Origin of the sequence: Novosphingobium clariflavum, assembly GCF_026420865.1 — a bacterium.
GTDB classification, from domain to species: Bacteria; Pseudomonadota; Alphaproteobacteria; order Sphingomonadales; family Sphingomonadaceae; genus Novosphingobium; species Novosphingobium clariflavum.
Map to the genome: position 1 here is coordinate 282,390 of NZ_JAPCWC010000003.1, position 57,671 is coordinate 340,060.

The 57,671-nt window shown below is 65.0% G+C and carries 38 protein-coding genes (1 of these 38 only partly in view); 21 read left to right on the forward strand and 17 right to left on the reverse strand.

Annotated features, from left to right (window positions below; all coding sequences use genetic code 11):
- Together OKA11_RS05710 and OKA11_RS05715 are read right to left on the reverse strand one after the other, a co-directional pair.
- Positions 1-580, reverse strand: partial view of a DUF5695 domain-containing protein gene (locus OKA11_RS05710; RefSeq protein WP_267219247.1) — the beginning only. The gene continues 2,174 nt to the left of window position 1, outside the view; the window shows 580 of its 2,754 coding nt (coding positions 1-580); its start codon is at positions 578-580; its stop codon lies beyond the left edge, outside the window.
- 21 nt (positions 581-601) lie between these two features.
- Complete coding sequence (locus OKA11_RS05715) at positions 602-2,986, reverse strand: S9 family peptidase (RefSeq protein WP_267219248.1); 2,385 nt, start codon at positions 2,984-2,986, stop codon at positions 602-604.
- Between the two features lie 137 nt (positions 2,987-3,123).
- Between OKA11_RS05715 and OKA11_RS05720 the strand changes: the two genes are divergently transcribed.
- From OKA11_RS05720 to OKA11_RS05765, 10 genes are all read left to right on the forward strand, one after another.
- On the forward strand, positions 3,124-3,855 hold the full coding sequence (locus OKA11_RS05720) for a FadR/GntR family transcriptional regulator (RefSeq protein ID WP_267219249.1): 732 nt from the start codon (positions 3,124-3,126) through the stop codon (positions 3,853-3,855).
- Between the two features lie 83 nt (positions 3,856-3,938).
- Complete coding sequence (locus tag OKA11_RS05725) at positions 3,939-6,314, forward strand: glycoside hydrolase family 127 protein (protein WP_267219250.1); 2,376 nt, start codon at positions 3,939-3,941, stop codon at positions 6,312-6,314.
- Between the two features lie 11 nt (positions 6,315-6,325).
- On the forward strand, positions 6,326-7,354 hold the full coding sequence (locus OKA11_RS05730) for an Ldh family oxidoreductase (protein ID WP_267219251.1): 1,029 nt from the start codon (positions 6,326-6,328) through the stop codon (positions 7,352-7,354).
- Position 7,355: 1 nt separating this feature from the next.
- On the forward strand, positions 7,356-9,155 hold the full coding sequence (locus OKA11_RS05735) for a DUF885 domain-containing protein (RefSeq protein ID WP_267219252.1): 1,800 nt from the start codon (positions 7,356-7,358) through the stop codon (positions 9,153-9,155).
- Positions 9,145-10,725 (forward strand): family 43 glycosylhydrolase, encoded by a 1,581-nt coding sequence (locus tag OKA11_RS05740; RefSeq protein ID WP_267219253.1) that lies wholly within the window; start codon positions 9,145-9,147, stop codon positions 10,723-10,725. The genes OKA11_RS05735 and OKA11_RS05740 overlap by 11 nt, the downstream gene beginning before the upstream one ends.
- Positions 10,726-11,081: 356 nt before the next feature.
- Complete coding sequence (locus OKA11_RS05745) at positions 11,082-13,793, forward strand: TonB-dependent receptor (protein ID WP_267219254.1); 2,712 nt, start codon at positions 11,082-11,084, stop codon at positions 13,791-13,793.
- Between the two features lie 114 nt (positions 13,794-13,907).
- A complete protein-coding gene (locus OKA11_RS05750) occupies positions 13,908-14,453 on the forward strand; it encodes a hypothetical protein (RefSeq protein WP_267219255.1) in 546 nt (181 codons plus the stop codon).
- Complete coding sequence (locus tag OKA11_RS05755; RefSeq protein WP_267219256.1) at positions 14,450-15,004, forward strand: hypothetical protein; 555 nt, start codon at positions 14,450-14,452, stop codon at positions 15,002-15,004. The genes OKA11_RS05750 and OKA11_RS05755 overlap by 4 nt, the downstream gene beginning before the upstream one ends.
- Before the next feature lie 151 nt (positions 15,005-15,155).
- Positions 15,156-16,070, forward strand: coding sequence for a dihydrodipicolinate synthase family protein (locus OKA11_RS05760; RefSeq protein WP_267219257.1), 915 nt, complete (start codon positions 15,156-15,158; stop codon positions 16,068-16,070).
- A gap of 10 nt (positions 16,071-16,080) precedes the next feature.
- Positions 16,081-17,079: a 4-hydroxyproline epimerase gene (locus OKA11_RS05765; protein ID WP_267219258.1), complete on the forward strand. Its 999-nt coding sequence runs from the start codon at positions 16,081-16,083 to the stop codon at positions 17,077-17,079.
- A 495-nt stretch (positions 17,080-17,574) separates the two neighbouring features.
- Here OKA11_RS05765 and OKA11_RS05770 read toward each other — a convergent pair whose 3' ends face one another.
- The 4 genes from OKA11_RS05770 to OKA11_RS05785 all read right to left on the reverse strand — a co-directional run bounded on the left by OKA11_RS05770 (position 17,575) and on the right by OKA11_RS05785 (position 24,439).
- Positions 17,575-20,487, reverse strand: coding sequence for a TonB-dependent receptor (locus OKA11_RS05770; RefSeq protein ID WP_267219259.1), 2,913 nt, complete (start codon positions 20,485-20,487; stop codon positions 17,575-17,577).
- 222 nt (positions 20,488-20,709) lie between these two features.
- The gene (locus OKA11_RS05775; protein ID WP_267219260.1) at positions 20,710-22,260 is read right to left on the reverse strand and encodes a glycoside hydrolase family 27 protein; all 1,551 of its coding nucleotides are present in this window, start codon (positions 22,258-22,260) and stop codon (positions 20,710-20,712) included.
- Positions 22,261-22,344: 84 nt separating this feature from the next.
- Positions 22,345-23,763, reverse strand: a complete 1,419-nt coding sequence (locus tag OKA11_RS05780; protein WP_267219261.1) for an amino acid permease — start codon at positions 23,761-23,763, stop codon at positions 22,345-22,347.
- A gap of 19 nt (positions 23,764-23,782) precedes the next feature.
- Positions 23,783-24,439: a GntR family transcriptional regulator gene (locus OKA11_RS05785; RefSeq protein ID WP_267219262.1), complete on the reverse strand. Its 657-nt coding sequence runs from the start codon at positions 24,437-24,439 to the stop codon at positions 23,783-23,785.
- A gap of 259 nt (positions 24,440-24,698) precedes the next feature.
- Here OKA11_RS05785 and OKA11_RS05790 point away from each other — a divergent pair, with 259 nt between their 5' ends.
- Positions 24,699-25,919, forward strand: a complete 1,221-nt coding sequence (locus OKA11_RS05790; RefSeq protein WP_267219264.1) for an NAD(P)/FAD-dependent oxidoreductase — start codon at positions 24,699-24,701, stop codon at positions 25,917-25,919.
- A gap of 24 nt (positions 25,920-25,943) precedes the next feature.
- Here the strand turns inward: OKA11_RS05790 and OKA11_RS05795 are convergent, their stop codons facing one another.
- From OKA11_RS05795 to OKA11_RS05805, 3 genes are all read right to left on the reverse strand, one after another.
- Positions 25,944-28,307: a putative bifunctional diguanylate cyclase/phosphodiesterase gene (locus OKA11_RS05795; RefSeq protein WP_379489417.1), complete on the reverse strand. Its 2,364-nt coding sequence runs from the start codon at positions 28,305-28,307 to the stop codon at positions 25,944-25,946.
- Between the two features lie 62 nt (positions 28,308-28,369).
- Entirely contained in the window at positions 28,370-30,193 is a 1,824-nt protein-coding gene (gene glmS, locus OKA11_RS05800; RefSeq protein WP_267219266.1) for a glutamine--fructose-6-phosphate transaminase (isomerizing), read from the reverse strand.
- A gap of 132 nt (positions 30,194-30,325) precedes the next feature.
- Positions 30,326-31,174 (reverse strand): AIM24 family protein, encoded by an 849-nt coding sequence (locus OKA11_RS05805; RefSeq protein ID WP_267219268.1) that lies wholly within the window; start codon positions 31,172-31,174, stop codon positions 30,326-30,328.
- Between the two features lie 166 nt (positions 31,175-31,340).
- Here OKA11_RS05805 and OKA11_RS05810 point away from each other — a divergent pair, with 166 nt between their 5' ends.
- Positions 31,341-32,048 carry a diguanylate cyclase gene (locus OKA11_RS05810; RefSeq protein WP_267219269.1) on the forward strand — a complete coding sequence of 236 codons (708 nt, stop codon included), beginning with the start codon at positions 31,341-31,343 and terminating at the stop codon, positions 32,046-32,048.
- A 146-nt stretch (positions 32,049-32,194) separates the two neighbouring features.
- On the opposite strand, the gene glmU is transcribed toward OKA11_RS05810, so the two are convergent.
- On the reverse strand, positions 32,195-33,571 hold the full coding sequence (glmU, locus tag OKA11_RS05815) for a bifunctional UDP-N-acetylglucosamine diphosphorylase/glucosamine-1-phosphate N-acetyltransferase GlmU (RefSeq protein ID WP_267219270.1): 1,377 nt from the start codon (positions 33,569-33,571) through the stop codon (positions 32,195-32,197).
- Positions 33,572-33,630: 59 nt separating this feature from the next.
- On the opposite strand from glmU, the gene OKA11_RS05820 reads away from it, so the two are divergent.
- Entirely contained in the window at positions 33,631-34,314 is a 684-nt protein-coding gene (locus tag OKA11_RS05820; RefSeq protein WP_267219271.1) for an HAD hydrolase-like protein, read from the forward strand.
- Positions 34,315-34,318: 4 nt separating this feature from the next.
- On the opposite strand, the gene OKA11_RS05825 is transcribed toward OKA11_RS05820, so the two are convergent.
- On the reverse strand, positions 34,319-35,005 hold the full coding sequence (locus tag OKA11_RS05825) for a response regulator transcription factor (RefSeq protein WP_267219272.1): 687 nt from the start codon (positions 35,003-35,005) through the stop codon (positions 34,319-34,321).
- A gap of 227 nt (positions 35,006-35,232) precedes the next feature.
- Between OKA11_RS05825 and OKA11_RS05830 the strand changes: the two genes are divergently transcribed.
- Complete coding sequence (locus OKA11_RS05830) at positions 35,233-37,629, forward strand: TonB-dependent receptor (protein WP_267219273.1); 2,397 nt, start codon at positions 35,233-35,235, stop codon at positions 37,627-37,629.
- Between the two features lie 209 nt (positions 37,630-37,838).
- Positions 37,839-38,717 carry an isocitrate lyase/PEP mutase family protein gene (locus OKA11_RS05835; protein WP_267219274.1) on the forward strand — a complete coding sequence of 293 codons (879 nt, stop codon included), beginning with the start codon at positions 37,839-37,841 and terminating at the stop codon, positions 38,715-38,717.
- Between the two features lie 43 nt (positions 38,718-38,760).
- Here OKA11_RS05835 and OKA11_RS05840 read toward each other — a convergent pair whose 3' ends face one another.
- Both OKA11_RS05840 and purC read right to left on the reverse strand, forming a co-directional pair.
- Entirely contained in the window at positions 38,761-41,622 is a 2,862-nt protein-coding gene (locus OKA11_RS05840; RefSeq protein ID WP_267219275.1) for a M16 family metallopeptidase, read from the reverse strand.
- A 137-nt stretch (positions 41,623-41,759) separates the two neighbouring features.
- The gene (gene purC, locus OKA11_RS05845) at positions 41,760-42,542 is read right to left on the reverse strand and encodes a phosphoribosylaminoimidazolesuccinocarboxamide synthase (protein ID WP_142634577.1); all 783 of its coding nucleotides are present in this window, start codon (positions 42,540-42,542) and stop codon (positions 41,760-41,762) included.
- A gap of 278 nt (positions 42,543-42,820) precedes the next feature.
- Between purC and OKA11_RS05850 the strand changes: the two genes are divergently transcribed.
- On the forward strand, positions 42,821-43,408 hold the full coding sequence (locus OKA11_RS05850) for a GNAT family N-acetyltransferase (RefSeq protein ID WP_267219276.1): 588 nt from the start codon (positions 42,821-42,823) through the stop codon (positions 43,406-43,408).
- Here OKA11_RS05850 and OKA11_RS05855 read toward each other — a convergent pair.
- Positions 43,394-43,891 carry a low molecular weight protein-tyrosine-phosphatase gene (locus OKA11_RS05855; RefSeq protein ID WP_267219277.1) on the reverse strand — a complete coding sequence of 166 codons (498 nt, stop codon included), beginning with the start codon at positions 43,889-43,891 and terminating at the stop codon, positions 43,394-43,396. The two genes, OKA11_RS05850 and OKA11_RS05855, sit on opposite strands and share 15 nt — an antisense overlap.
- 283 nt (positions 43,892-44,174) lie before the next feature.
- Between OKA11_RS05855 and OKA11_RS05860 the strand changes: the two genes are divergently transcribed.
- The 5 genes from OKA11_RS05860 (at position 44,175) to OKA11_RS05880 (ending at position 50,087) form a co-directional block, all read left to right on the forward strand.
- Entirely contained in the window at positions 44,175-46,109 is a 1,935-nt protein-coding gene (locus OKA11_RS05860) for a pilus assembly protein TadG-related protein (RefSeq protein ID WP_267219278.1), read from the forward strand.
- Positions 46,106-46,708, forward strand: a complete 603-nt coding sequence (locus OKA11_RS05865; protein WP_267219279.1) for a TadE/TadG family type IV pilus assembly protein — start codon at positions 46,106-46,108, stop codon at positions 46,706-46,708. The genes OKA11_RS05860 and OKA11_RS05865 overlap by 4 nt, the downstream gene beginning before the upstream one ends.
- Positions 46,705-47,349: a TadE/TadG family type IV pilus assembly protein gene (locus OKA11_RS05870; protein WP_267219280.1), complete on the forward strand. Its 645-nt coding sequence runs from the start codon at positions 46,705-46,707 to the stop codon at positions 47,347-47,349. The genes OKA11_RS05865 and OKA11_RS05870 overlap by 4 nt, the downstream gene beginning before the upstream one ends.
- A 50-nt stretch (positions 47,350-47,399) precedes the next feature.
- Positions 47,400-47,798, forward strand: a complete 399-nt coding sequence (locus tag OKA11_RS05875; protein ID WP_267219281.1) for a hypothetical protein — start codon at positions 47,400-47,402, stop codon at positions 47,796-47,798.
- Positions 47,799-47,906: 108 nt separating this feature from the next.
- A complete protein-coding gene (locus OKA11_RS05880; RefSeq protein ID WP_267219282.1) occupies positions 47,907-50,087 on the forward strand; it encodes a TonB-dependent receptor in 2,181 nt (726 codons plus the stop codon).
- A 150-nt stretch (positions 50,088-50,237) separates the two neighbouring features.
- Here OKA11_RS05880 and rpoD read toward each other — a convergent pair whose 3' ends face one another.
- The 3 genes from rpoD to OKA11_RS05900 all read right to left on the reverse strand — a co-directional run bounded on the left by rpoD (position 50,238) and on the right by OKA11_RS05900 (position 57,137).
- Positions 50,238-52,274 (reverse strand): RNA polymerase sigma factor RpoD, encoded by a 2,037-nt coding sequence (gene rpoD, locus OKA11_RS05885; RefSeq protein WP_267219283.1) that lies wholly within the window; start codon positions 52,272-52,274, stop codon positions 50,238-50,240.
- Between the two features lie 360 nt (positions 52,275-52,634).
- Entirely contained in the window at positions 52,635-53,393 is a 759-nt protein-coding gene (locus OKA11_RS24610) for a cold-shock protein (RefSeq protein ID WP_323748303.1), read from the reverse strand.
- A 714-nt stretch (positions 53,394-54,107) separates the two neighbouring features.
- Entirely contained in the window at positions 54,108-57,137 is a 3,030-nt protein-coding gene (locus OKA11_RS05900; protein WP_267219284.1) for a TonB-dependent receptor plug domain-containing protein, read from the reverse strand.
- Positions 57,138-57,671 lie beyond the last annotated feature (534 nt).

The following is a 57,671-nucleotide window of genomic DNA, read 5'->3' on the forward strand; positions in this document are numbered from 1 at the left end:
CGGAATCGAGATCGCGGTCGAGGATGATGTTGTCGAACACCATCGGCATGCCGAGGCCGCCGATCTCCACGGGAGCGCTGCTGGTGTTGACCAGCGTGAAGCGCAGGGCGAGCACGCCGTCCTCGTTCACCCAGCGGCGCTCGACGCGCAGCGGGATGCCCGCTCCCATGGAAGCGGTGATGTCGGCGGCGGCGAGCACGCCCTTGCCGCCCGTCAGCGCGGCGATCTGCTTGCGGGCATGGGCGGAGGAGAAGTCCTGCCAGTCTGAGCCCGCGGTCTTCAGGCGAATGTGAATGTCGCCGATATGGACATAGCCATCGGCGGCACGCTCGGCCTCACGGCCCGCAGGCACGAAGTCGAACGCGGCATTGCCCTTGGGCGAGAGGTGGGCAAGCGTCTGGGTATCCGCGCGCAGCGCCAGATCGAAGGCCGGGGTCTGCATCTCGGTCTTCTGGATCGGCGGATAGACCGGCTTCGGCTTCTCCGCTTCCTGTGCCTGCGCCGCCGCCATCGGCAACATGGCCGGAACCGGCGCCAGTACCAGCGCGATGAGGGGGAGGGGCTTCAGAAGACGCTTCATGTCAAATCCTCGCGGGTATCTTCAACGGGCCAAAGCGACTGCCGGTGCGGCAGGCTTCACGGGGCCGAGCGGCGGCGGTGTCTCGCCGAGCAGGTAAAGGGTGAAATAGTCGCGCAGCTTCTTCCAGAAGAAGGGCTGGTAGACGTTGTGGGTGGCATTGGGCACGACCACCATGTCGACGTCGCGCCCGGCATCGATCAGCGCCTTGGCAAGGCGGAAGCTTTCGGTGACCGGCACGTTGTCGTCGATGTCGCCGTGGACCAGCAGCAGGTGGCCCTTGAGCTGGCTCGCCACCGCCATGTTCGAATTGCGTTCCCAGGTTGCCGCGTCGGCTTCGCCCATCGAGACTTCGGGCCACCAGGTCTTGTCCAGCCGGAGGTCGTGGTTGCCCGAGGCGGAGACGCCGACCTTGAAGAAGTCGGGGCGGCGCAGCACGAAGCGCGCGGTGTCGTAGCCGCCCGCCGATCCGCCGAACACGCCGACACGATCGACGTCCATGTAGGGGTATTTGGCGGCCATCTGGCGGATCAGCGCGATGTGATCGTCAAGGCCCACTTCGCCCAGGTTCTGGTAGGCGGGAAGGCGGAAAGCCTGGCCGCGCCGCGAGGTGCCGGTGCCGTCGATCATGACGACCACCGCGCCGATCTGCGCGACGCTGTTGCCCGGCACGCGCAGCGCCATGCCCCAGGTGGAGGGCACGTCGGTGGTGGTGGGGCCGGTGTAGACGTTGTCGATCACCGGATAGCTGCGCTTCGGATCGAAGTGCGCGGGGCGATAGATCATGCCGTAGATCGGCGTCTTGCCGTCCGCCGCCACGCCCTTGAACGGTTCGGGCGGGGTGTAGCCGGCCGCCAGCAGGCGGCTGTCGTCGGCCTTGGCGAGGTCCATCACGATCCTGCCGGTCGCACCGTCACGCAGCACCGCGCGGGTGGGCGTCGTCGGGCTCGACATCTGGTCGACGATCCACTTGCCGTCGGGCGAAACCTGGGCATCGTGGTCGAGCGGTTCGGGCGTCAGTTCGGTGAGGCCGCCCCCGTTCAGCGATACCCGGTAGAGCGCACGCCAATAGGGATTGCGGTCCGCCTCGCGCCCGACGCCGGTGACGATGAGCGATGCCTTGTCCTCGGCCACGTTGTCCACCGAGAGCACTTCCCAGTTGCCCGTGGTGAGGGCCTGGCCGCCATCCGGGTTGTCCGGGGTGACGAGGTAGAGCTGCGCCCACCCGGTGCGCTCCGAAATCGAAAGTTCGCCGCCCAGTTCGGGCGAGGGGAAGATCATCGAGGAGGTGACGGTGATGACCGGCTTCACCGCCTCGTGCGCGACGATCTTCGCGGCGCCGGTCGCCGGATCGGCCACGTAGACCGCCTGCTGGCGATAGCCGCGCTCGGTCCACTGCATGCGCGGCTTGCCGTTCACCCAGTTCATGTCGGGCGGCGAGGGGTAGAGGATCGATTCCGACGGCATCTGGATCGGAACGATCTTGGCCTTGCCGCTCTTCAGCGCGGCCTGCACGTCGACCACGATGCGTGTCGCCTGCGGCAGCTTCTCGGCGCCTGCGAGCGGGTAGATGTAGGAGAAGCTGCGCGGATAGAAATTGCCCGGCGGGTTCTGCTGGGTGATCGAAAGCTTCTTCACCTCGCGCGTGTCGAGCCGCCACGTCAGCAGATAGCGCCCGTCGGGCGACCATGCGCCGGAAACGGGCATCGCCGGTTCCTCGGTGCCTTCGCGCAGGATCTGCGAGAGTTCGGGGATCGAGCGGCCATAGGGCTGCTCGCGCGTGCCATCGGTGGTCAATGCGACTTCGCGGCCCGATGCCACGTCGACGGCATAGAGGTTGTAACCGCGCGCGACGATCCTGGTCTTGCCATCGGGCGAGGGGAGGTCGAGCTGCGGCGCTTCCGGCGTGACCTTCTCGGCCTTGCCCGCCGCGTTCAGGCGCCAGTGGCCGTCCAGCGCGTCGAAAGTGAGGCTGCCCTGTTCGGCATCGTAACCGATGTCGGCGAGCCGGGCGTCGTCGAGGGAGATGGTCCGGCCGTTTGCCTCGGACAGGGCTGCAAGCAGGCTCGCGGTCGTCGACACTTCACGCACCTGCTTCGTGGCAAGGTCGAGCAGCAGGAAGCGCTGGTCCTTGCGATTGCCGGTCCGGTAGAACAGCGCATCGCCAACGAATTGCGGCGCGACATTGGCATTGTCGATGAGGTCGCCGATGCCTGCGCCAAGGAAGGCATCCGCCGTCTGATAGCGCTCGGCAATGCTGGGCTGTGCGGACTGCGTCGCAACCGTCGATGCCTGCCGTGCCTGTGCGGCGGGCTGGAAGGCCATGGCGGCTCCAAGCGCAAGCAGGCTTACCGCAGCCGGTTTTTTCAGTACGGAGAGAACAGGACGGGAAATCAAGGAGGTGCTCATGACATGGTCCCATCGCTTGTCTTCGGAAAGATGCATGGGTTCTTGACGTCCCCGACGGAAAGGGTCAAGAAAAAATTATACGATATATGATCTGAGCATTTCACAAATGCTTCAATCCAGTCGCCGGGATGATCCAGATGACCGCAACTCCTTCTGTCGAAACCGCCCTTCCGCTGGTCAGCGAGCGGCTTCACCATGCGGTGGCGCGCCGACTGGCGATGGCGATCGTCGGCGGCGAACTTCCTGCCGGGCATGTGTTCCCGGCGGAGGTGGAACACGCCGAGCGGCTGGGCGTCTCGCGCTCGGTGCTGCGCGAGGCGTTCCGCGTGCTGACCTCCAAGGGCATGGTCAGCAGCCGGCCCAAGGCGGGCACCCGCGTCAACGCGCGCAAGAGCTGGAACCTGCTCGATCCCGATGTGCTGGCCTGGCAGATACAATGCGGTGCCAGCGACGAGTTCCTGCGCGACTTGTTCGAACTGCGGCTGGTCGTCGAGCCGCAGGCAGCGGAAATGGCGGCGCTGCGCCGTGACGAGCGGCAACTCACCGACATGGCCAATGCGCTGGAAACGATGGAGCGTTGCACGCTGGCCACCGACAAGGGCCGCGCGGCCGACATCCGCTTTCACGAACTGGTGCTGGAGGCGACGCGCAACGAACTGATGCAGGCGCTGTCCACCTCGATCTCGACCGCCATCGCCTCGACCACCGCGATCAAGAGCCGCGTGCAGGATTCCCCGCGCGACCCGATGCCCGAGCACCACGCCCTCTATCGCTGCATTGCCGAGGGCAACGCCAAGCAGGCGCGCAAGGCGATGGTTGCACTGATCGATCTTGCCCACTCGGACACCCGCGTCGCGCTTCGGCGCTGAAACCTCTCGGCTCGACGGGGTTGACTCGGCAGCGTCGACCCTTATCAATAACAGTATACGATATTCGATAGGAGTTTCCGGTGATGAAGGCCAATCGGCGCGAATGGATGACTGGCGTGGCGGCGCTGGCCATCAGCTCAATCCCTCTCAAGGGCTTCGCGGCTGTCATCGCCCCCAAGCTGCCGATCAAGGCGAAGCCGCTGCCGCTGAGCGACGTGCGGCTGACCGCATCCGACTATGCGACAGCGGTGGAAGTCAATGTCGACTACCTGATGTCGCTCAGCCCCGATCGCTTCCTGCACAATTTCCGCAAGTACGCGGGGCTTGAGCCCAAGGCGCCGATCTACGGCGGCTGGGAATCGGACACCATCGCCGGCCATACCCTTGGCCACTACATGACCGCGCTGGTGCTGGCATGGCAGCAGACCGGCAACCCCGAATGCCGACGCCGCGCGGACTATATCGTCGACGAACTGGCGCTCTGCCAGGCGCAGCGCAGCGATGGCTACATCGGCGCGCTCGGCCGCAAGACCAAGGACGGCAAGGTCGTCGACGGGCAGGAAATCTTCCCCGAAGTCATGCGCGGCGAGATCAAGTCGGGCGGGTTCGACCTCAACGGATCGTGGTCGCCGCTCTACACCGTGCACAAGTATTTCGCGGGTCTGCTCGATATCCATTCGGCCTGGGGCAATGCCAAGGCGCTGGAAGTGGTCATCGGTCTGGGCGGCTACTTCGAGAAGGTCTTTGCCGCGCTTGACGACAAGCAGATGCAGGAACTGCTGGGCTGCGAATATGGCGGTCTCAACGAAAGCTATGCCGAACTCTACGCCCAGACCGGCGATCTGCGCTGGCTGAAGGTGGCCGAGCGCATCTATGACAAGCGCGTGCTCGATCCGCTGGTGGCGCAGGAGGACAAGCTCTCCAACTTCCACGCCAATACCCAGGTGCCCAAGCTGATCGGCCTGGCCCGCATTCACGAACTGACCGGCAAGGACGAGCCGGGCCGCGCCGCCCGCTTCTTCTGGGAGCGCGTGACGCAGCACCACAGCTACGTGATCGGCGGCAATGCCGACCGCGAATACTTCTTCGAGCCGGACAACATCGCGCTGCACCTCACGGAATCGACCTGTGAGCACTGCAACACCTACAACATGCTCAAGCTGACCCGTCAGCTCTACTCGTGGCAGCCGGACGGCGCGCTGTTCGACTATTACGAGCGCGCGCATCTCAACCACGTGATGTCGGCACAGAACCCGCATACCGGCGGCTTCACCTACATGACGCCGATGATGAGCGGCGCCCCGCGCGGCTATTCGCAGCCGGGCGAGGAAGCCTTCTGGTGCTGCGTCGGCTCGGGCATGGAAAGCCACTCGAAGCACGGCGATTCCATTTACTGGCAGGGTGACGACACGCTCTTCGTGAACCTCTTCATCCCGTCGAAGGCGGAGTGGAAGGCCAAGGGCGTGGCGCTGACGCTGGCCACCGAATATCCGTTCAAGCCTGAAGTGGGCGTGACGCTCGACAGCGTGAATAACGGCAAGTTCACCCTCGCGCTGCGCATCCCGGCCTGGGCCAAGGACCGCGCGCTGGTGTCGGTCAACGGCGCGCCGGTTCCGGCCAATGCGGTGAACGGCTACGCCGTGATCGACCGCCGCTGGAAGAAGGGCGACACGATTGCGCTCACCCTGCCGCTCGACTTGCGCTTCGAGGCGGCTGCCGGCTCGCAGGATGTGGTTGCCGTGCTGCGTGGCCCGCTGGTCATGGCGGCGGACCTCGGCCCGGCCGAAATGGAGTTCACCGGCGTCGAGCCGGCGATGGTGGGCGACAATCCGCTTGCCGCCTTCGCGCCGATCGTCTCGGATCGTCCGCGCTTCCAGACCAGGGGCGTCACCCGTCCGGGCGACCTCAACTTCGTGCCGTTCTACAGCCAGTACGACCGCCGCAGCGCCGTCTACTTCAAGCGCTTCAGCGAAGCGGGCTGGAAGAGCGAGGAAGCCTCGTTCCTGGCCGAGCAGGCCCGCCAGAAGGACATCGCCGCCCGCTCGATCGACGTCATGCACCTCGGCGAAATGCAGCCCGAGCGCGACCACAACCTGACCTCGGAAATCTCCTACCCGGTTTCCTACCGTGGCCGGAACGGGCGCGATGCCCGCTCGGGCGGCTATTTCGAGTTCACGATGAAGGTGAAGCCGGGGCCGCTGCTGCTGCTGCAAGCGACCTATTGGGGCAGCGAGCGTTCGCGCGTGTTCGACATCTTCGTCGACGGCACCAAGGTCGTCACCCAGAAGCTCGACAACGATACGCCGGGCAAGTTCATGGACGTCGACTATCCGCTGCCCGAGGCGCTGACCAAGGGCAAGACCGCGGTCAAGGTGCGTGTCGTGCCGCATGACCGCAGTTCGGCGGGGCCGATCTTCGGCATGCGCCTGTTCACGGCCAAGCCCGCTGCCGCCAAGTGAGTGAGAATCGCATGACTGCCAACGGCGAAATCGCCTTCTCGCTGGAGGAGGCGGATGCCTTCGCCCGCAAGGTTCTGGTCGCTTGCGGGCTGGCTGCGGACCATGCCGCCGCCGTGGCGCAGACGATGGTTTCGGGCGAGCGTGACGGCTGCACCTCGCACGGGCTCTACCGTCTGCTCGTCGCCGCCAACTCGGTGGCGCGCGGCGTGGTGGTGCCCGATGCGGTGCCCGAAGTGAGCGAACCGGCCAAGGCGCTGGTCAAGGTGGACGGCAAGGGCGGCTTCGCCCAGCTGCCCTTTGAACTGGGCATGCCGCTGCTGGTGGAGAAGGCCAGGGCTTACGGCATCGCGGCCATGGCGCTCAACAACGTGGTCCACTTCGCCGCGCTCTGGCCCGAGGTCGAGGCGCTGGCCGAGCAGGGCCTTGTCGCGCTCGCCTTCACGCCCAGCCACGCCTGGGTCGCGCCCGAGGGCGGCACCAAGCCGGTCTTCGGCACCAACCCGATCGCGTTCGGCTGGCCGCGTCCGGACCGCGCGCCCTTCGTGTTCGACTTCGCCACCAGCGCGGTCGCGCGCGGCGAGATCGAGCTGCACCGCCGCGCGGGCAAGGCGATCCCGCCGGATTGGGGCTATGACGCCGATGGTCGTCCCTCCACCGATGCCAAGGCCGTGCTCGACGGCGCGATGCGCACGTTCGGATCGCACAAGGGCTCGGCGCTTGCCGCGATGGTCGAGCTGCTGGCCGGCCCGCTGATCGGTGACATGACCAGCGCGGAATCGCTGGCGGCAGACGAAGGACGCGGCGGCTCGCCCATCGGCGGCGAACTGATCGTCGTCATCGATCCGGCGGGCTTCCTGGGTGACAGCCTGGACGAATACCTGAAGCGGGCGGAGACCATGTTCGAAACCATCGAAGGGCAGGGCGCCCGCCTCCCCGGTTCGCGCCGCCTGCTGGCCCGCGCCCGTTCGCAAGTGGAAGGCGTGCGCATCCCCGCGCAGCTCCACGCCGACATTCTCGAAATTCTCGAAAGGGGAAATTGACGTGAAGACTACGCTTGGCCGCGCGCTGCTGCTGGCAGGCGCCGCAGTTGTCTCGGGCGTTGCCGTTTCTGGGGCCGTTTCCGCCGCAGCGGCTCCCGCAGCCCAGATCGCCAAGGCCCAGACCCCGGACGAGGCTTTCGAAGCCATCTACACCGCCGAATACGCCTGGCGCCTGCAGCAGAGCGGCCCCAGCGAGGATGGTCCCAAGAGCGAACGCCTCGCGCTCCCCGACGTCGGCGTAAAGGCGCAGACCGCGCGCCTGGCCGCGTGGGAAAAGGTCGAAAAGCAGCTCGCCGCGATCGACGTCGCCAGGCTGTCGCCCGAGAACCGCATCAACTTCTCGGTCTACAAGGGCCAGATCGATGCCTTTGTCGCATCCCAGCGTTACCGCGATTACGAAAAGCCCTTCAACGCCGACACCAGCTTCTGGGGTGAACTGGCCGACTGGGCCCGCTCGCCGCTGCGCGACCAGCAGAGCGCCGAAGACTTCGTGGAAATGCTGCGCGAGATCCCGCGCTACTACGACCAGCAGATCGACAATATGCGCGCGGGCCTGAAGCGCGGTTTCTCGGCCCCGCAGGTTACGCTGATCGGGCGTGACAAGGGCATCGAACTCGTGGTCGATGCCAAGACGGCGGAGGACTCGCCGTTCTACGAGCCGTTCAGGAAGCTGCCCTCGACGATCCCGGCTGCCGAGCAGGAAAAGCTGCGCGCCGCCGCCCGCGCCGCGATCACCGGCAGCGTCGTGCCCGCGCACGCCAAGCTGCTCGCCTTCATGCGCGGCGAGTACGAGAAGCAGGCGCGCAAGACGCTCGCCGCCTATGCGCTGCCGGACGGCAAGGCCTACTACCAGTCGAAGATTTCCGAGTTCGTCACGCTCGACAAGTCGCCCGAGGAGATCCACCAGATCGGCCTCAGCGAAATGGCGCGCATCCGCTCGCAGATGAACGAGGTGATGCAGCAGGTCGGTTTCAAGGGCGACCTCAAGGCGTTCCTGCACTTCCTGCGTACTGATCCGCAGTTCTATCCCAAGACGCCGAACGAATTGCTCTACCGCGCCGCGTGGATCGCCAAGACTTTCGACGGCAAGGCCTCGCAGTTCTTCGGTCACCTGCCGCGCAGCCGCTTCGCCATCAAGCCGGTGCCGGACGACGTGGCGCCGTTCTACACCGGCGGGCGCGGCGGTCCGGGCATCTACCTCGTCAACACCTACGATCTGCCGAGCCGCCCGTTCTACTCGCAGGTCGCGCTGACCCTGCACGAATCCGCGCCGGGTCACGCCATGCAGATGCCGCTCGCCGCCGAGAACAAGGACCTGCCGGCCTTCCGCCGCGACACCTATCTCTCTGCCTACGGCGAGGGCTGGGCGCTCTATTGCGAGGCACTGGGCGAGGACATGGGCATGTACGAGACGCCCTATGACCGCTTCGGCATGCTCAGCTATCAGGCCTGGCGTGCCTCGCGCCTCGTTGTCGATACCGGCATCCACGCCAAGGGCTGGACCCGCGAGCAGGCGCAGCAGTACCTGCGCGACAACACCGCGCTGTCCGACCACGAGATCGAGACCGAGGTGGACCGCTACATCTCCTGGCCGGGACAGGCGCTGTCCTACTACATGGGCCAGCTGGCCTTCGTGGATGCGCGCAAGAAGGCGGAAACCGCGCTGGGTTCGAAGTTCAACATCCGCGCTTTCCACGATGCGGTGCTGGCGCTGGGCGCGGTGCCGCTGCCGGTGATCGACAGCCGCGTCGATCAGTTGATCAAGGATGGCGGCAAGGGGCCTTATCCCGATGAGGAATAGTCTCAAGCTGGCTCTGGCGGCGGGCGCGTTTGCGTCCGTCGCCCCGGCATCCGTCTTTGCGCAGCAGGCGCCGGTGGCGCGCGAACTGACGGTTCCGGGCAACCCCATCCTCGCCGACGGGGATTACTACTCCACCGATCCCGCGCCTTTCGTGGCCGACGGCCAGCTCTGGATCCTCGCCGGGCGCGACGAGGCGGCGAGCGACGTCAACGACTTCATCATGCCCGAATGGCAATTGCTGAAGACGGCCGATCCGGCCTCGGGCAAGTGGACGCATTATCCCGCGATCCTGAAGCCCGAAAACGTCTTCGCATGGGCCGAGCCTGCCCGCGCCTATGCCGGGCAGATCATCCAGGGACCGGACAAGCGCTACTACCTCTACGCCCCGGTGCTGGAGAAGAACAGCGACGCGAAGGACCGCTTCGCCATTGGCGTGGCGGTGGCGGACAGCCCGCTCGGCCCCTGGCGCGATGCGCATCCTTCGGGGCCGATCATCTCGCAGAAGGTTCCGGTCGCCAACGATATCCAGAATATCGATCCGACCACGATGATCGATGACGATGGCCGGGTCTATATCTACTGGGGCACGTTCGGCCAGATGCGCGGCATGGAGCTCGCGCGCGACATGATCACGCCCAAGGGCCCGGAGCTGGAGATGAAGGGGCTCACCGGCTTCTTCGAAGCGCCGTGGATCATGAAGCGCAAGGGCACCTATTACATGCTCTACGCCGGCAACAGGGCAGGTCCCACTTCGGACTGCACGCCCGCCGTCTACCACGCCTGCATCGCCTATGGCACCGCGCCTTCGCCGATGGGCCCGTGGACCTATCGCGGTGTCGTGCTGAAGCCGGTGTCCTCCACTACCTCGCATCCCGGCGCGGTGGAGTTCAAGGGGCAGTGGTATCTCGCCTACCACACGGCGGACGCGAAGGGCGGCGGCCATTTCCGCCGCAGCGTTGCGCTGGACAAGATGGACTGGGACGACAGCGTTACGCCTGCGCGCATCCTGCCGGTGGTGCCGACCCTGCGCCCGCAGCCGCCGCTGGCGCCCAGCCGCAACATCGCGCGTTCCGCCTGGGCGACTGCGTCCAACGATCCGGTGCCGGTGCAGTTCTGGATCAAGTCGCTCAACGACGGTGTGGTGAAGGAGGCTCCGTTGCCGCCCGACATGTGGGGCAGCTGGTCGCCGGACAATCCGCCGAGCCAGTGGATCGAGTATCGCTGGGATCAGCCGGTGACGGTGAATGGATCGCGCATCCGTTTCTGGAATGACCAGCCCGCCGGCTCGGGCGTAGGCGTCGCTCCGCCGGCCAAATGGCATCTTGAATACTGGAGCGGCAAGAAGGGCTGGAAGCCGGTTCCCGGCGCCGGCGCCTATGGCACGGCGACCGACGCCTTCCAGGACGTCACCTTCCCGAAAGTGACGACGCGCTGCCTGCGCGCGGTGATGGAGGCCTCCGGCGACGGCAAGACCCATGCGGCGCTGGCCGTGCAGGAATGGGAGGTGCTGGCGCCCACGTCGCAGCCGGTCGTCCTGCGCCGGGAGGATAGCAAGCCGACCTGCCGCTAGAGCGTTTTCTGATCTGATTGAATCAGATCGGGCTCTCCAGCTTCTTTGTTTTCCGCATTTTTCCGAGTCACTGCGTGTTCCACTCCGTTCGAAAAACGCTCTAATCGGCGGTATCTCCGGATTTCACTAATGTGACGCGAATGGGGCGCAAGTCATGGGCTTGCGCCCTTTTTTGCGTTTGCATTCCATAAGTTTCATCAATTCGGATTACTCAGACAAAAAATCACAAACCCTGTCACAAACGCCTTGACACGTTTTTGTAATCGTAGGACGTATACGATATAAATATGACATCCGGAGAGACCGGCGTCGGGGATCAGAACAGGGGGTTTTGCATGAATTTCTCAGGTATTTTGATGCTGTCGACGGCTCTGACGTCGGTGATCGTGATCGGCGTGGCCGCACCGGCATTGGCGCAGGAAAAGGCCAAGACCGACTCCGAATTGTCGGACCAGGCCGAAGCCAAGACCGACATCGTCGTCACCGGTGTGCGCGGCGCTGTCGTCGCGGCGACGGATACGAAGAAGAAGTCCAAGCAGATCGTGGACTCGGTCGTGGCCGAAGACGCCGGCAAGCTGCCGGACAACAATGTCGTTGACGCACTGGCGCGCGTTACCGGCGTGCAGATCGATCGTGCGCGCGGACAGGGCCAAAGCCTGACGATCCGCGGTCTCGCCGAAGTCCAGACCACGGTGAACGGCAACAACACCAACCTAGGCGACGGTCGCTCCTTGAACCTCGCGGACATTCCGGCCGAACTGCTCAAGCAGGTTGACGTCTACAAGACGCGTACCGCCGATCAGGTCGAAGGCGGCATTGCCGGCACTGTGAACGTCGAACTGCGCCGCCCGTTCGATCTCAAGAAGGGGCTGACGGTCGCAGGCAGCGTTCGCGGCTCCTACGATGACATTTCGGAAAAGGTCAGCCCTTACGGCAGCCTTCTGCTGGCGGACCGTTTCGACACCGGCATCGGCGAGATCGGTTTCCTGGTGAACGCCTCGTACACCAAGACCAACTACCGCGAGAACTACATCGAGAGCGAGTCGCCCTTCGAGGTCGATCTCGCCAATGGTTCGCAGGTCGTCATTCCCTATCGCGCCTACTACGGCATCGAGCAGGGCAACGTGAAGCGGCCTTCGATCAACGCCGTGCTGCAGTGGCGGGCCAGCGACAAGCTCGATTTCGTTCTTGAGGGTGGCTACCTGGGATCGCGCGAGAAGCGTTCGGTCGAGCGCCTTTATGTGCAGGACATGCCTTTCGTGGGATCGCTGAGCAACATCGTCCTGATGCCGGATGGCCGCACGGTGAAGTCGGCGACGTACAGCAATGCGACAGGGATTCCTGCGGGTATCGACACCCAGTACAACAATTTCCACTCGAACCTGTATACGACCAACTTCGAGACGCATTTCAATTCGGGCATCATGCACCTCAATGCCAGTGCTCAGTATAACTGGTCTAATGAGGGAAATTACTTCGTTGAGACCATCATTCGTCCCGGCACGCTGACGTCGGCCAACATCGATTTCGCGTCGAATGTCTACAGCAAGGGCGCTCCCTCGATCTCGTTCAACGGCGTCGATCTTTCCGACATTTCGAAGTATGTCGTCGACCGGTTCCAGGACAACCACGGTGGTTCGAAGAACAAGGAATTCTCCGCCCAGGCTGACCTTACGCTGGACATCATGCCCGACGGCCTGCTGCGCAGCCTCCAGGTGGGTGGCCGCTTCAACCGCCGCGTGACGAGCCGCTATTACGGCTATCGTGATGGCTTCCCGCGTGTGAACGGTACCTATGCGCCGCTCAGCACGTTCCCGGGCTTCGATTCGGCGTCGCTGGTCGGGCCCGACATCGGCGGTTCTTCGACCGAATGGTATCGCATCCCGGGTTCGGTTGTGATGTCCAACATCGATGCTATCCGCGAGTATATCCAGCAGTACGATCCGGCCAACGCGACCCGTTTCTCCAGCGTCTATCCGCCGAGCGATAACGGTCAGACCTTCAATTCGACCGAACACAACTTCGCGGCCTATATTCAGGGGAACTATGCATTCGACATCGGCTCGATCCAGGTCGATGGTATTGCCGGCGTGCGGTACACGAATACATGGGGTAAATCAGTCAGCTATAATTACCGTCCCGGCGACGCAACCAATGGCTATCAGGATATCGTTCAGCTTTCGCCGGGCTTCGGGAACTACTTCGATCTCCTGCCGAGTTTCTCGTCGATCATTCACTTCAACCCCAAGACCCAATTGCGTTTGTCCTACACGACCAACGTCTCGCGTCCTGGCTTCTATGACATGCGTCCGTTCTACTATGCGGAAACCCGCGGAACATCGCCGGTCGTCTATGCGGGTAACCCGAACCTGAAGGCGCAGCGCGAGCATTCGTTCGACGCGAGCGCGGAATACTACTTCGGTCGCGGCGGTCAGATCTCGGTCGCCGGGTATTACAAGAAGGCATCAGGCTTCCTGTACTACAGCCGTGAAGAAGCCTCCGCCAGCGAACTGGCTGGCTACGGTATCGATCTGTCGCAGTATGCTTCGGGTGTCGGATACGTAGAGCAGCTGCGCAACGCGGGCGACGGCACGTTCATCGGCATGGAAGGCACGGTCCAGTCGTTCTTCGACTTCCTGCCGGGCATTCTCAAGAACTTCGGCGCCAGCCTCAATGCCAGCCACATCTTCAAGGCGCGGATCGAATATCCGTATCCTGAAGACTTCCCGGGCGCATTCGACTCGCCGAACACCTCGAAGTGGACGGCAAACGCGACGCTGTTCTACGATACGCCCCAGTTCAGCGCGCGTGTCGCCTACAACTATCGCTCGTCGTACCGCATGGGCATCTGGACAACCAATCCGGAATACTCGCCCTACCAGGGCAGCACGTCGAAGCTTGATGCGGCGATCAACTACACCCCGGTCGCGTTCATGACGCTCTCGCTCGAGGCTTCCAACATCCTCGGCAACGACGTCTATCGTTACCATGGCAGCCAGGAACTCCTGCCGCTCGGCGTCCGCACGCTGGCGCGGACGGTGCAGGGCAGCGTCCGCTTCCGCTTCTGATCGCAGCGGGGAAGGACAAGCGAAAAGGAACAGGGCTGCACCAGCGATGGTGCAGCCCTTTTCGCAAAGGCAGGAGGTCACATGCGTTCTAGGCTTTTTGCGTTCGCGGCCCTGATGGCCGGGATGCTGGTGTCCCCGGCGGCGACGGCGCGCGATGTCGAGATGCGCGTTGCCGCCACCGCCATGCCCTGGAATCCGGGGATCAATCGCAAGATGGATTTCGGGCGGCATGACGGCACGCGTCCGGCCTTGGTTGTCGGTGCATTGCTGCAACAGGGGAGCCGTGTCGATTTCAGTGCATCGGGGCAGACGACGACGGTAAAGGACGGGCTCGCATTCGGGCCCGACGGGCAGCAGGAGTTCGTAACCGATGCGGCAACCGGCAATTCGGGCACGGCCTTTCCGAGCCGCTACATCGAAGCCTCCGACTATCCGGTGCATCTCAATGCGCTGATGGGCGCGTTTATCGATGCGGATGGACGGGTGGTGGGAAAACCGTTCGTGATCGGCTCGGGGACTTCGCGGCAGGTGCCGGAAGGCGCGCAGGCGATTTCGATGGGGCTGAACGATGACATCTATTCGGACAATGCCGGGCAGATCGTCGTTCAGGTGCACATTCCCGAAGCAAACGTGACATTGGAACCGGAGGGCGGAAAATGAGATTGCTCGGAATGGGTGTCGCCCTTGCGGCGGCGGGGGCGTCGGCGGCCGTGGCGGTGCCGGCAAGTGCCCGTGACGTTGTGGTGCAGGTGGATGCACGCGCAGGGCCCTGGCTCAACAAGGCCAATCCAAAAATGCGGTACGGCAAAGGGGGCGAGGTCGCGCCGGTCGTCATCGGCGGCCTGGCGGATGTGTCCGGCGAGACGGTGGAGATATTCGCAGCGCAGGGGGCATCCACGCAAGTCGGCGGCGCCGACGTTGGCGTGGAGGGGGTTGCCGGCGCGGCTGTTGACGATATGCCGGGTGCGGGGAAGAAATATTACCCCAGCCTCTATGCTCCCAAAGTCCTCTATCCCACCAATCGCCATGCGCTTATGGCTGTCTTTGTCGATGCCGACGGCAAATTGGTGGGCCGTCCGTTCGCGGTGGGGCAGGGGGTGAGACTTGCCATTCCCGATGGCGCGGCATCGCTTTCGCTGGGGTTCAACGATGTCGAATTTGCCGGCAATGGCGGCGCCATGACGGTCACGGTGGTCGTCCCGGATTCTTGAAAGTGATTGAGCTTGCCGCTGCCCGTGTTTCGCTCATCGCTGAATGGCGTTTGCGTCACCTGGTGGTGCAAATAACGCAATTGCTGGGTGATTTGTAATATCGTATACGATATTTAGATTAACCAGAAAACTCGCAGGAACGATTCTAGATATGGCTATTGGTTGGAAGGGCGTGTTCCCGGCTGTCACGACCCAGGTACGTGAAGATCTCTCGCTTGACCTCGCTGATACCCAGCGCGTCGTCGACGACCTGATCAACGACGGCGTGACCGGCGTGATCGCGCTGGGCACCGTTGGCGAAAACAACTCGCTCGAATTCGACGAGAAGGTCCAGGTCCTCACCGCGATCGTCGAGGCCGTGAACGGCCGCGTTCCGGTCGTCACCGGCGTTTCGGAGTTCGATACCCGCCGCGCGGTGCGTTACGCCCAGGCGGCCGAGAAGATCGGCGCCGATGGCCTCATGCTGCTGCCGCCGATGGTCTATGTGCCCAAGGCACATGAACTCGTCGCGCACTTCAAGGGCGTGGCCGACCAGACCGGTCTGCCGATCATGCTCTACAACAACCCGCCGGCCTACCGTACGGTGATCGACAAGGACGTGCTGACCGCGCTGATCGATGTGAAGAACATCGTCGCGGTCAAGGAATCGGCGCCCGATACCCGCCGCTTCACCGACTTCCGCAACACCTTCGGCGATCGCTACACCCTGTTCGCGGGTCTCGACGACGTGGCTCTGGAAGGTCTCTACCTCGGCGCGCAGGGCTGGGTTTCGGGCCTCACCAACGCCTTCCCCAAGGAATCGGTCGAGCTGGTCAAGGCGTTCGAGCGCGGCGACCATGCCAAGGCCATGGAAATCTACCGCTGGTTCATGCCGCTGCTTCACCTCGATGCCGAGCATGACCTCGTGCAGTCGATCAAGCTGGCCGAGCAGGTCATGGGTCGCGGTTCGGAGCGCGTCCTGCCTCCGCGCTACGTCCTCGAAGGCGAGCGCCGCGCGGAAGTGATCGCGATGGTCGAGCGCGCCGCCGCCACCCGTCCCGACCTGACGGTCGCGGCAGCAGCATAAGGGAGCGTCGATGCGGCACACTTTCTTCTGCATCGACGGCCACACAGCCGGTAACCCCGTTCGCCTCGTGGCGGGCGGGGCTCCGCTGTTGAAGGGCGCCTCGATGTCCGAACGCCGGCAGGACTTCCTGTCGCGCTTCGACTGGATTCGCACGGGGCTCTGCTTCGAGCCGCGCGGGCATGACATGATGTCGGGCGGTTTCCTCTATCCGCCCTGCGATCCCGCCAACGACATCGGCATCCTGTTCATCGAGACCAGCGGCTGCCTGCCGATGTGCGGCCATGGCACCATCGGCATGGTCACCTTCGGGCTCGAGCATGGGCTGATCCAGCCGGCGACCCCGGGCAAGCTGCGCGTCGAGGTTCCGGCGGGCGTGATCGAGATCGCCTACGAGACGAACGGCCCCAAGGTCACTTCGGTGCGCATCACCAATGTCCCTGCCTATGTTGCCGAGCGCGGCATCACGGTGGACGTGGAAGGCATCGGTCCGCTCTCGATCGACGTGTCCTATGGCGGCAACTACTATGCCATCGTCGAGCCTCAGGGGAACTACACCGGCCTCGACGATCTCGGCGCCTCGCGCATCGTCGAGCTTTCGGGCCGCATCCGCGAAGCCGTGCGCGCGAAGTACGAGCCGGTTCACCCGCTTGATTCGACGATCCGCGGCGTCAGCCACATCCTCTGGGCGGACAAGCCCAAGCACGAGGGGGCCGATGGCCGCAACGCCGTGTTCTACGGCGACAAGGCGATCGACCGCAGCCCTTGCGGCACCGGCACTTCGGCGCGCATCGCGCATCTGCACGCCACCGGCCGCCTGAAGGTGGGGGAGCGCTTCGTGCACGAAAGCTACATCTGCAGCCGCTTCATCGGCCGCGTCGAGCAGGAAGTGACGCTGGGCGACAAGCTTGCGATCATCCCCTCGATCGAGGGTTCGGCCATCGCCACCGGCTTCAACACCATCTGGATCGACCGCGAGGACCCGTTCTGGGCCGGTTTCCAGGTGACCTGATTACGATACCCACCCGTTCGGCGGGTCTGCATTCCCTCTCCGCCGACGAATTCATGCCCCCGCCGGAACCCTCCGGCGGGGGCCTTTTTTTGTCTGCGCAGGTGACGGGCGTGGCGATCCTTCGATTGCACGGTGCCTGCAGCGGCAATGGTCGCTTCGTCCGGCCGCGGTGTGGCAACGGCGCCATGTCGCGCCCTTCGGGAATTCCAGGTGCCTTGCGTGACAACGGTTCGAGAGGCCTGTCGTGATTTGGGGGCAGGGGGCAGGGGGCAGGGGGCAGGGGGCAGGGGGCAGGGGGCGGGGGGCAGGGGGCAGGGGGCCGGGTCAGGCGATGGCGATGGGCCATACCTGCTGCGTTGAGCGGGCTGTCACGCTGTGCATGGCCCGTCAAAGTGACAAGAAAAAACCCGCCCGAACCTCGAAAGGCCGGGCGGGTTTTCCGTATCGCGGCGACGGTCCCGAGGATGGGGCGGGAGTCGTCGCCGAAAGGCAGGATCAGAAGTTGGCGGTGAAGCCGATGAAGATCGTGCGGCCGAGCGCGTCGTAGACGCCCGGGTAGGTGTTGCCGTTGCCGAACGAGGAGAGCACGCCTGCGGCCAGGGCCGGCGGATCCTTGTCGAACATGTTGTTCACGCCCGCGCGCAGGGTGAACTGCTTGTCGATCGCCTGCGAGAGCGAGAGATCGAAGTAGTTGTAGGCATCGATCTTGCGATTGATGATGCTCGGCGTGCCGGTGAGGAACGGATTGTCCGAAAGGCTCGACAGCTTGGTGCCGCCGATGTGGCGCCAGGACAGCGAGACGGTGGTGTCGCTTTCGCCCATCCAGGTCAGACGCGCGACGTGGCGCCATTCGGGGTTGGGCTGGCCGCAGGTGTAGCCGAAGTAGCCCTTGCAGTCGTACGAGCCCATGCCCGGAACCGGCTCTGCCTTCTGTTCGGCAAGCCAGGTGCCGACGACGTTGAAGTTGAGCTGGCCGGCGCCGCCGAGCGGCAGGGTGTAGTCCGCCGTGACGTCGATGCCCGAGGTCTTGAGGTAACCGGTGTTGAGCGTGGTCGAGACGATGTAGCCCGCGTTGTTGCCAAACAGGGCGCCCGAGCGGGGATCGCGCTTGAACAGGCCGCAGAAGTACGGATCGCCGGTCGATGCGCACTGGCTGATGATCAGCGAGGGGGCGATCGAGCCGATGTAGTCCTTCACCTTGATGTTGAAGTAGTCGACCGACAGCGAGAAGCGGCGCAGGGCCTTCGGCGTCAGCACGAAGCCAACCGTGTAGGTGTCTGCGGTTTCAGGCTTGAGCGCGGTGTTGCCGCCGCCGAGCGCGGAGCAGGTGTCGCTCGGGCATTCGACGATCTTGCCGTACTGCGCGGCCGTCACGCCGGTCAGTTCGCAGACTTCCAGCGAGGCGCTCGGGGTGGAGCCGGCGCAGGGATCCTGCGCGGACACGTTGCCGACCGACTGGGCACCGAACAGTTCACCGACGTTGGGCGCGCGGATCGCGTGGTTGTAGCTGGCGCGGATGCGCAGGTCGTCAACCGGCTGCCAGCTCAGTTCGGCCTTGTAGGTCCACACGTTGTAGCTGGAACCGAGGCCGGTCGAGTGCTGCTTGTTGTCGTAGGACGAGTAGCGCAGGCCGCCGTTGAGGCTCAGCGAGCGGATGAAGGGCTTGTCCTCGATCAGCGGCACTTCGATTTCGCCGTAGGCTTCGGTGACGCTGATGACACCGTCGGTATCGACCGTGCCGTTCTGCTGGGCGACTTCGTCAGCCGTGAACTTCAGCGTCTCGCGGCGGCGTTCCGCGCCCAGTGCGATGCCGACACCGTGCGTGGCCCAGGGCAGGGTCACGCCCATCTCGCCGAGGTCGCCGGTCAGCGAGCCCGAGAAGACCGACAGCGAGTTGCGCGAGGCGGTGTTGCTCTCGGTGAAGAGATAGGCGGCCTGTTCGGCCGTCACGCCGCCAGGCGTGAACACGTTGACCGGGATGCAGTTCGGGTCGGTGCCGTTGACCACCGAGCGGCAGGTCGCCACGCCGTTCACGTTGACCACGTCAAGCGCGCGGGCGGCCTTCACCTGATCCACGTCGTTCATGTAGGTCTCGTTGTACTTGACCAGCGAGTACATGTAATTGACGTCGTAGGAGAAACCGCTGCCCAGGTCGCCCTTGAGGCCGGCCGAGTAACGATAGTCGTTGTAGCGCAGGTTGTCGCGGCGCGGCGCGACGTTCATGCGGTAGGCGACCAGCGCGTCCTCGCTGGTATTGGTGCCGGCGGCACTGCCGCAGATCGCGTTGAGCTGGGCGGCGCTGGCGTAAGGATGGTTGCACGGGATCGCGAAGGCGGTGCCCAGCCAGATGGCGGAAGGCGCGACCTGCGAGAAGGTCTGGTCGTGCATGTACATGAAGCTGCCGTAGAGCTGGGCAGCCTTGCTGAAGTCGAAGTGCGCGAAACCACCGGCGGTGATACGCTCGTCCGAGCGCTGGAAGTAGTTATCCGGCGCGTAGTTGTAGGTGTAGGAATTGTCGTAGGGCACCAGGGTGCCGTCGCCATTGCGGTTGTTGACCAGCGTCTGGCCCTGGTAGGCGCTCTTGTCCGAAAGCGGCACGAAGGAGCCGTAGGGCGAGTTGCTCGAACCGCCGCAGTAGAGGCCGGTGCCGGCATCGTCGAGCTGGTTGAGCGCGCAGGACGACACGTCGCGATCCGACTGGCGAACCGGGCTGAAGTGGCGATAGCCGCCGAACACGGTGATGTTGCCGCGGCCGTCGGCGAAGTTCTTGCCCGCCGCGATGGTGATGTCCTGCTTGCCGCCGTCGACCACCGACTTGGGGGCCGGCGTGTAGCCTCGTGCGGTCAGCAGGCTGCGGATGGAGTTGTCGTCATTGGTATGCTGGGCGAAGCCGGCCTGCGCGTCGATGCGGACGCCGTCGAGGTCCTTCTTGAGCACGAAGTTGACGACGCCCGAAAGCGCGTCCGAACCGTAGACTGCCGAGGCGCCGCCCGACACGACGTCGACGCGCTCAACCAGGCTGCTGGGCACGAAGTTGAGGTTGACCGCCTGCGAGGGCATCAGGCGCTGGCCGTCAAGCAGGACCAGCACGCGGTTCGACCCGAGGTTGCGCAAGTTGATCTTGGAGGTGCCGTCCGAGCCGTTCGAGACGTTCTCGTTGGCGTCGGCGGTGAACTGCGGCAGGCGGTTCAGCACCTGCTCGACGGTGGTCGCGCCTTGGTACTTGAATTCCTCGGAGGAAACGATCGTCTGCGGGCTGTTGCTGGCAAGATCGGGGCGCTTGATGCGCGTGCCGGTGATGACGATGTCGGAGGCCGGAGCCGTGTCGTCCTGGGCGTAGGCGGCCTGTGAAGCGGCGGTGCCGACGGCGATCGCGGTCATCGCGGCCGCGCAATAAAGTGTCCTCATTCGACCCTTCATGGGTGTGAACTCCCCTTGGTTGTTGCACCGAGGTTGCGACACATTTCGCGACAAGTCAAATATAGTATACGAAATATGTTATCTGTAGCAAAAATGCCGCAATCGCCGTGCCTTGCCCGGAAATCTGCGGTTTTCAGGAGGGGGAGGCGCACGAAAAAGGGCGCTGCAAGATGGCAGCGCCCTTCCGAATCGTCTGAGTTTTAGACCGGGTCAGCTGGCTTCTGCGCCGTGGACGACAACCATCACCACGCCGCGCGCCGGGACCTGATAGCCGGCGGGCAGGGCGGCCGAGCGGGCGCCGCTCCACACGTCCTCGACACTGTCGATTGCGGCAAGGCCTGCGTCGGCGGGTGCAAGCGCAAGCGGGGCCGGGGCATCGCCGCGATTGAACAGCGCGAGCGCAACGCGGCCATCGGCAAGCGGCTTGCTCCAGACTTCCATCGTGCCGGCCTTGCGCACGGCCTTGCCCTGCACGCCGAGCGCATCCTGATCAACGGCGATGACGCGGCGGTTGGTGAGCATGGCCAGCGTTTCCGCGCTCATCTCGCGCAGGTCATGGCCCATCATCAGCGGTGCGGCAGACATCGCCCAGAGCGACATGTGGGTGCGGTATTCATCCGCGCTCATGCCGCCATTGCCGATCTCGAGCATGTCGGGGTCGTTCCAGCCGTGCGGTCCGGCCCAGGCGGGGTTGCCGTTCTTGTCGAAGCCGATCTTTGCCATCGTCGGGTAATCATCGGTGATGTCGCCGGTCGTGCGCCAGAGCTGGCCGCCGACGTCGCGGCCCCAGCTGCCGACGTCGAAGCGGCCATATTCGCACAGCGAGAACAGGATGTCGCGGCCGGTCCGCTTGCCGGCTTCCTGCAGCGCCTTGCCCATTTCATAGTAGCTGCGCTTCACGGTGTCGGCATCGGCGTAGAACCATTCGCCCGAGCACAGGTCGTACTTGAGGTAGTCGAAGCCCCAGTCGGCATAAGTATCGGCGTCCTGCTTCACATGGCCGTAGCTGCCGATGTAGCCCGCGCAGGTCTTCGGTCCCTGCGAGGAGTAGATGCCGATCTTCAGGCCCTTGGAATGGACGTAGGCGGTCAGCGCCTTCATGTCGGGGAACTTGGCATTGGGCTGGAGCACGCCCTTGGCATCGCGCTCGCCCTGCCAGCCGTCGTCGATGTTGATGTAGATGTAACCGGCATCGCGCAGGCCCGAGGAGACCATGGCGTCGGCCATGGCGCGCACGGTCTTGTCGTCGATGTGCTCGGCGAACTTGTTCCAGCTGCTCCAGCCCATCGGCGGGGTGGCGGCGAGCTTGCTGGGGATCGGCGTGCCCATCGCCGGGAGCGCGGTGAACTGGAAGGCGCGGGCCTTGGCGTCCTTCGCGGTGCCGGGGCGGCCGGTGCTGTCGACTTCGGACTCCCAGATCCGGCCCTTGAGGTGCGCATGGCCGTCCTCGATGGCGACGCTCCACGAACGGGTCGGGTGATCGCGGTCGTTGAGGTTGCGCGCCTCGAACTTCAGCACGCCGCCTTCGATATGCGGGTTCATCATCTCGACCGGGCCGTACCACTTGGTGGTCACCGAGCCGGCGATCTTGCCGCCCTTGGAGGTGATTTGCATCATCGTCACGCCGGGCGTGGGCGGGGTGTCGTCGAACAGCCAGACGCCGTCATAGGCGGTCTTGGCGAGAACCGGCGAGGTGCCGGCAAGCAGGGCGCCTGCCAGCATGGGGGCAAGGGTGGCGGCTTTGATAAGGGCGTGTTTCATCGCGATCTCCTTGGACCGTGTCGCATTCGGATAAGGGGCGGGAAGGGGGTGGGGAATGCTCTATCGAGCATTCCCCGGATAGGCTTACGAAGCGATCTTGGCTTCGAGAGCGGCTTCGCTGCGGGTGCGGCCGTAGAGGCAGTAGGCGACGAGGCCGATGACGTTCCAGGCGCCGAAGCGGACCAGCGTCGTCGAGGGGAGGCTGAACAGCAGGTAGGCGCAGCCCAGGATCGTCAGCGTGCCGACCAGATAGGGCTGCGGGCACTTGAACAGGCGCGGCAGCTGCGGCGAGCGGCGACGCAGGATCATCAGGCAGGCGCCGACCGAGATGAAGGCGATCAGCGTACCGGCATTGGCCAGCTCGGCAATCTCGTCGAGGCGGAAGATACCCGCGACGAGGGCGATCGAGATGCCGGTGATGAGGGTGATGCGGGTGGGCGCGCCGGTGCGCGGGCTGATCTTGGCAAGGCTGCGCGGCAGCAGGCCGTCACGCGCCATCACGAAGAACACGCGGCTCTGGCCGTACATCATCACGAGGATGACCGAGGGCAGCGCCAGCACGGCGGCGAGCGCGATCAGGTGCGCGGCAACCGGCTGGCCGAGCTGGCGCAGCACGAGGGCGAGCGGTTCGGGCGAGTTGGCAAGCTGCTGGAAGGGCAGGGCGCCGATCGCCGAGATGGCAACGGCCATGTAGATCGCGGTGCACACCACCATCGAACCGACGATGCCGATGGTGAGGTCGCGGCCGGGGTTCTTGGCTTCCTCGGCCGACGTGGCGACCGCGTCGAAGCCGTAGAAGGCGAAGAACACGATGGCCGCTGCCGCCATCACGCCGCGCTGCATGCCGCCGACTTCGGTGCTGGCAAAGCCATAGGGCATGAAGGGGTGCATGTTGTCGGCGTTGAAGGCCGGGGCCGCCATGAACACGAAGATCGACAGCGCGACCAGCTTGATGATGACGAGAATGATGTTCAGCGTCGCGCTTTCCCGCGTACCGGCGATCAGCATGCCCATCACCGCGAGGGCGACAAGTACCGCAGGCATGTTGATGATGCCGCCGCCATGGGGGCCGACCAGAAGGGCGTGGGGCAGGTGGATACCGGCGGATTCGATCCAGCCGACCAGATAGCCGGACCAGCCGACCGCCACTGTCGAGCAGGCCAGCGAATATTCGAGGATCAGGCTCCAGCCCACCACCCAGGCGACGGTTTCACCCATCGCCGCGTAGGAGAAAGTATAGGCGCTGCCCGCGGCCGGGATCATCGTGGCCATCTCGGCGTAGGCGAGCGCGGCGCAGGCGCAGACCGCACCGGCGACGGCAAAGGCCAGGATCACGGCGGGGCCGGCGCGCTCGGCGCCGACGCCCGTCAGTGTGTAGATGCCGGTGCCGACGATCGCGCCGACGCCAAGGGCGATCAGGTGCGGCCAGCTCAGTGTCTTGGCGAGGGAGTGTCCGGAATCGCGTTGCGACAGTTTTTCTATGGATTTACGCGGTCCGAGCATTCGGTCCCCCCGATCTGGTTCAGCCGGTCTGAGCGGCAGTGAAATGGGCACGCAAGTCGTCAAGCGTGCTGGCGATGTGTTGGGTGAGCAGGCCCTGCACCTTGGCCGCGTCTCCGGCGAGCCAGGCATCGAGCAGGTCACGGTGTTCCATGTGGGCGCGGTCGCCGCGTCCGGCCGGTTCGAGGTGCGAGAGCACATAGCGCTCGGCCAGGACTTCGAGGCGCTCGACCAGCTGGGTGGTCAGCAGGCGCTTGCCCGGGCGCACCAGGGCGACGTGGAATTCGCGGTTGCGCACGGCCACTTCGGCCAGGTTGTCCTTGGCCGCGACATCGAGGATTTCGAACGCCTTGATGGCGGCCTGCTTGTCATCCTCGTCGGCGAGGGTGCAGGCATAGGCTGCGGCGACCGGTTCGATCGAAAGGCGAAGCTGGTAGATTTCCTCGGCCTGGTCGGTCGACATCGGGCGAACGAACCACCCGCGATTGGCCTGGCTGGTGAGCAGGCCTTCATGTTCGAGCCGGGCGAGCGCCTCGCGAAGGGGGATCTTGCTGACGCCGAGTTCGGCGGCGAGCGCATCCTGCCGCACGGGCTCCATCACGGGCAGCTTCCCTTCGACGATCCTTTCGCGGATCACGTCGAAAATGCGTTCAGCAAGAGTGCGGACGACGATTGTCACCTGGAAGTCTCCGTATCATGTACCGCGGCGCCGATCATGGGCGCAGCGGGTGTAACGTATACGGTAGATGATGACTCTGGTTGCCGCAATCGAACCAAATTACATTTCCGCAATGCGACGCCAGCCATTGCCATGTGTGGCGCCCGGCTTGCAGTCGGAAAGGCGGAAACGGTGGACATGCGGTTGGAAAACCTTGCCTGGAGATCGTGCTGACTATATATGGTATACGATCTAATCGAAGCAATGCAACGGAGTTTTTGTGGCGCGTACAGCAATCGTCGGCGGCGGGGTCGTGGGGCTTTGCACGGGCATCGCGCTGCTGGACGCAGGGCATGCGGTTACCGTGGTCGACGACGATCCCGCAGGCGCGGCGGCATCGTGGGGCAATGCCGGCCATATCGCCGTCGAACAGGTGGAGCCGCTGGCCTCGATGGAAGCCGTGCGCAGCCTGCCGGGCAGACTGTTCTGGCGGGGCGGCGCGCTGGCGTTTCCGCCTTCCGCGATCGGCCGCTGGTTGCCGTTCGGACTGCGCTTGCTGGCTGCATCGCGCCCGGCGCAGTTCCGCAAGGGCTGCGCGGCGCTGCGTCCGCTGATGGAAGGGGCGATGCCGGCCTGGCGAACCATGGCCGATGCCATCGGCGCGCCGGATCTGCTGCGCGAGGATGGCCATTTCATCGTCTGGCACGGTGAACAGGCTGCGATTTCCGGGCGCAAGGCCTGGGAAAGCGCGGATACCGGGGCTGCGCGTGTCCAGGATGTCAGCGAGGCCGAGCGTGCGGTGCTGGATGGTCTGGGCGCCCAGCCGGCGGCGGGGGCGGTGCGTTTTACCGGCAGCGGCCAGATTGCCGACCTCGGCGATCTCCGCAAGGCGCTGCGCGCGGCGTTCGTGCAGCGCGGCGGGGTGATCGCCGAGCGCCACGCGGAGCTGCATGTGCAGGGCGGCAAGGCCGTGCTGCCGGGCATAGACTCCGATACGATCCTGATCTGCGCCGGCGTGCGTTCGCGCGGCCTCATGGAAGCGGCCGGTCACAAGGTGCCGATCATTGCCGAGCGCGGCTATCACGTGCGCGCGGATGCTTCAGGTTGGGCGGCGGACTTGCCTCCCGTGGTTTTCGAGGAACGCTCGATGATCGTCACGCGCTACCGCGACTGCGTGCAGGCGGCGAGCTTCGTCGAACTGGGTGATCCCGACGCGCCTGCCGATCCCCGCAAGTGGGAGCGTCTCGAACGCCATGTGCGCGAACTGGGACTGCCGATCGCGGGGCCGTTCCGGCGTTGGATGGGCTGCCGCCCGACGCTGCCGGACTACCTGCCCGCGATCGGCCGCTCGCGCCGCGTCGACAACCTGCATTATGCCTTCGGGCACCAGCATCTCGGCCTGACGCTGGCGCCGATCACGGCCCGGCTCATGGCTGCGGCGATGGCGGGCGGGGAGCCGGTGGCGGAACTGGCGCCCTTCGACATCGCGCGTTTTGGGTGAGGGGATCCGCCGGTCGGCGGCCGTTCAGGCCGCCGACTGGTCGTGTACGAAACTGCGGTTGCGGAACAGCCCGAGGGCGTCGCGCGCCGACATCGGGCGGCCGAAATAGTAGCCCTGGATCTTGCGGCAACCGAGCTGGCGGATCATTTCGACTTCCTTCTCGGTCTCCGCGCCTTCCGCCGTGGTCGACATGTCGAGGCTGTCCGCCATCGCGACGACGGCGCGGATGATCGCGAGGCTTTCGGCATTTCCGGTTGCGGCGCCCTGCACGAAGGAGCGGTCGACCTTGATGGTCGAGAAGCGCAGCTTGCGCAGGTAGCCGAGCGAGGAATAGCCGGTGCCGAAGTCGTCGAGCGCGATCTTGCAGCCCAGCGCCATGACTTGTTCCAGCGCCGAACGGGCAAGGGTGGCATCGCGCAGGAAGATGCTTTCGGTCACTTCCAGTTCGAGGCGCGATGCGGAGAGCCCGCTCTGGGTCAGGGCAGCGACGACGCTCGGCGCGAAGTTGTGGTCGAGCAGCTGTTCGCCCGAGACGTTGACCGCCACGCGCACATGCTCGGGCCAGTTCATCGCCTCGCGGCAGGCTTCCTTGAGCACCCATTCGCCGATCGGGACGATCAGGCGGGTGTCCTCGGCCAGCGGGATGAACTTTGCCGGGCTGACGAAACCGTGTTCCTTGCTGTTCCAGCGCAGCAGTGCCTCGAACGAGAGCACGCCTTCGCTATGGGCATCGACCACGGGCTGGTAATTGAGCGTGAATTCCTCGCGCTGGAGCGCCGCGCGCAGCGAGAATTCGAGCTGGCGGCGCTCTTCGGCATGGGCGTGAAGCGCGGGCTCGTAGGTGTAATGGGCGTTGCCGCCGCCGTCCTTCGAACGGTAGAGGGCAAGGTCGGCGTTGCGCATCAGCGTCTCGACCGTCTGCCCGTCGCGCGGGCCGATCGCGGAGCCGACCGAGGCCCCGACGTAAAGCGTGTGATGGTCCACGTGGTAGGGCTGCGACAGGGAGTGGATCACCCGCTGCGCCACGCGGTTCACATGTTCGAGATCCGAAGCATCGCGGATGACGATGGCGAATTCGTCGCCGCCGAGGCGGCCGCACAGTTCGCTGTCGGTCATCTGGCTCTTGAGCCGCTCGGACACGCGGGCGAGCAGCTGGTCGCCGACGAGGTGGCCGAGGGTATCGTTGACGGCCTTGAACCGGTCGAGGTCGATCATCAGGAAGGCGCAGCGGGTGCGCCACTGTTCGGCATAGACCAGCGCGTCGCCCAGGGCCTCGGTCAGCATCAGGCGGTTGGGCAGGCCGGTCAGCGTATCGTAGCGGGCGAGCCAGGCGATCTTGTCGGAATTCTCGCGCGCTTCGGTGACGTCCGAGCCGACGCCGCGGAAGCCGTCGAACTGGCCGTTGTCGCTGATCTTGGGAGTGCCCGAAAGCTCCCACCAGCGCGGTTGGCCGTCGATCGAGACGCGCACCAGCACGTTCGAGAAGCTCTCGCGGCGCTTGAGGCGTTCGGCAAGCTCATGCAGGCTGGGCGGGAACTGGCCGCTATCCCAGGCGGAACCGGCGATCAGCTGGATGAAAGGGACGCCTTCGATCTCGGAGGCATCGCGGCCCAGTGCAAAGGCGAAGCGGGGGGACACGGCGCGCACGCGGCGGGCGGTGTCGATCTGCCAGAGCCAGTCGGCCTCGCCCTCCTCGAACTCGCGCAGCAGCATCGAGACGACCTCGTCACGCTCGTGCATGCCGGCTTCGGCAACCTTGGTCGAAAGGTACTGGCGGGCGCTTTCCACGGCCCCGGCAATGATGACGCCCACGAAGGCCAAGCCGACCAGTGCCATGTCATAAGTGCCAAGGACGATGAAGTAGGCGATCGTCGAGCCGCCGACGATGCCGGTGAAGATCAGCGTGCCCAGCGGTACGCCGGGCACCAGGACCGCGCAGGCGGTCATCAGCATGGCGACGACGGTCCAGAGTTTGACCTGGACCTGCTGGTCGACGAAGGGCCCGAAAGCGCAGACCGGGATGGCCCAGATCACCGCGCGGGCAATCACTGTCACGGCATGGCTGCGAATTTCGGCGCGGGACAGGCGCCGCCGTTCGGAATCGGCGAACTGGCGCTCGTTGCGTACGCCCCACCAGAGCACGGCAAAGGCGCACGCAGCCCAGCCCGCAATGGCGAGAGGGGGAAGGTGACGCAGCAGCACCGCGATGGCGGCGATGATGGCCGCCACTTGCGTTGCCATGCGCACCGCCTTCGCGCGGGCGAGGCAGGAATACTGGAGACCGCGAAGGTGCGCCCAGTCACCCTCTGCCGGCTCGGTAAAACCGAGCACGGCAAGGACGGGCAGCTCCTTCGGGAGAGCTTGAGGTGATTGCGACCGTTTTTCCACGTAGTCGGGATAGCGGCCGAAGGGTTATTATGAGGTAAAAGGGCGCGGGGCCCGGCAGGAAACTACTCGACGGTCACGCTCTTGGCGAGGTTGCGGGGCTGATCGACGTCGGTGCCCTTCACGCAGGCGACGTGATAGGCCAGAAGCTGCACCGGCACGGCATAGACCAGCGGCGCGATCAGCGGGTGGACGCGCGGCATCTCGATCGTGGCGATGCAGCCTTCGCCCGCCTCGGCAATGCCTTCGGCGTCGGAGATCAGCACCACCTTGCCGCCGCGCGCGCGCACTTCCTGCATGTTGCTGACGGTCTTTTCGAACAGCGGGCCGGAAGGGGCGAGGACGATCACCGGCACGGCTTCGTCGATCAGCGCGATGGGGCCATGCTTCATCTCGCCCGAGGCATAACCTTCGGCGTGGATGTAGCTGATTTCCTTGAGCTTCAGCGCGCCTTCCAGGGCCAGCGGATAGTCCGGCCCGCGCCCGAGATAGAGCACGTCGCGGGCAGGGGCGATAAGATGCGCCATTGCCGCGATCTCTTCGTCGAAGGCGAGTGCGGCGTTGAGGCTGGCCGGGGTCTGCAGCAGGTGCTGGACAACCTCGTTCTCTTCCTCTCGGTCCATGCGCCCGCGCTTGACGGCAAGATGCGCGGCCAATGCGGCGAGTACTGCCAGCTGGCAGGTGAAGGCCTTGGTGGAAGCGACGCCGATTTCGGGACCCGCGTGGGTCGGCAGCAGCAGGTCCGCCTCGCGCGCCATCGTGCTGGTGGGCACGTTGACGACGACGGCGATGGTCTGCCCGGCGGCCTTGCAGTGCTTGAGCGCGGCCAGCGTGTCCGCGGTCTCGCCCGATTGCGAGATGAACAGGGCAAGACCGCCCGGCTCCAGCACCGGATCGCGGTAGCGGAATTCGGACGCAACATCGATGTCGACCGGCAGGCGGGCGAACGTCTCGATCCAGTATTTCGCGACCATGCCCGCGTAGAAGCTGGTGCCGCAGGCGACGATGGTGATGCGCTTGATCGCCGAAAGGTCGAAATCGATCTGCGGCAGGGCGACCGACTGGTCCACCTGGTGGATGTAGCTGCGCAGGGTCTGCGCCACCACGGTCGGCTGCTCGAAGATCTCCTTCTGCATGAAGTGGCGGTAATTGCCCTTCTCGATGGCGACCGCCGAGGCGCCGGAGGAGACGATCTCGCGTTCCACCGGGTTGTTGTCGGCATCGAAGATCCGTGCGCCCTGGCGGGTGATGACCACCCAGTCGCCTTCCTCGAGGTAGGAAATGCGCTGCGTCAGCGGCGCGAGGGCCAGCGCGTCCGAGCCGAGATAGGTCTCGCCCTCGCCGTAGCCCACGACCAGCGGCGAGCCGAGGCGGGCGCCGATCAGGAGGTCGGGGTGCTGGCGGAAAGCAATGGCAAGCGCGAAAGCGCCGCGAAGCTGGGGAAGCACGACCTTCACCGCCTCTTCCGGCGAAAGGCCGGCCTCGACCTGTTCGGACACGAGATGGGCGACCACTTCGGTGTCGGTCTGGCTCTCGAACGTGCGGCCGCGCGATTCGAGGGCTTCGCGAAGCGGGCGGAAGTTCTCGATGATGCCGTTGTGGACGAGCGCGAGGTGCTCGGTCGCATGGGGGTGGGCGTTGGCGGCGGTGGGCGCGCCGTGGGTGGCCCAGCGGGTATGGGCGATGCCGATCAGGCCCGGCGCGGGATCGCGGGCCAGTTCGTTGACAAGGTTGATCAGCTTGCCCTGCGCACGGCGACGGACCAGCTGGCCGTTCTCGACCGTGCAGACGCCGGCGCTGTCATAGCCGCGATATTCCATGCGCCGAAGGCCGTCGACGAGCCGATCCGCGACCTGTTCCTTGCCGACGATGCCGATGATTCCACACATGCGCTTGAAGTACCTTGTTCGAGACGAGACTGCCTTGCCCTTACGCCGATAATCGTTGGCGTTTGGTGGCGCCACCATGAAGGCTTGGTAATGTGTGCAAAGCCGCGGGAATTTTGATCGGGAGGCAGGGCCTCAATCGTCTCCGTCGATCATCCCCGCAAGGCCGCCCAGCGCACCGAGGCCGAGCAGGGTGCTTTCGCCGCGATTCTGGCCGCCATAGGGCATCGCCGCCGCCATCATCCGCCCGGCCAGGCGCGAGAACGGCAGCGACTGGATCCAGACTTTGCCAGGTCCGCGAAGGCGGGCGAAGAACACGCCTTCGCCGCCGAAGATCATCGACTTGACCGAGCCTGCGCGGATCACGTCGAAATCGATGCCCGAGGTGAAGGCGGCGACGCAGCCGGTGTCGATATGCAGTTCCTCACCCGGCTCCAGCGTGCGTTCGATCACGGTGCCGCCCATCTGCACGAAGACCCAGCCGTCGCCGTCGAGCCGCTGCATGACGAAGCCCTCGCCGCCGAACAGGCCGGTCATGATCTTCTGCTGGAAGTGGATGCCGATCGACACCCCGCGCGCGGCGCAGAGGAAGGCGTCCTTCTGGCAGATCAGGCGGCCGCCGATCTGGTCCAGCTTGATCGGCACGATCGAGCCGGGAATCGGCGCCGCGAACGCGACTCGGGCCTTGCCGCGACCTTCGTGCGTGAAGACGGTGGTGAACAGGCTCTCCCCGGTCACGAGTCGCTTGCCGGCGCCGAGCAGCTTGCCCATGAAGCCGCTGCCCTGCTGTTCCGACCCGTCGCCGAACACCGTGGACATCGTGATCGGGGCGTCCTTCCACACCATCGCGCCTGCTTCGGCGACCGCGCTTTCGCCGGGATCCAGTTCGATTTCAACGAATTGGAGCTCCTGCCCCTTGATCTCGAAGTCGACATCGTCGGCCACGGAGGCGCTACGGCTGTGGCTCCAGGGGCTGGTGGGCATGAAAAACTCCGAATGTTGAAATAAGGTTTGCCGTGATCTGGGTGCGGCGAAACATCTTGTCAAACCGCACTCGTCGGATACTTTAGGAACTTCGACGAAGACCATTCGATGAAACAGCCCGGCACAGACTGGCGCACGAAGGTCCGATCGGGAGAGGACTGTGCCGATGAACTTCATGATGAAGTCGGTTTCGTTGCTGGTTTCCGTCGCCGCTCTGGCGATTCCGGGTCTTGCAACCGCCGGCGAAGCTACGCCGATTGCGCTGATCAGCAGCGCTGCCCACGCCGAATACGTCGGCATGGTCAGCCGTGGTTTCGACATGATCCGGGCGGGCAAGCCCGGCAAGGCGGTGAAGCTGTTCGATTCGGTGATTTCCGCCAATGAGCAGGGGCTGACGGGCGATGCGCGTCCGCGTCTGTGCCTGTCGGAAAAGGCAGCCGGTCATGCAGCGCCAGGCAATGCGGTGATGGTGAGCGGCGCGGTGTGTGACGCGCATTTCGGCAAGGGATTTGCGCTGGTCGATCTTGGTCGGGGCGATCTGGCCGAGGCGGAACTGCGCCGTGCCACCGAACTGGCGCCGGACAATGCGCATTATGCCAACGAATATGCCGAGCTTTTCAAGTCTCGCCGCCAGTTCCAGGAAAGCTACGACCTGTTCGCGCGCGCCTGGTCGGTGGTGGACAAGGATACCAAGGGGCCGGATGCCGGGATCGCTGCCCGCGCGCTGCGCGGCATGGGTTTCAACCTGATCGAGCTTGGCCGCCTGGACGAGGCGAAGACGATGTTCTCGCAGTCGCTTGCCTATGATGCGGGCAATGCTGCGGCAAAAACCGAGCTGGACTTCATCGCCCAGCGTCAGGCCATCGGCTCCTGAACTCAAGGGCGGAGGGCGGCGCAAGCCGCCCTCCGCCGTCTTGTACCAAGCTGCCGTGATGCGGAGGCATCAGCAGCCTGGAACGCTCAGGCGCCGCGCAGGGCTTAACCAACTTGCGATGAGCCAGGCTCACCGCAAGTTGGTATTTACTTGGCTTCGGCGGCCTTTTCGGCCTTTTTCTTCTTCATCGCGTCGTGGAAGCGGTCGGCCCAGCCGGGCTTGACCAGCTGTTCGCCGCGCACGAGGCGAAGCTCGCCGTCACCCACGTCGCGCGTCACCGTGCTGCCCGCGGCGACGATGGCGTCGGCGCCGATCTTCACCGGTGCGACCAGCGCGCTGTTGGAGCCGATGAAGGCACCTTCGCCGATGACGGTGCGGTACTTGAAGTAGCCGTCATAGTTGCAGGTGATCGTGCCCGCGCCGAGGTTGGCCCGGGCGCCGACCGTGGCATCGCCGACGTACGTGAGGTGGTTGGCCTTGGCACCTTCGCCCAGTTCCGCGTTCTTGATCTCGACGAAGTTGCCGACCTTGGAACCCTTGCGCAGCAGCGCGCCGGGGCGCAGGCGGGCATAAGGGCCGACACTCACGCCGGTTTCGATCGTGGCGCCTTCGAGGTGCGAGAAGGCGTGGATGGTCACTCCGTCCGCGACCGAAACGCCGGGGCCGAAGACCACGTTGGGCTCAACGGTGACGTCGCGGCCAAGCTGCGTGTCCCAGGCGAAGAACACGGTTTCGGGCGCGATCAGCGAGACGCCATCGGCCATGGCCTGCGCGCGGCGGCGGGCCTGCCAGCGGCCTTCCGCCTCGGCCAGTTCGCCGCGGCTGTTGATGCCGCCCACTTCGTGCGGATCCTGGGTGACGATCACGGCGCAGGTGCGACCGTCCAGCGTCGCCACGTTGACGATGTCGACAAGGTAATATTCCCCTTGCGCATTGTCGTTGCCGACGCGGGATAGCAGGCCGAACAGGTCGGCCGACTTCACCGCCATCAGGCCCGAATTGCACAGGCGGCAGGCGCGCTGTTCCTCGGTGGCGTCCTTGTATTCGACCATCATGGCGATGCGCCCATCGTCATGGGCCAGCACGCGGCCATATTGCAGCGGGTCTTCCGGCTCGAAGCCCAGCACCACCACGGCCGGTGCGTCGGGGGCATGGAGCCGGTCGATCATCGCGCGCATCGTCGCGGTGCTGACGAAAGGCACGTCGCCGTAGAGAATCAGCACATCGCCCGAAAAGCCGGCGAGCGCGGCTTCGGCCTGCTGCACCGCATGGCCGGTGCCCAGTTGCGGCTCCTGCACGGCGATGACCGCGCGGCTGCCGAGGGCCTTTTCAAGCTGTTCGCGGCCATGCCCGGCCACCACCACCTGCCGCTGCGGGGCAAGCGCGGCGGCGCTTTGCAGCAGATGTTCCAGCATCGGCCGACCGGCGATGGGATGAAGGACCTTGTGCAGGTCGCTCTTCATGCGGGTGCCCTTGCCGGCGGCGAGGACGACGATTGCGAGCGGATTGGAATTTTCGACCATGTTCATCACTTGCCAGCAAATTGTTGCGGTTTCTACTTCGGGGAGGCACTGAAGAGGGGATGACGCAGTTCCCTTTCGACGTAGTCGGCTTCGATCTTGACGGCACCCTTCTCGATACGCTCGGCGATCTCGCCGTGGCGCTCAATCATGCGCTTGCGCTCGAGGGGCGGCCAGCCATCGCCGTGGACGCGGTGCGCGATCTTGTCGGCGGCGGTGCGAAAAAGATGCTCGCCAAGGGCCTCGAAGTCACCGGCGGCGGGGTTTCGGACGAGCGGCTGGGCGAACTCCATGCCGCGCTGCTCGATTTCTATGCGGACAATATCGCCAACACCACGCAGTTCTATCCCGGCGGCGAGGCGATGCTCGACGGGCTGGCCGCGCGCGGCGTGAAAGTGGCGGTGGTCACCAACAAGCTGGAGCGGCTGGCGGTGGAGATCTTCGCCGAACTGGGCCTGACCGACCGCTTCTTCACCGTGATCGGCGGCGATACCCTCGGCCCCGGCCGCGCCAAGCCCAAGCCGGACCTGATCGAACTGATGCTGGAGCGCGCTGGAGGGGGCGAGCGACCGATCCGGGCGGCTTTCGTCGGCGATACCACCTACGATACCGGCGCTGCCGCCGCTGCGGGAATCCCGTGCGTTGCGGTCAGTTTCGGTTTCAATGACCGGGCTCCGCAAGACCTCGGCGCGACGGCGGTGATCGACCATTTCGACGAACTCATCCCGGTGCTGGAACGGCTCTGACCCGTCAGGCTTCCATGTTGTCGAAGACGTAGCCGAACGAGCGCACGGTCCGGGGGAGATGCGGCACCTGCATCGTGCGCAGCTTGCGGCGCAGGCGGCTGACCCACGAATCGACGGTGCGCTCGTCACAAACCTCGACGCTCTTGCCCAGCACGCCGATCAGTTCGCCGCGGGTGAAGACCCGGTTGGGATTGCGCGCGAAGTGGTTGAGCAGGCGCTGTTCGTTCGATTGCAGCGGCACCACCAGGCCCTTGTAGCGCGTCAGGTGCGAATCGGGCTGGATCACCAGTTCGCCGATCTGGATTGCCGGCACTTCCTTGCGCGCGGCCGAAACCGGCTGGTAGATGCGCAGGCGCTGCACCAGCGCCTTGGGCGAAAGCGGGCCGATCAGGTAGTCGTCCGCGCCCGCTTCCAGCGCGCGCGCCTGTGCGCGCGGGTCCGGTTCGGGCAGCACCATGGTGATGTGGAGCGGGTGATCGTTGATACGATCGCGCAGCAGCCCGCAAAGCTGCAATCCCGACATTTCGGGCAGCAGCCAGTCGACGAAGACCCAGGTCGGCCCTCGCAGCGCACGTGCGCACAGATCGCTTGCGTCGGCCACTTCCGCCTCGAAGGTGAGGAAGTTGTCGCGGATGGCGCCGACGTGGGTGAGGTCGCCCGAAGTCAGCACGATGTCGCCGGATTTGATCATTGCATCCTGCAATTCGATGGAAATGATCAGGTCCCATAAGCCCGAGGTTGCCGCCACACACGTGTCAAATTTGTCATGTTTGCAGCGTCACAATCCGGTCAAGAAAAATACAAGAAACCAACACGGTTCTGACCAAGGCCATGCCTAGTCAGCCTCCCTGCCGCCCCGGTGGCGGTCCTCGCGGCCTGAGTGCGCGAGGGCAAATCGAGAGATTCAGGGAGTTTTACATGATTCGCCACGCCATCCGTCTGGCGGCCACTTGCAGCATCGTCGCGCTGGCGCAGATGCCGGTTGCCGCGTTCGCAGCCGACGCCGCTGCTGCTCCCGAAGCTGCCGCCGCCGAGAGCGGTGAAGGGGCTCCGATCATCGTCACCGCCACCAAGCGCGAGACCGACCTGCAGAAGACGCCGATCGCCATCGCCGTCATCGGCAGCGCCGATCTTGAAAAGCAGCACGTCCAGAGCCTGATCGACCTTGCCAGCGGCACCGTGCCTTCGCTGCGCGTCGCCACCTTCGAGGCGCGCCAGTCGGCCCTTACTGTCGGCATTCGCGGCATCGTGCCGTTCGACGCCAACCAGACCGCGCGCGACCAGGGCGTTGGCGTCTATCTCGACGGCGTCTACCTCGGCCGGCAGCAGGGCCTCAACGCCGCGCTGTTCGACGTGCAGCGCATCGAAGTCCTGCGCGGCCCGCAAGGCACGCTGTTCGGCCGCAACACCGAAGGCGGCGCGCTGTCGATCGTGACCAAGGCGCCCACCGGCGAGTTCGGCGGCCGCGTGGAAGCGGGAATCGGCAACTATGGCCAGCGCACCGGCGAGGCCCACATCGACCTGCCCGAATTCAACAACATCTCGATCAAGGTGGACGGCGTCTACCAGCATCAGGACGCCACGGTGAAGAACCCGGCGGCAGGCCAGGTCGGCTGGAACTACTACGACCGCGTCGGCGGCCGTATCCAGGCCCAGTGGAAGCCGGTGGACGGCTTCACGGCGAACATCTCGTTCGACAAGTCGCGTGACGACAACACGCCGATGTACAGCCAGCTGATCAACTACAACCCGAACAACCTGCCGGTCGCCACGCTGGCGCAGATCGCGGCCAACGGCGGCAAGCTGCCGAGCGGCACCATCGCCCCGCTTTCCCCGCTGGTGCAGGTCAGCGGCGACAAGCGCATGAAGACCGCCGACATCGGCGTTCCCCAGCAGGTCAGCACCGACCGCACGCAGGGCGTGATGGGCAACCTCAGCTACGATCTGAACTCGGATCTGACCCTGCGCTCGATCACCGCGTGGCGTCAGGTCGATACCGACCAGTACGACAACTCGGGCGGCGCGCACCGCACCGTGTTCCTGCCGAACGCCAAGTTCAGCCGCTATTCGCTCTCGTTCCTCGACCAGCACCAGTTCAGCCAGGAACTGCAGCTGGTCGGCAGCCTGCCCAACCTCGATTTCGTGGCCGGCGGTTACTACTACAACGAGCACGCCAGCGAGAACGCCGCGACGCCCAGCTCGAACCAGTGGAATGCCGATGGCACCGGCTACACGACGCTCAGCCAGAACGTCACCGGTACGGTCTCGTCGAGCAACCAGGGCTGGTCGGACGACTCGCTGTTCCTGCAGCGCGACAGCCATGCCAAGGCGGAAAGCCTCGCCGCCTTCGCGCAGGCCACCTATACCCCGCCGATGCTCGATCAGCTGCACCTGACGGTCGGCGCGCGCTACACCCACGACAAGCGCGACGGCACGCTGGACATGGTCAACGGCAAGGTGGTCGATTACGACTTCCATTACCGCAAGGACCGCGTCGACCCGATGGTCACGCTCGCCTATGACGCCACGCAGGACCTGAACTTCTACGCCAAGTACTCGACCGGCTACCGCGCCGGCGGTGCGAACGACCGTTCGCAGACGTTCGATGCCTTCGGCCCGGAAACGGTGAAGTCGTATGAAGTCGGCGCCAAGATGATGTTCCTCGACCGCAAGGTTCGCCTGAACCTGGCCGGCTACATCATGGACCGCGACGGTACCCAGGTGGACTTCGACAACGTCAACACCGACCCGACCAACCCCTACTTCAACCTGCACACGCAGGAAACGATCAACGCGCCGGGCACCACCAAGATCCGCGGCGTAGAGGCCGAACTGAACATCCACCCGACCGACAACCTGTCGCTGGGGGCATCTTACGCCTATACCTACACCAAGGTGCCCAAGACGCTGAACCCGTTCCTCAGCACCGCCACGACCTCGGTCTACCAGAACGTCTTCATCGTCTATACGCCGCGCAACGCCGCATCGGGCTTCATCGACTACAGCATCCCGGTGGGCAGCCGCGACGAGAGCGTCCAGTTCCACCTCGATGCCGCCTATGCGGGCCGCCAGTACAGCTTCGAAGACGAGAACGTGAAGGCGCAGAGCAGCTTCATCGTCAACGGCCGCATCGCGCTGGCCGATATTCCGATGAGCGAAAACGGCACCAAGCTGACCGTCTCGGTCTGGAGCCGCAACCTGTTCAACGAGACGCACATCTACCGTCTCTCCTATGCGAACCAGAACACGCTGGGCGCTTACGGCAACTTCAACCCGCCGCGCACGATCGGCGTCGAAGGCACCGTCCGCTTCTGATCCTGTCCCCGGCCGGCAGCTGCCAATCCCGGACGCTGCCGGCCCAAATCCCTGCAACAGCCTTCACGCGGCGCGGCTTCGGCCGTGCCGCGAATTTTTTGCGGCGTTGAACGCCGGGGCGATCCGGCAGGTGCTTGCCGCTGCGGCGCGTGTCTGCCAGCCATTCTCCTGGAAAGACGTCCGCTGGAGCGGCGCCGAGGGAGACGACGATGCCGACACCGGGTGAAAAGCTGCGTGCGCTGATCGAGAGCGGCGAGCATTTCGTCGCCGCCGAAGCCTATTCGGCGCTGACCGGGCGGATCGTCCAGAAAGTCGGCTTCCAGGCGGCCTATCTTGGCGGTCATGCCTGCTCGGCATTTCACTACGCGGTGCCGGACAACGGGATCTTCTCGCAAGTCGAGATGATCGAGCAGTCGGCGCGGATCGCGCAGGCCATCGACATTCCGCTGATCGTCGATGCCGATACGCTGGGCGAGACGGTGGCCGATGCCTATCACTTCACTCGCCGCTACGCCGCTGCCGGGATCGCCGGGTATCATGTCGAGGACGAGGTGAACCCCAAGCATTCCAAGCACGACAACGGGCTCTGTTCGATCGAGGACATGCAATTGCGGATCGAGGCGGGCGTCAAGGCGCGGGGCGATTCCGGGCTGGTCATCATCGCGCGATGCGACGAACTCTACACCAGCGCCAATGGCGGCGGCGGTTCGGGCTCGGTGGAAGCGGCGATCCGGCGCGGCCATGCCTATGCCGAGGCGGGAGCCGACGCCATCGTCTTCGCCAGCGCACCGCCCGCGCAGCAGGCCGAGGTGATCCCGCATATGAAGATCCCGGTCTGCACGCTCGGGTTCAACCTGCCGGATACCGCCTTCACGCTGTCGACGGCATGGGGCTGGGTCTCGGCGGCGGTCGGCCATCTCGCCATGGCGCGGGAACTGATGGAGACGGGTTCGGTCAAGAGCGCGATGAGCGCCTTCGCCAACTTCCCGGAAAAGTACGACCTGATCGATCAAGCGCTCTACGACGATCTCATCGCCGACTGGGCCGAGCGCACCGGACGGCCGACCCGGCCCAATCACGCCCGCTGAACGTGACGAGCCGGGGGACCGTCTCCCCCGGCCCGGACATGCGTCACTGCGCCGGCTGGGCGACACCCTCCGGCAGGGCCAGCACTTCGAGGCCCTGCGCGGGATCGAGATAGCGCCGGGCCTCGGCTTCCACGTCGGCGGCGGTGAGTGCCTGAAGGCGGTCGTGTGCCAGCTTGAAGCGTTCGATGCGGTCCGCTTCGGTCTGGGCGCGGTCGACCAGCGCCATCCAGCCGGCATTGCTCTTGAGTGCGTTCTGGAAGGCTTCGAGCAGCGGCTGGCGTGCGCGTTGCAGCACGTCGTCGCTCACTGGCGCCTTGCGCAGCTGCGCCATCACTTCGGCAATCGCCTTGCGTGCGGCGGGCACGTCGGCAACGTCTACCGAGGCGGTCACGGCGAAAGTGCCATAGCCCTTCCAGCGGCGCGACAGCGCGGCACCGGCCGAAGGCGAATAGGCCTTGCCGAGCGCTTCGCGCAGGCTGTCGGTCAGTTCGATGCGCACCACCCGTTCGAGCAGTTGCAGCTTGAGCGTCTCGATCGCATCGGCATCGTCGCGCGTCGGCCAGGTCACGCGCAGCAGCGCCTGATCGGCCGGGCCGGTGTGGCGGATCACGCGCGGCTTGCGGTTCGCAGTGAACGTGCGCGGCGGCTGGTCGGCGTAATCGCGGAAGGCGGTTTCGCGCGCGGGCAGGGCGCCCAGCGTGGCGGCGACATCGGCAATCGCCTTGTCCTCGTCGACATCGCCGACGATGCCGACCTCGATGGCGCCGTGCGCCAGCCGGTCGCCGATATCGGCCTTCAGCTTGGCATACGTGAGCTGGCGGTAGTCTTCCAGCTTGCCCAGGCTGAAGCGGGGGTCATTGTCGGAAACGATGGTGCCGAGATCGGCCTGCATCGCCGAACCCGGCGTCGCGCGCAGGCTGGCGAAGGCGTTGTTGATCTGCTGGCGGTACTGCACTTCGCCTTCCGCCCGGTAACCGGGATCGGTGATCAGCGCGGTGAGCAGTTGCAGCTGCAATTCGAGGTCGCGCGGGGTCGTTCCGGCTTGTGCCGCGAAACTGGCCTCGCCCTTGCCGAGCCCGAAGCCCAGGGTATGCCCGGCCATGATCGTGTCGAGCTCGTCGCGGCTGTGCTTCCCGAGGCCGCCTTCGTCCATGTAGGGCACCATGTCGGTCGCATGCGGATTGGCGCGGGTGTCGAGCATGTCGCCGCCGTCGATCGCCAGGCTGACGGCGATGCGGTCCCTGGTGATGTCGGTGTGCTTGAGGTTGAGCATCACGCCATTGGCGAAACGCACCTCGCGGATGCCGTAAAGCGGATCGAGCTTGTCCGAAACGACCGTGCCGGGGGTACCGAAGTCGGTGTAGGCGAACTGCGCCGTGGCGGCGGCCTGCTCGGCGGGGAGCGGCGCGTGCATGGCCTGCCGCCAGGCCTGGCGCAGGGCCTTTTCGCCGCCTGTCGGGGCAGTGCGGCCCTCGAAGCGGATCAGCGGCTTGTCGAGCGCGAGGGCCTCGCGCTTCATCGCCGCCAGCACGGCGGCGGGGGTGATCTGCGGGGCGAAAGAGGTGAAGCGGTCCAGCGCGCCTTGCGGTGTCGAGGGAACCTGACGGTCCTCGACCAGCGAGAGCGCGGCGGCGGCAAGAGCGGCATTGCTGCGGGTATTTGCCGAGCCGGCGGCATTGGTCAGGGCGGTGCGCAGCTGGGCGAGCTGCTCGGCCACTTCCGCATCGGTGAAGCCGCCCGCGAGGGCGCGGCGGTATTCGCGGGTCGCCGCGGCAAGGCCATCGGCCCATTTCCCGTCCACGCTGTCGATGATGAGGCGGGTGGAGCGAGCGGCCTCGAACACGTCGCCGGTCCCGAAACCGGCGCCGCGGAACGGCGGTTCGGCACTGCGGGAGAGGCGCTGGAGACGCCGGTTGACGATGTCGTAGCCGACCGAGCGCAGCAGGTTTTCCTGCCGCTGGGCGATCGTGTCGGGCTCATCCAGCCACTTGCCGCTGCGCTGGATCACCAGCCGCTCGGACAGCGCGGGGTCGATCCAGATCGCGGTGCGGTCCTTGTCCTTGGGATCGACCGGACCGGCATCGGGCTGCGCTTCGGCGGGGCGCGGTGCCCAGTCGGTGAAGCGGCTGCGGATGGCGGCTTCCACGGCGTCCGCGTCGAAATCGCCGATCACCACCAGCGTGGCATGGGCAGGCACGTATTCGCGTTCGTAGAAGGCGCGCAGCGATGCGGCGCTGGCGGCGTTCAGGGTTTGCGTCGTGCCGATCGGGAAACGGCGGACATAGCGCGAGGCCGGGTAGAAGAACCCGGCGGAGGCCACGCTGTTGCGGTAGCCGTAGCTGTTGCGGTCGCGCATTTCCGAGAAGATCACGCCGCGTTCGCGCTCGACCGCAGCCTGGGCGATGGTCAGCTCGCTGGCGGTCTCGCGCATCAGCATCAGTGCGGTATCCAGCAGGTGCTGGTCGGCGCGCGGCAGGTCGAGCTTGTAGACGGTGCGCTCGAAGGTGGTCGAGGCATTGGTGTCGGCGCCGAAGGCCAGCCCCTCACGCTCCAGCAGCGGCACCATCTGGCCTTCGGGGACGTGGGTCGAGCCGTTGAAGGCCATGTGTTCGAGGAAGTGCGCGAAGCCCTGTTCGGCATCGGTTTCGTCAAGCGAGCCGGCGGCGATCTCCATGCGCACGACGGCGGTGCCGGCGGGGGTCGCATTGTGGCGGATCACATAGCGCATGCCGTTGGGCAGGCGTCCGAAGCGATAGTCGGGGTCGACCGGGATGTCGCTCTTCTCGAAGGCCCAGCTGCTATCTTCGGCACGCGGCGCGGCAACGGCTTGGCGCGCCGTGGCCGGAGAGGAAATGGCAGGGATGGCGGCGCCAAGGAGGAGGGCGGTAATGAGAATCGTTCGCATGTAGCGCCAGTGCCTGAGCAAGATGCTGATAACAAGAGGTGAGTTGTGCGAATTTAGGCCGCTTTCGCAAGCTAAGACGCGAAAAGGCCCGGCACACCTTGCGGTGGCCGGGCCTTTGCATGCCTTCGGGCGATGCCTTACTTGCCGCGCAGCTTGCGATGCTTCGACAGGTCGAGCACTTCGCTCGGGCCATTGTCGTCCTGCAGCAGGCCGAGGCGGCGGGCAACTTCCTGGTAGGCCTCTTCCTCACCGCCGAGATCGCGGCGGAAGCGGTCCTTATCCAGCTTCTCGCCGGTGTGCATGTCCCACAGGCGGCAGCCGTCGGGGCTGATTTCGTCGGCTAGGATCACGCGGCTGTAGTCGCCGTCCCAGATACGGCCGAATTCGAGCTTGAAGTCGACGAGGCGGATGTCGATCGCTGCGAACATGCCGCACATGAAGTCGTTCACGCGGATCGCCATCGATGAGATGTCCTGCATCTCCTCGTTGGTGGCCCAGCCGAAGCAGGCGATGTGCTCTTCGGCGACCAGCGGATCGCCCAGCGCGTCGTCCTTGAAGTAGTATTCGATCAGCGTGTGCGGCAGCATCTCGCCCTCGGGGATGCCGAGGCGCTTGGAGATCGAGCCGGCAGCCACGTTGCGCACCACGACCTCGATCGGGATGATCTCGACCTGGCGGACCAGCTGCTCGCGCATGTTGAGGCGGCGGATGAAGTGGTTGGGCACGCCGATGTGGTTGAGGCGCGTGAACACGTACTCGCTGATGCGGTTGTTGATCACGCCCTTGCCCTGGATCGTGCCCTTCTTCTGCGCGTTGAACGCAGTGGCATCGTCCTTGAAGTACTGGATCAGGGTGCCGGGTTCGGGGCCCTCGTAGAGGATCTTGGCCTTGCCCTCGTAGATCTGGCGGCGACGGGACATGCGTGTTCGTCCTTGAATGGATAAAAAGAGCAAGCCCCGGCGCGGGGGCGTCGCTAGGCGACAGCTCGGCCGGGGCGTTCGAGCGCGCATATAATTCAATGGGGGGCAAAAGCAAACCGGCTTGCGTCATCCGGTCGGCGGCGTGGGGCACGCGCGGCTGGCGGTGAAGGGTGCGCGCCGGTATTGCGAGCGCTGCGCGCCGCTTCTATCCCGTGTTTCCAGACGGTTCGCGGCCGTCACGTGCACGGACCCTGCACGGACCCTCGACGGACATTGCCATGACTTTGACCATACGCACGCTGACCGGAGCCGAAATTCTCTCGGCCATAGACGATCTTGCGCGCCTGCGCATGACGGTCTTTGCCGAGTGGCCCTATCTCTACGACGGCGATCCTGCCTACGAACGCGACTATCTCGGTGCTTTCGTGAAGGCACCCGGCGGGGTCCTGGTGGCGGCCTGCGAGGGCGACCGGATCGTCGGCGCGGCAACCGCGTCGCCGCTGGCCGCGCAGGAGCAGGCCTTGCGCGGTCCTGTCGAGATGCATGGAATCGACGTATCCGAGGCGTTCTACTTCGGCGAATCGGTGCTGCTGGGCGAATGGCGCGGGCAGGGGGTGGGGCACGCCTTCTTCGACCAGCGCGAAGCGCAGGCGCGCAAGGCGGGGGCACGGATCGCCGTTTTTGCATCGGTGGTCCGCGAAGCCGGTCATCCCGACCGGCCCGCGGCCTACAGCCCGCTCGATGGGTTCTGGCGCAAGCGCGGCTACGCGCCGCTGGACGGGCTTACCTGCACGCTTTCGTGGAAGGACCACCGCGACGCGGCGGAATCCGCCAAGACGCTGCGCTACTGGTCACGCCTTCTGTAGCGCCGCGATCAGGCCTCTGGCACCGGCCGTCACTTGCTCCCAGGTGGTGACAAACCCTTCCGGGCCGCCGAAGTAGGGATCCTCGACATCGCGGCCCGCCATGCCCGGCACATGGTCCAGCATCAGCGAAAGGCTGGCCCGCGCCCCGCCAGGGCGCGAGGGGGCGAGCCGGCGCAAGTTGCCGAGGTTGCTGTTGTCCATCGCCACGATCAGGTCGAACCGGTCGAAGTCGTCGGCCCCGACCTGGCGGGCCTGGTAGGACGAGATGTCGATGCCGTGGCGCAGCGCCTCGGCGCGGGCGCGCGGATCGGGGGCATTGCCGATGTGCCACGAGCCGGTCCCCGCGGAATCGACCAGGACATCGAACCCGGCGCGGGCCGCTTCGTGGCGCAGGGCCGCCTCGGCGAGCGGCGAGCGGCAGATATTGCCGAGGCAGACGAAGAGGATGGCGGGCCGGCTGGCGGGGCTGTCGGTCTGGCTCATTCTTTCGGATTAGCCGCGAGGCCTGCCGGTCTCAACCGCCAAGGCGATCCCGGTTGCCAGCGCCATCCGCAAGGGACGGGCGGTTTCGGTGATGTATCGTTTGTTTTCAAGGTGATGTGGCGCTTTCTGCAGGCTGCTCGACAAGGTTAATTTGGCGTTTCCATCGATTGGCTACGTTTTGTCGAGGATGCGCGCCGTAGCACCACGATGGGTTTCCTTAAGCATTCCTGTCTAGGGAAACTCCCTGATTACCGGGGGGTATTCCTTCATGACTGGGCTAGCGATGCGCCTCTTGAGATATCGGTTCCTGCGTTTGCTGCGCGACACGGCGGGCAATATCCTGCCGCTGGCCGCCGTCGGCATGATGGTGGCAGCCGCCGTCGTCGGTTCGGGCATCGATCTCAGCCGCGATTACAAGGTGCGCAACCAGCTCCAGGCCGCCTGCGACGCCGCCGTGCTCGCCGGTCGCCGCACGGTGACGACGGCCGGTTTCGACACCGCCTCGCAGACCGCTGCCAACAACTATTTCGCCACCAACTTCGACAGCACCTCGCAGGAAGTGACCGGCACCAGCTTCGTTCCGACATCGCCCGACGGCGGCAAGACGATCACCGGCACGGCATCGACCACGCTCAACACGCTGGTCATGCGCCTGTTCGGGTTCAACACCTTCACGGTTTCGGTGAGCTGCGCCTCGTCGATGGGCGTGGGCAATGCCGACGTGATGATGGTGCTCGACACCACCGGCTCGATGGGTTCGATCCTTTCCGGCAGCCAGACCCGCCTGGCCGCGCTGCAGCAGGCGATGAAGGACTTCTACACGACGCTGGCCAATGCGACGGCGTCCACCAACGCGCGCATCCGTTATGGCTTCGTGCCCTACAGCACCACGGTCAACGTCGGCAAGCTGCTGATGGCCGAGGACCCCGACTACATCGCCGACACCTGGACCTACCAGACCCGGACGGCGGTCTATTTCGACTATTCCAGCGCGACCCGGACCAGCACCAGCACGACCTACGGCAACACGTCCTACGGAAGTTCGTACCGCTACACCACGGGCAACGGCTATTCCAATCAGTCGACCTGCCTCAGCAACATGCCGACCTCGACCACCTGGGCCGATTCCGGATCGGAGTCGGTGACGTTCACGGTCAGCGGCACGAGCCCCAACATGACGGTGACGCGCAAGGTCAGCCAGAGCCAGACCCAGCGTGTCTACAGCTGCGCCCAGTCCAACAATGGCCGTTGGTACGTCAATTATCAGGACAATACCCGGACCGAGACCACCAACGAGACCTGGACCAGCGTCAAGACCGTGTCGCCGACGCCAACCGCCAACTCCGAATTCTACCAGTGGGCCTACCAGCCCTATTCCTGGCCGACCGACGTCTTCAAGACCGGCGAAGCCGCGACGCTCTATACCGGCGACAACGGCACTGCCGTCTCCTCGACCTGGGATGGATGCATCCTCGAACGCTCTACCGTTGCGACCAGCAGCATCAGCTACAATGCGGTGACCGGCATGTCTCCGTCGAATGCCTATGACATCGACCTCGACACGGTTCCCAGCAACGCCGCCACGCGCTGGGGGCCGCTGTGGCCCGAGGCCGCCTACATGCGCTACAACAGCGGTTCGAACAGCACCAAGAGCTACGCCTCGCCCACCACCAGCGGTGCAGCCGCCACCTCGCCCTGTCCGGCGCAGGGGCAGTTGCTCACCGAAATGTCGCAGTCGGCGTTCAACACGTACGCCAACTCGCTGGTGGCCAACGGCAATACCTACCTCGACATCGGCATGATCTGGGGCGGGCGGATGATCTCGCCAAGCGGTGTCTTCCAGGACAACGTCAACACCGCCGCTTCAAACGGCGGCGAGGTCTCGCGCCATCTGATCTTCATGACCGACGGCGAGATGCAGACCATCAACACCTACCAACAGGCCTGGGGCATGGAATACTGGGACCGCAAGGTGACCAGCGACGGGTCCAGCAGCACCGAGACCACCAACCACACCAAACGCTTCCTCGCAGTCTGCGAGGCGATCAAGGCCAAGGGCGTGCGGGTCTGGGTGATCGCCTTCACGTCCACCCTGTCGAGCGACCTGACGACCTGCGCCTCGGCCAACAGTTCCTACACGGCCGCCAATGCGACCGAACTGAGCACCGCGTTCCAGGAAATCGCCAAGCAGGTCGGCGAACTGAGGCTGACGCAGTGACCGGGGGCCGTCTGCATGCCCTGAGGGCGCGCCTGCGCCGCGACCAGTGGGGCGTCACCGCGCTGGAATTCGCGGTGGCGGGGCCAGTGCTGATCGTCCTGCTGATGGGCATCTTCGACATCGGCCACATGGCCTATGTCAGCGCGGTGCTGCACGGCGCGGTCGAGGAATCGGCGCGTAACGGCACGCTGGAAGCAGTCGACACCGCAGCGCAGGACCAGGCGATCGCCAGCATCGTCGGCAATGTCGCGCCGGGGGTGACGATCGCCGTCACGCGCAGCAGCTATTACGACTTCTCCGACATCGCACGGCCCGAGGCGTGGAACGACGCCAATTCGAACGGCACCTGCGACAACGGGGAAACCTATACCGACGAGAACAAGAACGGCCAGTGGGATGCCGATATCGGCAAGTCGGGCAATGGCGGCGCCAACGACGTTGTCGTCTACACCGTGAAGGCGACCTACAAGCCGCTGTTTCCGATCCCCGGCCTCACCAACCGCGACAACAGCCGCACGCTGACGGCGATCGCGGTGCGGAAGAACCAGCCATATGCGCTGCAGAGCAGCTATGGCTCGGCGGCGGGGAGTTGCCGATGAAGCGGATGCTCGTTCCTCGCCTGCGCCGCGTCATGCGCAGGCTCCGGCGCGATTGCAGCGGCGTGTCGCTGATGGAATTCGCGCTCATGCTGCCGATCATGCTGACGCTGGGTCTCTACGGCACCGAGCTTGCCTACATGGCGATGGTGAAGATGGAGGTTTCCCAGATCGCGACGTCGGTGGCGGACAACGCCTCGCGCCTTGGCCAGACCGACAATACCGCGGTGACGCCGACAGTGACCGAGACGCAGATCAACTCGGTCATGTCGGGCGCGGTCATGCAGGGTAGCTCGTTCAATTTCAGCGGGAACGGGCGGATCATCCTCTCCAGTCTGGAGATCAACTCCAGCAACCAGCAATACATCCACTGGCAGCGCTGCCGGGGCAGCCTGGCGCGCAGTTCGGCCTATGGGGCGGCGGGCACCACGCTCACGGGCATGGGCAAGACCGGGCACGTCATCACTGCGACGACCAATTCGGCGGTCATGTATGTCGAGGTCTATTACGCCTACCAGCCGCTGTTCGGGACGATGTTTGTCCAGAACCCGGTGTTCTATCAGGAAGCGGCCTTCCTGATCCGCGACAGCCGCAACATCGCCGCCGGGGTCACCGGTACCGGCGGGCAGTCGGCGTGCAGCTGACGCACCAGTTTGCGTGACAACACGCGAAGGCTAGGCTAGGGGCAGGGGCCATGGGGACCTTGCGCGTCTTTTTCCGGCAGTATCACAAGCAAGCGCTTGTATTTGCGGCTATTGCGCTCTGCCTCAAGGCGTTCCTGCCGACCGGCTTCATGCCGGGGCAGGGGCTCCGCGCGATCACCATCGAGATCTGTCACGATGCCTCCGGCGGTGACGGCACCCTGCAGGTGCTGGTGCCGCTCAAGACCGGCGGCAATCACGTCCCCGGCAAGCCTGCAAAGGGCGAGTGTCCTTTCGGCGCCCTGTCGATGGCCTCGCTGGGCGGCGCCGATCCGGTGCTGCTGGCGCTGGCGATCGCTTTCATCGTGGCGCTGGGCTTCGCGCCGCTCCGCGCGGTTGCGCTTGCCCCGCAGCCCTATTTGCGCCCACCGCTGAGAGGCCCTCCGGCCTGAACCGATCCCGAGGCCGCCTGCGCAGCGCACGGCGGCCCGGAATTTCGACATTTCAGGTCACGCAGGGGCGGCGCGGAGCGCTGGCCCTGCGAACAACAGGGTTTTTCCATGAAGACGTCCATTTTCGCGATCGCCGCGGCGCTCGCTCTTGCGCCTGCCCCTCTTGCCGCCCAGGAAACCGGTTCCGACGAGCCGCCGGCCGCCGAGGCCGCCGAGGCCGCCGCGCTTCCCGCACTCCACGCGGACTTCACGTCGGCCTTGCGCAATATCGCTACGGCGCCGCTCAATGGCTCCAGGGTCTCGGTGGAGCGCCTTCGCCGCGAGGCGGTGTCGAGCAGCGACACCGGCGCCATCCTTGCGCAGCTTCCCGGCGTGAGTGCGGCCAGCGGGGGCGGCCTGTCGTCGATGCCGGCCGTGCGCGGGCTCAGCGAGCAGCGGGTGCTGATCGTCGTCGACGGGCTGCCGATCGACGTTGCCTGTCCCAACGACATGAACCCGCCGCTGTCCTACACCGATCCCCAGACGGTCGGCGCTATCGCGGTGGTGCCGGGCGTCTCGCCGGTGAGCATGGGCGGCGACAACATCGCCGGGATCGTCAGCGTCGAGAGCCGGATGCCGCGCTTTGCGATGGAAGGCGGCACATTGGTGACGGGCGAGGCCTCGAGCTTCTATCGCAGCAATGGCGATGGCTTCGGCGGCGCGGTTTCGCTGACCGTTGCCGGCAAGCGCGTGAGCGCTACCTATACCGGCTCCTACACCCAGTCCGATGACTACCAGGGCGGCGGCGCGATGGGCAAGGTGCGCTCCACCGAATACGCCAAGACCGATCACCAGCTTGCCCTTGCCGCGCAGACCGATTTCGGCCTGTTCGAACTGAAGGGTGGCTACCATTTCGCGCCCTACGAGGCCTTCCCCAACCAGTACATGGACATGACCTCGAACACCTCGTGGTTCCTCAACGGCCGCTATCGCGGGGTGTTCGGCTGGGGCGATGTCGATTTCACCGCCGGCTACCGCGATACCGACCATGCGATGGACTTCCTGGCCGACAAGCAGCCCGGCACGATGCCGATGAACACCGAGGTCCATTCCTTCTCGTCCGCGCTCAAGGTCAACCTGCCGCTCGGCCGCAAGGACACGCTGCACCTTGGCGGCGAGTTCCATCACGAAGGGATGGATGACTGGTGGCCGCCGGTTGCCGGGTCGATGATGATGGGACCGGACACCTACCTCAACATCAACAACGGCAAGCGTGATCGCCTCGGTCTGTTCGGGGAGTGGGAATCGCACTGGTCGGACCGTGTCTCGACGCTGATCGGCGCGCGGTTCGACCGGGTGACGATGAACACCGGCGCGGTCCAGCCTTACGGAACCGGCATGATGAACATGGCCGATGCGATGGCCGCCGCCACGTTCAACGCCGCCGACCGTCATCGCCGTGACAACAACTGGAGCGCGAGCGCACTGGTCAGCTGGCAGGCGGCGGACATGCTGGCCTTCGAACTTGGCTATGCCCACAAGACCCGCTCGCCCAACCTCTACGAGCGCTATTCCTGGGGGCAGGGGGCGATGTCGAGCCAGATGATCGGCTGGTACGGCGATGGCAATGGCTATGTCGGCAACCTCGACCTCAAGCCGGAGCGGGCGGACACGGTCAGCGCCGCGCTGCGGCTGACCGCGAAGGGCGGCGCCACGCTCAAGGTCTCGCCCTATTATACCCGCGTTCACGACTACATCGATGCGGTCCGCCTCAGGGACCTGACCGACATGATGGGGATGCCCAGCGGCTTCGTGCAGTTGCAGTTCGCGAACCAGGAGGCCGAGCTCTACGGCATCGACGCCAGCGCCAGCGTGCCCTTGCAGCGCACCGCGCGCAGCGAGACCGACTTCACCGCCAGCGCCGCCTGGGTTCACGGGCAGAACCTCTCGGACGACGGCCCGCTCTATCGGCAGATGCCGTTCAACCTGACGATGGGCCTCGCGCATCGCAGCGGCGCCTTCGAGGCGGGCGCGGACATCCAGTTCGTGGCCGAGAAGAACCGTGTCGATGCCACCCGCAACGAGCCGCGCACGCAGAGCTATGCGCTGGTGAACCTGCGGGCGGGCTACACGCTGGGGCTGCTGGCGCAGGGCATCACGCTGACGGTGGAAGCGAAGAACCTGTTCGACAAGGGCTATGCCCTGCCGCTCGGCGGCATGTCGCTGGGCGACTACGGCGTCACTGGCGTGCTGCGCCCGGTGCCGGGCATGGGCCGTTCGATCAACTTCGGGATGAGCACCCGCTTCTGACGGCCTGTGGATCGGTTCCGGCATTGAGCGCCCCATCGGATGGGGGTGTTCAAATGCCGGGCCGATCCATCAGCCCACAAACGAAAATGGCGAGGCTGGTAGCCTCGCCATTTGCCGTGCGGGATAAGCCCGCTTGCTGGCGGATACTGCTCAGTCGAGGAACGCCCGCATGATGCGCGAACGGCTCGGATGCTTGAGCTTGCGCAGGGCCTTGGCTTCGATCTGGCGGATACGCTCGCGGGTCACCGAGAACTGCTGGCCGACTTCCTCGAGGGTGTGGTCGGTCGGCATGCCAATGCCGAAGCGCATGCGCAGCACGCGCTCTTCGCGCGGGGTGAGCGAGGCCAGGGTGCGGGTGATCATTTCCTTCAGGTTGGACTGGATCGCCGCATCCACCGGGATGACGGCGTTCTCGTCCTGGATGAAGTTGCCCAGGCTGCTGTCTTCCTCGTCGCCGATCGGCGTTTCGAGGCTGATCGGCTCCTTGGCGATCTTCAGGACCCGCTTCACCTTCTCGAGCGGCATCGACAGCTTTTCGGCCATTTCCTCCGGTGTCGGCTCGCGGCCCTGGTCGTGGAGGAACTGGCGGCTGGTGCGCACCAGCTTGTTGATCGTCTCGATCATGTGCACCGGGATACGGATCGTGCGGGCCTGATCCGCGATCGAGCGGGTGATCGCCTGACGGATCCACCAGGTGGCATAAGTCGAGAACTTGTAGCCGCGGCGGTACTGGAACTTGTCGACCGCCTTCATCAGGCCGATGTTGCCTTCCTGGATGAGATCCAGGAACTGCAGACCACGGTTGGTGTACTTCTTGGCGATCGAGATCACCAGGCGCAGGTTCGCCTCGACCATTTCCTTCTTGGCGATACGCGCTTCGCGCTCCGCCTTCTGGACCATGTTCACGATGCGGCGGAATTCGGACAGGGCCATGCCGGTGGATGCCGCGATGTCCGAAACCTCGAGGCGGATGCGTTCGGCAGCTTCAGCCTCGTTTTCCGCGAAGGCAGCCCACTTCTTGTCCTTCTTCGCCATGTCGGCGACCCAGGTGTCGTCCAGTTCCCGGCCCGTGTAGGCCTCCAGGAAGTCGGCACGCTTGACCTTGTGGCGTTCGGCCAGGCGCAGCATCTGGCCGCCAAGCGTGGTGAGGCGGCGGTTGAAGGCGTAGAGATTGTCGACGAGATATTCGATCTTCGTCGCGTGGAACTGCACCGATTCGACTTGCGCGGTAAGGTCCTCGCGAAGCTGCTGGTACTGGTCTTCCTTGGCGGCGGGGAAGTCGATGCCAAGCGCAAGCGCGTCGAGGCGTTCGCTCTGGACGCGTTCGAACGTGCGGAACAGTTCGGTGATGAGCGCGAACTTCTCCAGGGCTTCCGGCGTCAGCGCGGCTTCCATCTGGCCGAGCGAGAGGGTGTTGTCCTCTTCCTCGTCGTCCTCGACGCGGCGCTTGGCGATCGGGTTGCCGTCCTCGTCTACTTCCTCCGAGTTGTCCTCGTCGGAATCGTCGTCCTCCTTGAAGGTCGGACCGGCCGTGGCCGCGGAAATCTCGCCGTCGGCTTCACCGTCCTCGCCCAGGTTCTCGGGCTGCGGTTCCTTGGAGAGCATGGCGTCGAGATCGAGGATCTCGCGCAGCTGCATGTCGCCGTTGTTGAGCGCCTCGGACCAGCCAATGATGGCGTGGAAGGTCATCGGGCTTTCGCAGAGCCCCATGATCATCATGTCGCGGCCAGCTTCGATGCGCTTGGCGATGGCGGCCTCGCCCTCGCGGCTGAGCATCTCGGCGGAGCCCATTTCCTGCAGGTACATGCGGACCGGGTCGTCGGAACGCGCGTGCGTATCGGCCTTGCGGGTCTCGCCGGGACGGCGACGGGAATTGCCTTCCTCGAAATCGGAATCCGAACCGGACTCGTCATCGCGACCATCGACGGCGTCGACACCGTCTTCCTGCTCGCCATCCTCGTCGTCGTCATCGTCGTTCTCGATGATCTTGACGCCCATTTCCGAGATCGCGGCCATGATGTCCTCGATCTGATCGGTGGTCATCTGGTCCTGGGGCAGAGCGGCATTCAGCTCCTTGACCGTGATGACGCCCTGGCGTTTGGCGCGCGCGATGAACCGCTGGACCGAACCCTTGTCCAGGTCGAGAAGAGGAGAGTCATTGTCGCCGCTGCGATCGTCGTTGTTCATGCAATCCGTTGTCGTCTTGTTGGCCGTGTCATGACGTCGGTTGCGCCATGACAAGGCCAGGTTCTCAGATCATCAGCCTGACGGCGCCGGCGGAGGGCGGCCTTGCAGGCAAGAACGAACCCCTCTGGCCCGGGGTTCAGGCAATGAGGCCGGATTTCGCTTCCGAAAGGAAGCTGGTCCGCCCGCATGCCGTGCAATCGAATCGGGGGCATCGGCCCCTTGCCCGCTGCCGGCCTGTCGAAGGCGGCCTTGACCCCTGCCTTCGACATGCACCGCGTGCTTTCCATGGCCGCTGGTGAAGCGATCGAGGAAAGCGCGAGATGGAGCCATGGCCGCCAGGGGCGGCCATGGCCAGGTCCATCAACGCTGGACCAGATTCACGGCCGAAGCCTTGCCGCGGCGATCGATCTCGATTTCGAATTCGAGCTGATCGCCTTCCGACAGGCCGTGCAGACCCGAGCGTTCGACCGCGCTGATATGCACGAAGGCATCTGGCTGGCCGTCATCGCGCACGATGAAGCCGAAGCCCTTCGTACCGTTGAAGAACTTGACCGTGCCGGTGGCCTTCTCGCCGGTCAGCTGGCGCTGGGCGGGGGCGGCGGAACGCTCACGACGTTCGGCAACGACGACTTCGCCGACGATGACCAGTTCGGACGCGGAAACCTTGCCGTTACGCTCGACCAGCTGGAATTCCAGCTGCTGACCTTCGGCCAGCGTTTCGAGGCCGGCAGCCTGCACGGCGCTGATGTGCACGAATGCATCGTCGCCGCCGCTTTCAAGCTGGATGAAGCCGAAACCCTTGTCGGGGTTGAAGAACTTGACCGTGCCGCTGCCCTGGCCGACGACGATGCCGGGGCCGCCGCGCGAGCCGCCGCCAAAACCACCGCCGCGCGAGCCGCCGAAGCCGCCGCCGCGCGAGCCGCCGAAGCGGTCACCACCGCCAAAACGATCACCGCCGCCGAAGCGATCACCGCCGCCGAAGCGATCACCGCCGCCGTAGCGATCACCGCCGCCGTAGCGATCACCGCCGCCAAAGCGATCGTTGCCGCCGCCCCAACGATCATCACCACCGCCAAACCGGTCGCGTCCCTGGCCGCGATTACCCCTATCGAATGTCATCTTTCAAATACCTTAAGCTACGTCCGAAGAATCCCAATCCTCGCGAGTGAACGTAGCACGCAAGGCCGCAGAGCCCATTTCAGGTTGCAGGACATACGACGATAGCACCAAAGCGAGGCTTTGGCGACCAAAGTTCTGCAGACGGCGCAAAGCCATCGCGATCCTCCATTGCTCCGCGGACGAGGCACGCATTTTTGAAGCGTCCTGTCAACGATTCGGCGCGCGCGGCAGGGCGCGTTTTCCGGGCGGGAGGTCATACCTTTCGGCTCAAAAAGCGCGGGAAGATCAGAAGTTCCCGCATGTGTGCCGTGTCGGTGCGACCGGATCATGGGCCGGGCGGCAAGAGACTGTTTGCGGGGGAGCAAGAGGGGCGCTCCGGCAATATCGACCGGGCGGTTCCGGTGTCGTTCGCCTGTGTTTCGAGCGATGCGCCGCCGCGATTCCGCAGGCAGCGAGAGTCGGGTTGCCGCTGAATGGGCAAGGCGGGCCTGTGGGGACTGGCGATGGATGCCATCACCGCTGGCCGGAAGGGGCGATCGCTATGTCGGGAAGAGCCGGGACACTGGTGCGGTCTCGCCGCTGAGTCCTCGGTGAATGCAGGCGCCGGATGCAAGGCGGGACCAGAAACAAGGGACACTCCTCCCTGATCCCGCCTCGCGCTCCCGCCCGGTCTCCGTCTGGAGATGGGCGGGAGCGGTCACCTCTTAAGCGGCCTTAGAAGTCCACCTTTGCGCCGATGCGCATGTAACGTCCCATGAACAGGCGGTCCTGCCATGCGGCGTTGAACTGGTAGACGCCATAGGCGGCGTTGGGGTCATAGTTCGGCTTGCCGTCGAGGATGTTGAGAACATCGGCGTAAAGCGTGAACTTGCCATCGGCGATCTTCGTTTCGATGTGGCCGTCGAGGTCGAAGGTGCTGTGGCCATGGCACTGCACGGGGTTGCCGCTGTCCGGGTAGGTCACCAGCTGACCGGCCTCGGCGCTGGCCGCGCAGTCCTTGTAGGTGCCGCCGGCATCCGACGAGGTGCTCGAATAGCCGCTGGTGTAGTACGCGGTGAGCGTCAGGCTGGTCTTGTTGTCGAAGGTCAGCGTGTTCTGCCACGAGGCACGGAAGCGCGGCGCGCCCGAGCACGAGGTCCAGTTGCAGCCGCCCAGCGAACCGTCGAAGCGGTTGATCTGGCCGTCGATGTCCTGTTCCAGGCGGATCAGGTACGAAGCGGTAGCATTGGTGCTGAACGAGAGGTTGTCGGTCAGGTTGAAGACGCCCGAAGCCGAGACGTCGATACCCTTGCCCATCATCGAGTTCGCGTTCTGGAACGGCGCGACGATTTCACCCAGCAGCGGCAGGGCCGAGAGGTTTTCCGGATCGGGGGCGCCCTGCGTCACCGTGAAGCCCGGAATGTTCACGACGCCGTTGTTGCTGTAATACTGGGCGTAGACATCGGCCGTCGGCGTGACCGAGGTGATCAGGTTCTTGATCTTGGTGCGCCAGTAGTCGACCGTCAGCGTGATGTTGCGGGTCGGCTGGATCACCGTGCCGAAGGTGTAGGAGGTCGACTTTTCCGACTTCAGCTTCGGATTGCCCGAAGAGGTGACGCCGAGGCTGTAGCCGCCCTCGTAGTACGCCGGGTTGCTGGCGTGCGCTGCGCAGAAGTCGGCATAAGCCGCGTTCGAGCAGTTGATGGTCGAGGTGATGTAGCCGGTCGAGGGATCCTGGAACGATTCGTTCAGGTTCGGGGCACGGAAGCCCTTCGAGAACGTACCGCGCAGCTTGACCTGCCTGATCGGCTGGAACTCGGCTTCGAACTTCGGCGCGAAGTTCTGCTGGCCGGTCGAGTAGTGGTCGTACGAACCGTCTGCCTTGACGCGGAAGCCGTCCACGATCGGCATCGAGATTTCATACGAGGCCGACCACACGTTGCGGTGGCCCTTCACGCCGATTCCGTTGATGCTGTAGTAGCGATCCGCCGGATTGACGTCGTTGGCCGGGTTCGAGCTGGGGTTGTTGATCGATTCGTAGCGATACTGGCCCGCAACCGCGATGTTCAGCATGCCGCCCGGAAGCTCGACAACGTCCTTGCTGAGCGTGCCGATGATCTGCGCCAGCTTCGAGGTCGCCCGCTTGTGCTGGTCGGGGAAGACGCCCTGGGTCGCCGCGGCCGAGTTCTGCGAGGGGTCGACGAAGTTGTAGGTGCCCTGGGCGATGGCATCCATCAGGCCCTGGACATTGATGTAGCCGGTGTTGGTGACATCGAGCGTCACTTCCGAAGCGGTCGCGCCGACAGTGTAGTCCCAGCCATCGCCGAACGAACCGTTGACACCGCCCGAGACGCGGTAGGTCTTGGCGTTGGTGTAGGTGTAGGTCGGCATGTCGGGCATGCCCAGCAGACGGGCGGACTGGCCCTGCGCGGCGAACGGGTTGTTCGGGTTGAGCACGCCGTTCGAGGCATCGCAGCCGGTGGCCGTCAGGATGTTGCCCGAGACGCCGCCGACGCCGTCCGCGCAGACGTAGGCCGGCAGCAGGATCTGGCTGACCGTCACGCGCTCACCGCCGGCGGCGGTGCGGCCGGTCCAGCCGATCGGCGCGGCGCGGTTGGCCGTCGTCACGTTGTAGTAGTTGAACATCAGGTAGGCTTCGGTCTGGTCGTTCAGACGAACCGTACCACGCAGCGTGCCGCCGATGCGCTTGGTGCGCGCGGTATAGGCCTGGTAGTCGTTGACGAGGTCCTGCTGGCACACCACCGAAGGGGTGCCGGCAACGCCGCCGGCCTGCTGTTCCGGGGTCAGGGTGACCGCGGTCAGGTTGCCGCAGCCCGCGCCGGGGTTGAGCATCTGGTAGTTGCCCTGCGAGACCCAGTTGCCGTTGGCGTCCTGCGCATAGGGCTGCACGAAGGGCACGATGGTCGACTGGATGCCGTTGAAGCTGCCGTCGGCCTGGATGCCGTTGCGCACGTTGTTGGTCAGGCAGCCGTCGGTCGCGGTGCCGCAGATCGAGGACTGGTCGGCCGTGCTCCACGGACCCTTGCGGGCCGAGAGGTCCATCGCTGCGTTCTTCTGGTATTCGAAGTTCGCGTAGACGTTGAAGCCCTGGTCGTTGAGGTCGCCGTAGCCGTACGTGCCGTTGATGCGCTGCTCGCCGCCGTCGCCGCGCTGCGAGATGCCCGTCGATACATCAAGGTGGAGACCCTGGATTTCGCGCTTGGTGATCACGTTGACCACGCCGGCGATGGCGTCCGAACCGTAGGTGGCCGAAGCACCGTCGAGCAGGGTGTCGACGCGCGAGACGATCGAGCCGGGCATCGAGTTGATGTCGACGATGTTGCGCTGGCCGTCATCGGCGAGCGGGTAGTAGGCCGTGCGCATGCCGTCGAACAGCGTGAGCGTGTAGGCGTTGTTGAAGCCGCGCAGCGAGGGTGCGGTCGCACCGGTGGTGAAGCCGTTGCCCGACCAGCTGGCCGGAATGGTGCCCGCGTTGTTGGCCGTCAGCGTCTGCAGCGTGTCGGCGACGGTCTTGATGCCGCGCTTCTCGAGGTCGTCGGACGTGATGGAAACGACCGGCGAAGCCGTCGCCGCTGCCGGATTGCGGGTGATCGAGCCGGTGACGACGATGGTGCTGCCGTCGTCACCGTTGTCCGCAGCCGTCGGCGCCGGGGCTTCCTGGGCATTGGCAGTGCTGCACAGCAGTGCGAAGGCTGTGAGGCTTGTTGCAACGCACAATGCAGCCTTCATGGGAAGTGCTTTCAAAATGTGTTTCCTTGTCCATTTGGTGCAGCCGGTGTCGGGGGGCCGGCAGGGCAGAGCGGCGATCGATGTCGCGCTCGTTGGCGCTCGCGGCGAACGTCAACACCGGGCCATTGCGGCCATTTCCGCGTAGTTTCAAAAAATATTTCAGGAAGATTGCGATTAAGGTTCGCAAATGTTGCAATTTGGCAACGTTTTGTAATAAAATTGAGTAATAAAAGAATATTCATCCTTTAGGATGATTTTTGGACAAGCAGCATCGTGGCGCCCGCGTTGGCATTCGCAGCATTCGCACTTCGATGATCGGAGGGGAGGGGAGATCTTGTGCAGGGCTGCGTGAAAATCCGCAGAAACGCCGCGGGCCGACCGATGCTCGGCGGACCTATTTAGGGTTTTCTTTTTGCTCGGGCACCAAATCCGTTCCGGAAATAACGTAGTATACGCATCTTTTAAGAAGCATGCGTCTCTTTTTCGGGTGGATCTACGATCGGCGCGGCAGCTGGAAATGGGGCTGAGGTGCGGCGCATACCGCCGTGT

Bases quoted from the DNA above. Each gene is read 5' to 3' on its own strand.
- OKA11_RS05855 (WP_267219277.1), bottom strand. From the start codon at position 43,891: ATGAGCCAGACCGACAGCCCCGCCAGCCGGCCCGCCATCCTCTTCGTC.
- OKA11_RS05850 (WP_267219276.1), top strand. From the start codon at position 42,821: ATGACTTTGACCATACGCACGCTGACCGGAGCCGAAATTCTCTCGGCC.
- OKA11_RS05765 (WP_267219258.1), top strand. From the start codon at position 16,081: ATGCGGCACACTTTCTTCTGCATCGACGGCCACACAGCCGGTAACCCC.
- purC (WP_142634577.1), bottom strand. From the start codon at position 42,542: ATGTCCCGTCGCCGCCAGATCTACGAGGGCAAGGCCAAGATCCTCTAC.
- OKA11_RS05805 (WP_267219268.1), bottom strand. From the start codon at position 31,174: ATGCCCACCAGCCCCTGGAGCCACAGCCGTAGCGCCTCCGTGGCCGAC.
- OKA11_RS05740 (WP_267219253.1), top strand. From the start codon at position 9,145: ATGAGGAATAGTCTCAAGCTGGCTCTGGCGGCGGGCGCGTTTGCGTCC.
- OKA11_RS05840 (WP_267219275.1), bottom strand. From the start codon at position 41,622: ATGCGAACGATTCTCATTACCGCCCTCCTCCTTGGCGCCGCCATCCCT.
- OKA11_RS05745 (WP_267219254.1), top strand. From the start codon at position 11,082: ATGCTGTCGACGGCTCTGACGTCGGTGATCGTGATCGGCGTGGCCGCA.
- OKA11_RS05750 (WP_267219255.1), top strand. From the start codon at position 13,908: ATGGCCGGGATGCTGGTGTCCCCGGCGGCGACGGCGCGCGATGTCGAG.
- OKA11_RS24610 (WP_323748303.1), bottom strand. From the start codon at position 53,393: ATGACATTCGATAGGGGTAATCGCGGCCAGGGACGCGACCGGTTTGGC.
- OKA11_RS05755 (WP_267219256.1), top strand. From the start codon at position 14,450: ATGAGATTGCTCGGAATGGGTGTCGCCCTTGCGGCGGCGGGGGCGTCG.
- OKA11_RS05725 (WP_267219250.1), top strand. From the start codon at position 3,939: ATGAAGGCCAATCGGCGCGAATGGATGACTGGCGTGGCGGCGCTGGCC.
- OKA11_RS05775 (WP_267219260.1), bottom strand. From the start codon at position 22,260: ATGAAACACGCCCTTATCAAAGCCGCCACCCTTGCCCCCATGCTGGCA.
- OKA11_RS05780 (WP_267219261.1), bottom strand. From the start codon at position 23,763: ATGCTCGGACCGCGTAAATCCATAGAAAAACTGTCGCAACGCGATTCC.
- OKA11_RS05830 (WP_267219273.1), top strand. From the start codon at position 35,233: ATGATTCGCCACGCCATCCGTCTGGCGGCCACTTGCAGCATCGTCGCG.
- OKA11_RS05760 (WP_267219257.1), top strand. From the start codon at position 15,156: ATGGCTATTGGTTGGAAGGGCGTGTTCCCGGCTGTCACGACCCAGGTA.
- OKA11_RS05730 (WP_267219251.1), top strand. From the start codon at position 6,326: ATGACTGCCAACGGCGAAATCGCCTTCTCGCTGGAGGAGGCGGATGCC.
- glmU (WP_267219270.1), bottom strand. From the start codon at position 33,571: ATGGTCGAAAATTCCAATCCGCTCGCAATCGTCGTCCTCGCCGCCGGC.
- glmS (WP_267219266.1), bottom strand. From the start codon at position 30,193: ATGTGTGGAATCATCGGCATCGTCGGCAAGGAACAGGTCGCGGATCGG.
- OKA11_RS05825 (WP_267219272.1), bottom strand. From the start codon at position 35,005: ATGATCAAATCCGGCGACATCGTGCTGACTTCGGGCGACCTCACCCAC.
- OKA11_RS05835 (WP_267219274.1), top strand. From the start codon at position 37,839: ATGCCGACACCGGGTGAAAAGCTGCGTGCGCTGATCGAGAGCGGCGAG.
- OKA11_RS05810 (WP_267219269.1), top strand. From the start codon at position 31,341: ATGAACTTCATGATGAAGTCGGTTTCGTTGCTGGTTTCCGTCGCCGCT.
- rpoD (WP_267219283.1), bottom strand. From the start codon at position 52,274: ATGAACAACGACGATCGCAGCGGCGACAATGACTCTCCTCTTCTCGAC.
- OKA11_RS05720 (WP_267219249.1), top strand. From the start codon at position 3,124: ATGACCGCAACTCCTTCTGTCGAAACCGCCCTTCCGCTGGTCAGCGAG.
- OKA11_RS05770 (WP_267219259.1), bottom strand. From the start codon at position 20,487: ATGAGGACACTTTATTGCGCGGCCGCGATGACCGCGATCGCCGTCGGC.
- OKA11_RS05880 (WP_267219282.1), top strand. From the start codon at position 47,907: ATGAAGACGTCCATTTTCGCGATCGCCGCGGCGCTCGCTCTTGCGCCT.
- OKA11_RS05860 (WP_267219278.1), top strand. From the start codon at position 44,175: ATGCGCCTCTTGAGATATCGGTTCCTGCGTTTGCTGCGCGACACGGCG.
- OKA11_RS05715 (WP_267219248.1), bottom strand. From the start codon at position 2,986: ATGAGCACCTCCTTGATTTCCCGTCCTGTTCTCTCCGTACTGAAAAAA.
- OKA11_RS05820 (WP_267219271.1), top strand. From the start codon at position 33,631: ATGACGCAGTTCCCTTTCGACGTAGTCGGCTTCGATCTTGACGGCACC.
- OKA11_RS05870 (WP_267219280.1), top strand. From the start codon at position 46,705: ATGAAGCGGATGCTCGTTCCTCGCCTGCGCCGCGTCATGCGCAGGCTC.
- OKA11_RS05875 (WP_267219281.1), top strand. From the start codon at position 47,400: ATGGGGACCTTGCGCGTCTTTTTCCGGCAGTATCACAAGCAAGCGCTT.